The 56,058-nt window shown below is 60.7% G+C and carries 57 protein-coding genes and 1 tRNA gene (1 of these 58 only partly in view); 25 read left to right on the top strand and 33 right to left on the bottom strand.

Features of this window, described 5'->3' with window-relative positions; genetic code table 11:
* From GDN47_RS26335 to GDN47_RS26380, 10 genes are all read left to right on the top strand, one after another.
* On the top strand, positions 1-352 hold a 352-nt coding region (locus GDN47_RS26335), incomplete at its 5' end, for a formyltransferase family protein (protein ID WP_267904838.1).
* Between the two features lie 99 nt (positions 353-451).
* On the top strand, positions 452-1,003 hold the full coding sequence (locus GDN47_RS26340; RefSeq protein ID WP_152094599.1) for a hypothetical protein: 552 nt from the start codon (positions 452-454) through the stop codon (positions 1,001-1,003).
* Positions 1,004-1,137: 134 nt separating this feature from the next.
* Positions 1,138-4,065: an aminotransferase gene (locus GDN47_RS26345; protein ID WP_152094600.1), complete on the top strand. Its 2,928-nt coding sequence runs from the start codon at positions 1,138-1,140 to the stop codon at positions 4,063-4,065.
* A gap of 510 nt (positions 4,066-4,575) precedes the next feature.
* On the top strand, positions 4,576-4,770 hold the full coding sequence (locus tag GDN47_RS26350) for a hypothetical protein (RefSeq protein WP_015338438.1): 195 nt from the start codon (positions 4,576-4,578) through the stop codon (positions 4,768-4,770).
* Between the two features lie 262 nt (positions 4,771-5,032).
* Positions 5,033-6,031 (top strand): P1 family peptidase, encoded by a 999-nt coding sequence (locus tag GDN47_RS26355; RefSeq protein ID WP_152094601.1) that lies wholly within the window; start codon positions 5,033-5,035, stop codon positions 6,029-6,031.
* A 15-nt stretch (positions 6,032-6,046) separates the two neighbouring features.
* On the top strand, positions 6,047-6,964 hold the full coding sequence (locus GDN47_RS26360; protein WP_152094602.1) for a LysR family transcriptional regulator: 918 nt from the start codon (positions 6,047-6,049) through the stop codon (positions 6,962-6,964).
* A gap of 156 nt (positions 6,965-7,120) precedes the next feature.
* Positions 7,121-8,650, top strand: coding sequence for an ABC transporter substrate-binding protein (locus GDN47_RS26365; protein ID WP_113395856.1), 1,530 nt, complete (start codon positions 7,121-7,123; stop codon positions 8,648-8,650).
* A 277-nt stretch (positions 8,651-8,927) separates the two neighbouring features.
* Positions 8,928-9,881, top strand: coding sequence for an ABC transporter permease (locus tag GDN47_RS26370; protein WP_152094603.1), 954 nt, complete (start codon positions 8,928-8,930; stop codon positions 9,879-9,881).
* Positions 9,878-10,744 carry an ABC transporter permease gene (locus GDN47_RS26375; protein ID WP_152094604.1) on the top strand — a complete coding sequence of 289 codons (867 nt, stop codon included), beginning with the start codon at positions 9,878-9,880 and terminating at the stop codon, positions 10,742-10,744. The genes GDN47_RS26370 and GDN47_RS26375 overlap by 4 nt, the downstream gene beginning before the upstream one ends.
* A 23-nt stretch (positions 10,745-10,767) precedes the next feature.
* Positions 10,768-12,159, top strand: coding sequence for an amidase (locus tag GDN47_RS26380; protein WP_145633769.1), 1,392 nt, complete (start codon positions 10,768-10,770; stop codon positions 12,157-12,159).
* A 21-nt stretch (positions 12,160-12,180) separates the two neighbouring features.
* Here the strand turns inward: GDN47_RS26380 and GDN47_RS26385 are convergent, their stop codons facing one another.
* Entirely contained in the window at positions 12,181-12,660 is a 480-nt protein-coding gene (locus GDN47_RS26385; RefSeq protein ID WP_113330459.1) for an Lrp/AsnC family transcriptional regulator, read from the bottom strand.
* 124 nt (positions 12,661-12,784) lie between these two features.
* Here GDN47_RS26385 and GDN47_RS26390 point away from each other — a divergent pair, with 124 nt between their 5' ends.
* On the top strand, positions 12,785-13,711 hold the full coding sequence (locus GDN47_RS26390) for a DMT family transporter (RefSeq protein ID WP_152094605.1): 927 nt from the start codon (positions 12,785-12,787) through the stop codon (positions 13,709-13,711).
* A 55-nt stretch (positions 13,712-13,766) separates the two neighbouring features.
* Here GDN47_RS26390 and GDN47_RS26395 read toward each other — a convergent pair whose 3' ends face one another.
* The 3 genes from GDN47_RS26395 to GDN47_RS26405 form a co-directional block, all read right to left on the bottom strand.
* Entirely contained in the window at positions 13,767-14,621 is an 855-nt protein-coding gene (locus tag GDN47_RS26395) for a C40 family peptidase (protein WP_145633778.1), read from the bottom strand.
* A 16-nt stretch (positions 14,622-14,637) separates the two neighbouring features.
* Positions 14,638-14,982, bottom strand: a complete 345-nt coding sequence (locus GDN47_RS26400) for a MarR family transcriptional regulator (RefSeq protein WP_145633783.1) — start codon at positions 14,980-14,982, stop codon at positions 14,638-14,640.
* A 572-nt stretch (positions 14,983-15,554) separates the two neighbouring features.
* Positions 15,555-16,946: a leucyl aminopeptidase family protein gene (locus GDN47_RS26405; RefSeq protein WP_113330644.1), complete on the bottom strand. Its 1,392-nt coding sequence runs from the start codon at positions 16,944-16,946 to the stop codon at positions 15,555-15,557.
* 148 nt (positions 16,947-17,094) lie between these two features.
* Between GDN47_RS26405 and GDN47_RS26410 the strand changes: the two genes are divergently transcribed.
* Complete coding sequence (locus GDN47_RS26410; protein WP_113330643.1) at positions 17,095-17,925, top strand: tetratricopeptide repeat protein; 831 nt, start codon at positions 17,095-17,097, stop codon at positions 17,923-17,925.
* Between the two features lie 194 nt (positions 17,926-18,119).
* On the opposite strand, the gene GDN47_RS26415 is transcribed toward GDN47_RS26410, so the two are convergent.
* From GDN47_RS26415 to GDN47_RS26460, 10 genes are all read right to left on the bottom strand, one after another.
* The gene (locus GDN47_RS26415; protein ID WP_113351445.1) at positions 18,120-18,764 is read right to left on the bottom strand and encodes a LysE family translocator; all 645 of its coding nucleotides are present in this window, start codon (positions 18,762-18,764) and stop codon (positions 18,120-18,122) included.
* A 123-nt stretch (positions 18,765-18,887) separates the two neighbouring features.
* On the bottom strand, positions 18,888-19,865 hold the full coding sequence (locus GDN47_RS26420; RefSeq protein ID WP_069610978.1) for a type II secretion system F family protein: 978 nt from the start codon (positions 19,863-19,865) through the stop codon (positions 18,888-18,890).
* A gap of 21 nt (positions 19,866-19,886) precedes the next feature.
* Positions 19,887-20,894, bottom strand: coding sequence for a type II secretion system F family protein (locus tag GDN47_RS26425; RefSeq protein ID WP_113330640.1), 1,008 nt, complete (start codon positions 20,892-20,894; stop codon positions 19,887-19,889).
* An 8-nt stretch (positions 20,895-20,902) separates the two neighbouring features.
* Positions 20,903-22,387 (bottom strand): TadA family conjugal transfer-associated ATPase, encoded by a 1,485-nt coding sequence (locus GDN47_RS26430; RefSeq protein ID WP_113351446.1) that lies wholly within the window; start codon positions 22,385-22,387, stop codon positions 20,903-20,905.
* 76 nt (positions 22,388-22,463) lie between these two features.
* Positions 22,464-23,735 carry a CpaE/TadZ family protein gene (locus tag GDN47_RS26435; protein WP_145323358.1) on the bottom strand — a complete coding sequence of 424 codons (1,272 nt, stop codon included), beginning with the start codon at positions 23,733-23,735 and terminating at the stop codon, positions 22,464-22,466.
* Between the two features lie 31 nt (positions 23,736-23,766).
* A complete protein-coding gene (locus GDN47_RS26440; RefSeq protein WP_152094606.1) occupies positions 23,767-24,498 on the bottom strand; it encodes a CpaD family pilus assembly protein in 732 nt (243 codons plus the stop codon).
* Between the two features lie 53 nt (positions 24,499-24,551).
* Positions 24,552-26,084, bottom strand: a complete 1,533-nt coding sequence (locus GDN47_RS26445) for a type II and III secretion system protein family protein (protein WP_113330636.1) — start codon at positions 26,082-26,084, stop codon at positions 24,552-24,554.
* Positions 26,085-26,098: 14 nt separating this feature from the next.
* Positions 26,099-26,914: a Flp pilus assembly protein CpaB gene (gene cpaB, locus GDN47_RS26450; RefSeq protein ID WP_113351449.1), complete on the bottom strand. Its 816-nt coding sequence runs from the start codon at positions 26,912-26,914 to the stop codon at positions 26,099-26,101.
* A 172-nt stretch (positions 26,915-27,086) separates the two neighbouring features.
* Complete coding sequence (locus GDN47_RS26455; protein WP_152094607.1) at positions 27,087-27,590, bottom strand: A24 family peptidase; 504 nt, start codon at positions 27,588-27,590, stop codon at positions 27,087-27,089.
* A 126-nt stretch (positions 27,591-27,716) separates the two neighbouring features.
* Positions 27,717-27,908, bottom strand: a complete 192-nt coding sequence (locus tag GDN47_RS26460) for a Flp family type IVb pilin (protein ID WP_113395868.1) — start codon at positions 27,906-27,908, stop codon at positions 27,717-27,719.
* A gap of 403 nt (positions 27,909-28,311) precedes the next feature.
* Between GDN47_RS26460 and GDN47_RS26465 the strand changes: the two genes are divergently transcribed.
* From GDN47_RS26465 to GDN47_RS26495, 7 genes are all read left to right on the top strand, one after another.
* Positions 28,312-28,740, top strand: coding sequence for a pilus assembly protein N-terminal domain-containing protein (locus tag GDN47_RS26465; protein WP_152094608.1), 429 nt, complete (start codon positions 28,312-28,314; stop codon positions 28,738-28,740).
* 154 nt (positions 28,741-28,894) lie between these two features.
* Complete coding sequence (locus GDN47_RS26470) at positions 28,895-29,515, top strand: TadE/TadG family type IV pilus assembly protein (RefSeq protein WP_152094609.1); 621 nt, start codon at positions 28,895-28,897, stop codon at positions 29,513-29,515.
* 14 nt (positions 29,516-29,529) lie between these two features.
* The gene (locus tag GDN47_RS26475; RefSeq protein ID WP_113395924.1) at positions 29,530-30,102 is read left to right on the top strand and encodes a TadE/TadG family type IV pilus assembly protein; all 573 of its coding nucleotides are present in this window, start codon (positions 29,530-29,532) and stop codon (positions 30,100-30,102) included.
* Positions 30,103-30,230: 128 nt separating this feature from the next.
* Complete coding sequence (locus tag GDN47_RS26480; RefSeq protein WP_152094610.1) at positions 30,231-31,451, top strand: phosphopentomutase; 1,221 nt, start codon at positions 30,231-30,233, stop codon at positions 31,449-31,451.
* Positions 31,448-32,428 carry an adenosine deaminase gene (locus tag GDN47_RS26485; protein WP_145323340.1) on the top strand — a complete coding sequence of 327 codons (981 nt, stop codon included), beginning with the start codon at positions 31,448-31,450 and terminating at the stop codon, positions 32,426-32,428. Before GDN47_RS26480 ends, GDN47_RS26485 begins: the two co-directional genes overlap by 4 nt.
* A 109-nt stretch (positions 32,429-32,537) precedes the next feature.
* Positions 32,538-33,167, top strand: a complete 630-nt coding sequence (gene upp, locus GDN47_RS26490) for a uracil phosphoribosyltransferase (RefSeq protein ID WP_015338410.1) — start codon at positions 32,538-32,540, stop codon at positions 33,165-33,167.
* 125 nt (positions 33,168-33,292) lie between these two features.
* Positions 33,293-33,817, top strand: coding sequence for a TIGR02281 family clan AA aspartic protease (locus GDN47_RS26495; RefSeq protein ID WP_152094611.1), 525 nt, complete (start codon positions 33,293-33,295; stop codon positions 33,815-33,817).
* A gap of 47 nt (positions 33,818-33,864) precedes the next feature.
* Here the strand turns inward: GDN47_RS26495 and deoA are convergent, their stop codons facing one another.
* The 9 genes from deoA to GDN47_RS26540 form a co-directional block, all read right to left on the bottom strand.
* Complete coding sequence (gene deoA / locus GDN47_RS26500) at positions 33,865-35,172, bottom strand: thymidine phosphorylase (protein ID WP_152094612.1); 1,308 nt, start codon at positions 35,170-35,172, stop codon at positions 33,865-33,867.
* 3 nt (positions 35,173-35,175) lie between these two features.
* A complete protein-coding gene (gene deoC / locus GDN47_RS26505; RefSeq protein WP_152094613.1) occupies positions 35,176-35,949 on the bottom strand; it encodes a deoxyribose-phosphate aldolase in 774 nt (257 codons plus the stop codon).
* Complete coding sequence (locus tag GDN47_RS26510) at positions 35,946-36,752, bottom strand: purine-nucleoside phosphorylase (protein ID WP_152094614.1); 807 nt, start codon at positions 36,750-36,752, stop codon at positions 35,946-35,948. Before GDN47_RS26510 ends, deoC begins: the two co-directional genes overlap by 4 nt.
* A complete protein-coding gene (locus GDN47_RS26515; protein ID WP_152094615.1) occupies positions 36,749-37,141 on the bottom strand; it encodes a cytidine deaminase in 393 nt (130 codons plus the stop codon). The genes GDN47_RS26510 and GDN47_RS26515 overlap by 4 nt, the downstream gene beginning before the upstream one ends.
* Before the next feature lie 4 nt (positions 37,142-37,145).
* On the bottom strand, positions 37,146-38,117 hold the full coding sequence (locus tag GDN47_RS26520; protein WP_113330647.1) for an ABC transporter permease: 972 nt from the start codon (positions 38,115-38,117) through the stop codon (positions 37,146-37,148).
* Between the two features lie 10 nt (positions 38,118-38,127).
* The gene (locus tag GDN47_RS26525) at positions 38,128-39,231 is read right to left on the bottom strand and encodes an ABC transporter permease (RefSeq protein ID WP_113330623.1); all 1,104 of its coding nucleotides are present in this window, start codon (positions 39,229-39,231) and stop codon (positions 38,128-38,130) included.
* A gap of 7 nt (positions 39,232-39,238) precedes the next feature.
* Positions 39,239-40,750, bottom strand: coding sequence for an ABC transporter ATP-binding protein (locus tag GDN47_RS26530; protein ID WP_113391014.1), 1,512 nt, complete (start codon positions 40,748-40,750; stop codon positions 39,239-39,241).
* Positions 40,751-40,830: 80 nt separating this feature from the next.
* Positions 40,831-41,826, bottom strand: a complete 996-nt coding sequence (locus GDN47_RS26535) for a BMP family lipoprotein (protein ID WP_113391013.1) — start codon at positions 41,824-41,826, stop codon at positions 40,831-40,833.
* Positions 41,827-42,195: 369 nt separating this feature from the next.
* Positions 42,196-42,513: a hypothetical protein gene (locus tag GDN47_RS26540; protein ID WP_075856392.1), complete on the bottom strand. Its 318-nt coding sequence runs from the start codon at positions 42,511-42,513 to the stop codon at positions 42,196-42,198.
* A gap of 233 nt (positions 42,514-42,746) precedes the next feature.
* On the opposite strand from GDN47_RS26540, the gene GDN47_RS26545 reads away from it, so the two are divergent.
* Positions 42,747-42,836 (top strand) — tRNA-Ser (locus GDN47_RS26545).
* Positions 42,837-42,862: 26 nt separating this feature from the next.
* On the opposite strand, the gene GDN47_RS26550 is transcribed toward GDN47_RS26545, so the two are convergent.
* The 3 genes from GDN47_RS26550 to GDN47_RS26560 are packed head-to-tail and all read right to left on the bottom strand — an operon-like array spanning position 42,863 to position 45,591.
* A complete protein-coding gene (locus GDN47_RS26550) occupies positions 42,863-43,396 on the bottom strand; it encodes a TetR/AcrR family transcriptional regulator (protein WP_233790151.1) in 534 nt (177 codons plus the stop codon).
* Positions 43,397-43,437: 41 nt separating this feature from the next.
* The gene (locus GDN47_RS26555; protein WP_152094617.1) at positions 43,438-43,974 is read right to left on the bottom strand and encodes a dihydrofolate reductase family protein; all 537 of its coding nucleotides are present in this window, start codon (positions 43,972-43,974) and stop codon (positions 43,438-43,440) included.
* Between the two features lie 30 nt (positions 43,975-44,004).
* Entirely contained in the window at positions 44,005-45,591 is a 1,587-nt protein-coding gene (locus tag GDN47_RS26560) for an FAD-dependent monooxygenase (RefSeq protein WP_152094618.1), read from the bottom strand.
* Between the two features lie 258 nt (positions 45,592-45,849).
* On the opposite strand from GDN47_RS26560, the gene GDN47_RS26565 reads away from it, so the two are divergent.
* Entirely contained in the window at positions 45,850-46,437 is a 588-nt protein-coding gene (locus tag GDN47_RS26565; RefSeq protein ID WP_210386774.1) for a TetR/AcrR family transcriptional regulator, read from the top strand.
* Positions 46,438-46,560: 123 nt separating this feature from the next.
* Here GDN47_RS26565 and GDN47_RS26570 read toward each other — a convergent pair whose 3' ends face one another.
* The gene (locus tag GDN47_RS26570; RefSeq protein ID WP_152094620.1) at positions 46,561-47,457 is read right to left on the bottom strand and encodes an SDR family oxidoreductase; all 897 of its coding nucleotides are present in this window, start codon (positions 47,455-47,457) and stop codon (positions 46,561-46,563) included.
* A 93-nt stretch (positions 47,458-47,550) separates the two neighbouring features.
* Between GDN47_RS26570 and GDN47_RS26575 the strand changes: the two genes are divergently transcribed.
* Positions 47,551-48,384, top strand: a complete 834-nt coding sequence (locus tag GDN47_RS26575; RefSeq protein ID WP_152094621.1) for a helix-turn-helix transcriptional regulator — start codon at positions 47,551-47,553, stop codon at positions 48,382-48,384.
* A 255-nt stretch (positions 48,385-48,639) separates the two neighbouring features.
* Entirely contained in the window at positions 48,640-49,581 is a 942-nt protein-coding gene (locus GDN47_RS26580) for an SDR family oxidoreductase (RefSeq protein ID WP_173002578.1), read from the top strand.
* Positions 49,582-49,597: 16 nt separating this feature from the next.
* Here the strand turns inward: GDN47_RS26580 and attM are convergent, their stop codons facing one another.
* Entirely contained in the window at positions 49,598-50,389 is a 792-nt protein-coding gene (gene attM / locus GDN47_RS26585) for an AttM family quorum-quenching N-acyl homoserine lactonase (RefSeq protein ID WP_152094622.1), read from the bottom strand.
* 122 nt (positions 50,390-50,511) lie between these two features.
* Here attM and GDN47_RS26590 point away from each other — a divergent pair, with 122 nt between their 5' ends.
* Positions 50,512-51,414, top strand: coding sequence for a LysR family transcriptional regulator (locus tag GDN47_RS26590; RefSeq protein ID WP_152094623.1), 903 nt, complete (start codon positions 50,512-50,514; stop codon positions 51,412-51,414).
* 11 nt (positions 51,415-51,425) lie between these two features.
* Here GDN47_RS26590 and GDN47_RS26595 read toward each other — a convergent pair whose 3' ends face one another.
* Positions 51,426-52,724, bottom strand: a complete 1,299-nt coding sequence (locus tag GDN47_RS26595) for an MFS transporter (RefSeq protein WP_152094624.1) — start codon at positions 52,722-52,724, stop codon at positions 51,426-51,428.
* Between the two features lie 109 nt (positions 52,725-52,833).
* Here GDN47_RS26595 and GDN47_RS26600 point away from each other — a divergent pair, with 109 nt between their 5' ends.
* Entirely contained in the window at positions 52,834-53,286 is a 453-nt protein-coding gene (locus GDN47_RS26600) for a winged helix-turn-helix transcriptional regulator (protein ID WP_145323320.1), read from the top strand.
* A gap of 48 nt (positions 53,287-53,334) precedes the next feature.
* On the opposite strand, the gene GDN47_RS26605 is transcribed toward GDN47_RS26600, so the two are convergent.
* From GDN47_RS26605 to GDN47_RS26620, 4 genes are all read right to left on the bottom strand, one after another.
* A complete protein-coding gene (locus tag GDN47_RS26605; RefSeq protein WP_145323471.1) occupies positions 53,335-54,216 on the bottom strand; it encodes an NAD(P)/FAD-dependent oxidoreductase in 882 nt (293 codons plus the stop codon).
* The gene (locus GDN47_RS26610; protein ID WP_113330608.1) at positions 54,213-54,662 is read right to left on the bottom strand and encodes an RrF2 family transcriptional regulator; all 450 of its coding nucleotides are present in this window, start codon (positions 54,660-54,662) and stop codon (positions 54,213-54,215) included. Before GDN47_RS26610 ends, GDN47_RS26605 begins: the two co-directional genes overlap by 4 nt.
* A gap of 68 nt (positions 54,663-54,730) precedes the next feature.
* Positions 54,731-55,315: an isochorismatase family protein gene (locus tag GDN47_RS26615; protein WP_145323316.1), complete on the bottom strand. Its 585-nt coding sequence runs from the start codon at positions 55,313-55,315 to the stop codon at positions 54,731-54,733.
* A gap of 79 nt (positions 55,316-55,394) precedes the next feature.
* Positions 55,395-56,058 carry the 3' portion of a sulfite exporter TauE/SafE family protein gene (locus GDN47_RS26620; protein WP_145323314.1) on the bottom strand. 86 nt of this gene lie beyond the right edge of the window, so the window shows 664 of its 750 coding nt (coding positions 87-750); its start codon lies off the right edge, out of view; the stop codon is at positions 55,395-55,397.

A 56,058-nucleotide genomic window follows, 5' to 3' on the forward strand; every position in this document is an offset into this window, starting at 1 on the left:
GTGCCGGAAGATGTCGGGCCGCATCATCAACATCCACCATTCCTTCCTGCCGTCCTTCAAGGGGGCGAACCCCTACAAGCAGGCCTATGAGCGCGGCGTGAAGCTGATCGGGGCGACGGCGCATTATGTGACGGCCGATCTCGACGAAGGTCCGATCATCGAGCAGGACACGGCGCGCATCACGCATGCGCAGTCGGCCGAGGATTATGTCTCGATCGGCCGCGATGTGGAGAGCCAGGTGCTGGCGCGCGCCATCCATGCGCATATCCACTATCGCACCTTCCTCAACGGCAACCGCACCGTCGTCTTCCCGGCAAGCCCGGGATCCTATGCCTCCGAGCGCATGGGGTGAGGCGCAAGCACGCGATTTCGGCTGGCTTCTTTCCCTTTTCGCTCCGACACGCGATTTGATACCACCGGTATCGAATCGCCCGGAGATCGAGGAGAGGACATGTCATTCTACCGCAACGGCGCGCTGCTGCTGGCGGCGCTCCTGCTATTTGCGCCGGCATCCCATGCCCAAACGGCAGAACAGGACCCTTCCAAGATCGATCTTGCCAAGCTGATCGAATGCACGACCTATGACGTGCCAAGCTACAACAATTTCGCTCTGTGGCTGACCGGACCGGAACGCGCCACGGCCATGAAACAGTTCGGCATCAGCGAGCTGCCGTCGGATAATCCGTTGTTGCGCGAATTCCAGCTTTCGATGCCTATGATCGTTTTCGGGCGGCAGACGAACAGGATCGCCTTCGCCTCCACCGGGCCGCTTGCCGTGCTTGACGAGGCGGATCCGCATCCGCTCGCCAAGCAGCTTGGCGTCACAGCTTCCGTCGACCAGCCGAACAAGTTTCTCGGCGAGAAGATCGTCCTGTCGCGCAAGGACCAGCAGGAAAATTCGGACACCGTGCTGGAAACGCGCATCTCGCTGAACGTCTCCACTGTCGACACCCATCCGGGCAAGACGCTAGCCGGTTGCAGCTATTCCATCGAGGTCGAATAGGCTGTTATGCCTAGCCGGCTGCATTCTGCGGCCTATCTTCCTCCTCGCTGCTCGACTACCCTATCTGTTTTGGGTAATTTTCTTTAGGATGGAATGGTTTAGTGTCGATGCGAATGAACCATCCGGGGGATGCCATGGCCGACGCCACGCTCGTGAACCGTATGCAACTGCCGAGACCGGACGTTACACCGGAGGAGGCGGCCGAGATCCTGCAGACGCATTACGGTCTGAGCGGAACACTGACCGAGCTCGGCAGCCAGCAGGACCGCAACTATCGCATCGATGCCGGCGAGAACGCCTATGTGCTGAAGATCTGCCGGGCCGAATACGAGCTGGTCGAGCTCGAGGCGCAGAATGCCGCGATCCGCCATCTGCACGCCAAGCCGGATGCGCCGCGCGTGCCCGAGGTCATCCCCTCACTGAATGGCCGCGATATCCTCGCCATCACTCTCCGCGAGCAGGATTACCTCGTCCGGCTGCTCCGCTTTCTCCCCGGCCAGACACTGACGCGGCGCAACTACCTGCCGCAGACCTCCGTGGCCGGGCTCGGCGCGCTTTCGGCTAGGCTTGCACGCGATCTTGCCGATTTCGATCATCCCGGCCTGCACCGCAGCCTTCAATGGGACCTGCGACGGGCAGGACCCGTTGCCGTGCAGCTGCTGTCGGCCATAACCGATCACGAGGCGCGCGACCGCATCGCCAAGGCAATGGTCGCCGCCGTCAAGCGCATCCAGCCGCTCGCGAGCCAATTGCGTGTTCAGCCGGTGCATCATGATGTCACCGACGACAATGTCGTCAGCCATCCCGATGCGCGCGGACAGCTCGTGCCCGATGGCGTCATCGACTTCGGCGATATCATCCAGGGCTGGCTGGTCGGCGATCTTGCTGTCACCTGTGCGTCGCTGCTACATCATGCAGGCGGCAACCCCTTCCACATCCTTCCGGCAATCAGTGCCTATCATGCGATCTATCCACTGGAGGAAGTCGAAGCCAAAGCCCTGTGGCCGCTGATCGTCGCGCGGGCCGTCATCCTCACCGCCAGCACCGAACAGCAGCTCGCTATCGACCCCGACAACGACTATGTGCGCGGCAATCTCGATTTCGAGCGCGAAATCTTCGATGTCGCAACCGAGGCGCAGCCGGATGTGATGGAAGCGGCGATCCTGCGGACGATCGGTTTTGATGTCGCCCCAGTCGTGACTGACGGCTGGTCGCCGCTGCTACCCGACATCGACTCCTCGCAGATTGCCGCCATCGATCTTTCCGCCACCGGGCCTGACTTCACGGACGGCAACTGGCAGAAGCCTGATATGGACTGGCGGCTGCTTGCCCAGACGGCAATCGCTTCCGGGGCTGCGGCGACCCGCTACGGCGAATTCCGCCTCTCCCTTGCTGCGCCGCTTAACATGAGGCAGCCACAGAATTTCGCCCTGCATTGCGATATCTGCCTGCCGGCTGGCGCGACGGTTGCGGCTCCCTTCCCTGGCCTTCTGCAACGGCAGGGCCAGCATTTCGTGCTGGTCGGTGAAGAAATCAGCCTGCATCTCGACGGTATCGAAAGTGCTCTCGAGGACGGAGCGGCTATCGAGCAAGGCGCGACAATAGGAACGATCGGCAGCGAGGGCTCGGCAATTGGAGGATTGCGCATTCAGCTTTGCCGCGTGCCCGGCCTTGTGCCGCCGCTTTTTGCGACGGCGGATCAGGCAGAGGGGTGGTCGGCCGTCTCCCCCTCGCCCGCCGCTCTTTTGAACCCGGCCTGTGAGGCGCCGCGGCCGGACGCTTCCGCGCTGCTGTCACTGCGCAATGCCCGTTTCGCCAAGCCGCAGAAGCACTATTACGAATTCCCGCCACAGATCGAGCGCGGCTGGCGCGAATTCCTGTTCGACACGCAAGGGCGCTGCTACCTCGATATGGTCAACAACGTCACGACGCTCGGCCACGCCCATCCGCGCCTGACGGCAGCGATCGCCCAGCAATGGTCTCGCCTCAATACCAACTCCCGCTTCCATTATGCCGCCGTTGCCGAATTCTCCGAGCGGCTGGCAACGCTGGCACCTGAGGGACTGGACAGTGTCTTCCTCGTCAATAGCGGCTCGGAAGCCAACGATCTGGCGATCCGCCTTGCATGGGCGCACACGGCCAAGAGAAACATGCTCTGCCTGCTGGAGGCCTATCACGGCTGGACGGTTGCGAGTGAAGCCGTCTCCACCTCGATTGCCGACAATCCGCAGGCGCTGACGACGCGGCCGGATTGGGTGCACCCCGTCCTCTCGCCGAATACCTATCGCGGGCCGTTCCGCGGCCAGGATTCTGCTCCGCATTATCTCGGCGACGTCATGGCGAAACTGCGGGCGATCGACGAAAAGGGCGACGGCCTTGCCGGCTTCATCGCCGAACCGGTCTATGGCAATGCCGGCGGCATCGCGCTGCCGCATGGCTATCTCGCAGGCGTTTATGACGCAGTGCGCCAACGCGGCGGCCTTTGCATCGCCGATGAAGTGCAGGTGGGCTACGGCCGTCTCGGCGAGCATTTTTGGGGCTTCGAAACGCAGGGTGTCACGCCCGACATCATCACCATCGCCAAGGGCATGGGGAACGGCCATCCGCTCGGCGCCGTCATCACCCGCCGCGAGATCGCCGAATCGCTGGAAAAGGAAGGCTATTTCTTCTCCTCCGCCGGCGGCAGCCCGGTGAGCTGCGTCGCCGGTCTCACCGTTCTCGATATCCTCAAGGATGAAAATCTGCAGGAAAATGCCCGCGTCATCGGTGACCGGCTGAAGGCCGGGCTGATCGCTCTCATGGATCGATTCCCGTTGATCGGCGCCGTGCATGGCACGGGGCTTTATCTCGGCGTGGAATTCGTGCGCGACCGCGAAAGCCTGACGCCGGCGACCGAAGAAACGGCTGCGATCTGCGAGCACCTGCTCGATCTCGGGGTCATCATGCAGCCGACCGGCGATCACTTGAATGTGTTGAAGATCAAGCCGCCGCTATGCCTCGCAGCCGAGAGCGCCGATTTCTTCGTGAAGGCCCTGGAAAAGGTGCTTGAGGATAGATTTTGACGTTCTCGTCACGCCATTAACCATTGAGGTGTTTTAGCGGCGCGTGAATTTTAATGCTGCCGGGGCATTGTCGAATCTCGCGCCAGTTCCTATCTGTTGCTCGGTGATCGGCGAGCCGTACCGACACGGGTAGCAATCCGAAGGTTTTAAGACAACCTTCCCTGCAACCCGCAAGACTCGGAATTTTATTTTCCCGATCGTCGACATTTTGACATCTTTCGGAATATGTTTCTGAGGATGCAATCGCTATTATCTACTAATGTAGTGGATAATAGTACATCGATCGCGGTGCCCCCTAACGGGGCCCCTAACAAGTACAACGCCAATTGAGGAAGTGACATGCTGAATAGAAAAGTCATTGCTTCGATCCCTAGGCGGTCCGTGCTTGGCAATGACCGCTCGGGCGCGCTCTCCCGCCCGTGCTGTCGAATGTGACGTTCGTCCTCCTTACCGGAATCAAACAGTCAATTCGCCATGTCTGCGCTGTGCTTGCGCAGAGGGAGTCTATTTATGAAGAAGCAAGTCATCGAATACGCCGGCGTCCCCGTCGGCATCGTCGTTCCCGATCAGGATCGGCTCAAGTTCATCGCTGTAAAATATCATGTCCATGATCTGGACGAGCAGCATTTCAGAAATGCGGACGAAGTGAAGCTTGCGATCCGCGACCTTCTTTCCCGCCAGCAGGCAAAACCGATCCATGTTTGATGGGTCGGATCACCTGCGCTTTTACTCATTCCCGTCCCCAGCCCTCACCCTTTGATAGAATCAGGGTGGGGGCTTTTTTATTTGAGGCCATCGTGTCGCGTCCTGCGAAGGAAGCTTCCGCCGGCTCCCCCGTGAAACGCCGAAGCTTCAAAGCCTCCGGTCCCCGACCGCTCGGGTTGAACAAACCCATCTTGTCTTTTCCCCGTCTTTACGATCCTATCGCCATGGCGACCTCGCGTTGTAAACGGCGAAGGATTTTTCATTGGCTGACCTCCTCAATCTCCTGACCGATGTCGAAGGCGTCGCTGTCGGTCACTCCACCGACCTTACGCTCGGCTCCGGCGTCACCGCCATCGTCTTCGATGAGCCGGCTATCGCCTCCTGCACCGTTCTCGGCGGCGCCCCGGGTGGGCGGGATACCGCATTGCTGGATCCTGCAATGACGGTCGATGCTGTGGATGGTCTCGTGCTCTCAGGCGGCTCGGCCTTCGGACTCGATGCGGCAGGCGGCGTGCAGGCAGGCTTGAGGGAGATGGGCCGCGGCTTGAAGGTTGGCGATGCGCTGGTGCCAATCGCGCCACAGGCGATCCTGTTTGATCTCATCAATGGCGGCAACAAGGATTGGGGGCTGCACTCGCCCTATCGCGACATGGGATATGCCGCCTTCAAGGCTGCAAACAAAGGGCCGTTTGCGCTTGGAAGCGTCGGCGCCGGCACCGGTGCCACGACGGCAACGGTCAAGGGCGGCCTCGGCTCGGCAAGCGCCGTCAGCAGCAGAGGATACAGAATCGCAGCCATCGTCGCCGTCAATGCGCTCGGTTCCGCCACTATCGGCGACGGCCCGCATTTCTGGGCGGCTCCCTTCGAGCAGAATGGCGAATTTGGCGGTCTCGGCATGCCACAGGTGGTCGATTCACGCCTGCGGCTGAAGGGCACCAACATCACCGCCACGACCATCGGCGTCGTCGTCACCGACGCTCAGCTGACTAAGGCTGAGGCGCATCGCCTCTCCATCTGCGCTCACGACGGCTTTGCGCGTGCGCTTTTACCGACGCATCTGCCGCTCGACGGCGATACCGTATTTGCCGCTTCCACCGGCAGGCATACGCGCGACGATATGCCTGGTTTCATGGAGCTCTGCCACCTCGCCACCATTATCATGGCGCGCGCCATCGCCCGCGGCGTCTACGAAGCGACGGCGCTGCCGGTCGAAGGCGGGCAAGTGGCGTGGCGGGATCGCTTCGCCAAGTCCGCCATCTAACGGGAGCTCCCGCGCATGCAGATCCGCGCGCTGATCTATTTCGACGAGCTGGTGCGCACCAATTCGATGCGCCAGGCGGCTGAAAACCTGAACGTGGCGCCGACGGCCATCAGCCGCCAGATCGAGAATCTCGAATATCATTTCGGCACGCAACTGGTCGAACGCAGTGCCCGCGGCATCAAATTGACGGCTGCCGGCGAATTGCTGGCGGAACGCGCCGGCCGGACGCTGCGCGAGCTCGACCATGTTCACCAGTTGATCGAAGACCTGAAAGGCCTGCAGCGCGGGACCGTCAGTATCTTTGCCAATGGCGCGTCCGTCGCCAATATCCTTGCTCCGGCGCTGGCCGAATTCAGTCTGCGCTATCCCGGCCTACGCTTCGAAGTGACCATTACCAGCGCTCGCGGCGCCATCGAAGCCGTCAACAATGCCGAGGCCGATATTGCGGTGACGCTGTTTGCCCCGCCGCTTTCCGGCACAAAGGTGCGCCTGCGCTCCGAGCTCGTCTATGAGGTGATCGCCTCTTCCTCCCATCCGCTTGCTGCCGCCAGCGAGATCACACTTGCGGAACTCTCGGCCCACGCGCTTGCCGTCCCCGATCGCTCCTTCGGCGCAAGACAGGCCTTCGACGCACTCTTCGAACGTGAGGGGCTGAGGCTCGATCCAGTCTTTGAGACCGGCTCGCTTGAAATGCAGAAGGAGCTGGTGCTGCGCGGCGCGGCGATTACCATGCTGCCGGCACTCACCGTTCAAAGGGAGATCGAGGCGGGGCAGCTCGTCGCACGGCCCGTTGCGGGCGGCATGGGGGTGCGGACGCCGGTCGATCTCTGCGTCGCGCCCGATCGCCAGCTCTCCTTCGCCGCCGGCAAGCTGCTCGATTTCATCGAGCGCTTCATGCATCAGCAACTTTCCGCCAGGAGGAGGCATGATTGAACGAAACGCTGTAACCACGAAAAGAGTGTAGCGATTTCAGCTACACCGAGCACACATTTTCGGAATTGTGTGTGCGCCGATGAGATGACACTATCCTGAAAAAGACCGCAGGCCGGAAGGGAAGCCGGACGTGCGGGCAAAAGCAAGGGAACCGACATGACCAAGTTTTCACGCCCGAGCCTGGGCGACGTCGCGCGCCGGCTTGCCTATGGCGCCGCAGTTTCTGCCGGCCTGCTGATGATGGGCCTGACACAGGCTGAAGCCGCGAAGACGACACTCAATCTCGGCATGAGCGTCGAGCCAACAGGTCTAGATCCGACGATCGCCGCGCCCGTCGCGATCGGCCAGGTCACCTGGCAGAACATTTTCGAAGGCCTGGTTGCCATCGACGAAAACGGCAAGATCGTGCCGCAGCTCGCCAAGAGCTGGGAGATTTCACCTGACGGCCTGACCTATACGTTCAAGCTGCAGACCGGCGTGAAATTTCATGACGGCGAAGCCTTCGATTCGGCTGCCGCCAAGTTCACGCTCGATCGCGCTCGTGGCGCCGACTCCGTCAACCCGCAGAAGCGCTTCTTTTCGACCATCGCCTCGATCGATACGCCGGATGCAGAAACGCTCGTCCTGCATCTGTCCTCGCCAACCGGCAGCCTTCTCTATTGGCTAGGCTGGCCGAGCTCCGTGATGGTCGGGCCGAAGTCCTCTGCCAACGACAAGACGACGCCCATCGGCACCGGCCCGTTCAAATTCTCCTCCTGGGCGAAGGGCGACCATGTCGACCTCGTCAAGAACCCGGATTACTGGAACAAGTCGGTCGACGTGAAGCTCGAGAAGGTAACCTTCCGTTTCATTTCCGATCCGCAGGCTGAGGCGGCGGCGTTGAAGGCCGGCGATCTCGATGCCTTTCCGGAATTCGCCGCGCCGGAGCTCATGAGTTCCTTCGAGGGCGACGCCAGGCTGACGACCAAGGTCGGCAATACCGAACTCAAGGTCGTGGCCGGCATGAACAACACCCGCAAGCCCTTCGACGACAAGCGCGTGCGCCAGGCTCTGATGATGGCGCTCGACCGGAAAACGATCATCGAAGGCGCGTGGTCCGGTTTAGGCACCGCGATCGGCAGTCACTACACGCCGAACGATCCCGGCTATAAGGACCTGACCGGCACGCTGCCCTACGACACCGCCAAGGCCAAGGCGCTGCTTGCAGAGGCCGGCTATCCGAACGGTTTCACCTTTACCATCAAGACGCCGCAGATGGCTTATGCGCCGCGTAGCGCCCAGGTGATGCAGGCGATGTTTGCCGATATCGGCGTGACGATGAACATCGAGCCGACGGAATTCCCGGCGAAATGGGTGCAGGACGTCTTCACCGGCCGCAACTACGACATGACCATCGTCGCCCATGCCGAGCCGCTGGATATCGATATCTATTCGCGCGACCCCTATTACTTCAACTACAAGAATCCCGCCTTCAACGAGCTGATGAAGAAGATCCAGCTCACGTCCGATGTATCCGAGCAGAATAAGCTCTATGGCGAGGCGCAGAGCATTCTTGCCGAGGACGTGCCGGCGCTCTTTCTTTTCGTCATGCCGAAGCTCGGCGTCTGGGACAAGAAGCTGAAGGGGCTTTGGGAGAACGAACCGATCCCGTCCAACGTGCTGACCAACGTCTCCTGGGAAGATTGACCGCTCCAACAGTTTGATTGGGCATGATCTTGGTATTTCTTTCGCGCACGACGACCAACTCCTTCTCCCCAGCGGGGAGAAGGTGGCCCAAAGGGTCGGATGATGGGGCTGCGACGCCGAAAACTGCCTTTTGCTTGCGCTCAAGGCACTCGGGATTTCATCCCTCGTCCACCTCAACCGCCCTATCGGGCACCTTCTCCCCGATGGGGAGAAGGAGGAGTCAAAGGCCGCACCAACTCCGTATTCTTAGCCGAATTAGCCTGGCCATGGACTTGCTATGATCGTACTGCTCACCCGCCGGATTTTCGGACTTGTGCTGACGCTGATTGCCGTCTCGCTGCTGGTCTTTGCCGTCATGGCGCTGCTGCCGGGCGACCCGGCCGCCATCACGCTCGGCACATCGGCGGCGCCGGAAACGCTCGCCGCGCTCCGGCATGAGATGGGTCTCGATCAGCCGCTGATTGTCCGCTACGGCCAATGGCTCGCCGGCGCGCTGGCGGGGGATCTCGGCACGTCCTATACCTATGGCGTTCCGGTCGCAGGCCTGATTGCCGAGCGGCTTGCCGTTACTCTGCCGCTTGCGCTGCTTGCCATCCTGTTGTCGGTTCTTGTCGCCGTACCGCTCGGCGTTGCGGCAGCGGCAAGACGCGGCGGCGTCTTCGATATCATCGCCACGCTGTTTTCGCAGATGGGCATCGCCGTGCCGGGCTTCTGGGTCGGCCTGTTGCTGGTTCTTCTGTTCGCCACCTCGCTCGGCTGGATGCCGGCCGGCGGTTTTCCCGGTTGGGAAAGCGGATTCTGGCCCTCCCTGAAATCTTTGGTGTTACCCGCGATCGCACTTGCGCTGCCGCAGGCGGCAGTGCTGACCCGCGTGACGCGCTCGGCCGTGCTCGACACGCTGCATGAGGATTTTGCCCGCACGGCGATCGCCAAGGGCCTGTCACGCAGCCGCGTGCTGTGGGGACATGTGGTGCCGAACGCCCTGGTACCGGTGCTGACCATTCTCGGGCTGCAATTCACCTTTCTCGTCGCCGGCGCCGTGTTGATCGAAAATGTCTTCACCCTGCCCGGCCTTGGCCGCCTCGCCTATCAGGCACTCAGCCAGCGCGACGTCATCGTTCTGCAGGATGTCGTGCTGTTCTTTGCCGGCCTCGTCATCGTCGTGAATTTTCTGGTCGATCTCTCCTATCTCGCTATCGATCCACGATTGCGAGCAGGAGGTGCGCGATGACTGCAGTCGAGACCAAAATCGCTGCGACGTCTTCCCGCCATCGTTTTCGGGCGCTGCGGCGGATGAATCTGATCGTCGGCGCCCTCATCATCCTTGCTCTTGTCGGCGTCGCCATCGTCTCCTTGTTCTGGACACCGGTGCCGCCGGCGAAGATGCAGATCCTCCACAAGCTGCAGCCACCCTTCGGCTTCGGACTTCTCGGCACCGATCAGATCGGCCGTGATGTCCTGTCGATGCTGATGGCAGGCTGCTGGAATTCGCTGTCAATCTCCGTATCGGCGGTTGCGATCGGCGGGACGCTCGGAACGATCATCGGCGTTTCCGCCGCCGCCCAACGCGGCCTGTTCGAGGCGCTGGTTATGCGCGCCTGCGACGTGATCTTCGCCCTGCCACCGATCCTTTCGGCCATGATCCTTGGTGCATTTCTTGGGACCGGGCGCTCCACGGCAATCATCGCCATTGCGGTTTTCATGGTGCCGGTCTTCGCCCGCGTCGCGCTCGGCTCTGCCTTGCAGGCGTGGAGCCGCGACTATGTGCTGGCGGCGCGCGCCATCGGCAATACGCAGCTTTCCATCACGCTGCGCCATGTCCTGCCCAACATCATGGGCAGTATCATCGTCCAGGCGACCATCCAGCTCGGCCTTGCGATCCTGACTGAGGCTGGGCTCGCTTTCCTGGGTTTGAGCGTACCGCCGCCCGCGCCGACCTGGGGTCGGATGCTGGCCGATGCGCAGACCTATTTCCACGTTGCGCCGTGGCTCGCCCTGCTGCCGGGGCTTGCCATTGCGCTCTCCGTGCTCGGCTTCAACCTGCTCGGCGACGGGCTGCGTGATCTCCTCGACCCCCGCGAGGCGACGCGCTGATTGAGACATGAAGAGTATAGATCATGACCGAACCTACCGATCTTTCCATCCGAGACCTCCGGCGCCAATTTGCCAACAAGAGCCTATCTCCCAGCGAATACTGGCTGGCACTCGAGACGCATATCGAGGCATGGGAGCCGACAATCGCCGCTCTTTACGCCTATGATCCGGAGGATGCTCGCCGGCAAGCCGCGGCCTCCACGGAGCGCTGGGCGAAGGGTACGCCGCTTGGAACCCTGGACGGCATTCCGGTAACGTTGAAGGAGCTAATCGCCACCAAAGGTCAGCCGGTGCCGCTCGGCACGGCGGCGGTCGAGCTCGTTCCCGCTGCCGAAGACGCGCCCATCGCCGCCCGGATGCGCGAGGATGGCGCGGTGATTTTCGCGAAAACCACCTGCCCCGATTACGGCATGCTCTCATCAGGCCTATCGAGCTTTCACAAGCTCAGCCGCAATCCCTGGGACCCCAGCCAAAATCCGGGCGGCTCCAGCGCCGGTGCGTCTGCCGCTGCCGCTGCCGGTTATGGACCGCTGCATATCGGTACCGATATCGGCGGCTCGATACGCCTGCCGGCAGGATGGACCGGCATTTTCGGCTTCAAGCCGAGCAATGGCCGTATTCCGATCGATCCCTATTATCTCGGGCGATGCGCCGGACCGATGACCCGCACGGTCGAGGATGCGGCCTTTTCCATGGCTACGCTCTCACGGCCCGACTGGCGCGACAGCACGAGCCTGCCGCCGAATGAGATCGACTGGATGAATCTCGACATCGACATCCGAGGCATGAAGATCGGCCTGATGCTCGATGCTGGCTGCGGCCTGCCGGTCGAGGACGAGATACGCGATGCGGTCGCTGCTGCCGCCAAGCGCTTCGAGGAAGCAGGCGCCATCATCATCGACGTCTCGCCGGTGCTGACCAGGCAGATGCTTGACGGACTCGATGCTTTCTGGCGTGCACGCTTCTGGGGCGATATGACGGCTTTGAGCGAGGAACGCCGCAACAGCATCCTGCCCTATATCTATAGCTGGGCGAAGGGCGGCGCCGGTATCAGCGGCGTCGATGCCGTTCGCGGCTTCAACCAGACCTACGAGATGCGCAAGAGCTGCGCCAAGCTCTTCGCGGAGGTGGATGCCGTGCTTTCGCCAACCAATCCGATCGTCTCCTATCCCGCCGAATGGGCTTCGCCCACCAACGACCCTGTGCGGCCGTTCGAGCACATCGCCTTCACCGTTCCGTGGAACATGTCGGAGCAGCCGGCGGCATCGATCAATTGCGGCTTCTCCCGCTCCGGTATGCCGATCGGCATGCAGATCATCGGCCCGCGCTTCGACGACATGCTGGTACTTCGTCTCTCGAAGGCTTTTGAGGACTGGACCGGCGGCGTGACGAACTGGCCGAAACGGCCGTCATGAAGCAAACTTGGAGACAGCCAGCTAGTCCAGCGACAATGGCAGCGAAAGGCCGACCTTGACCCGGTCCATGGTCACGAGCGACTTGAACTTCGTGACATTCGGATTGTCGTAGAAAAGACGCCGGGCCACCTCCTCATAGGCGGACATGCTGGGGACGACGATGATGAGCACGAAATCGGCCTCGCCGGTGACCCCGTAGCATTGCTGGACTTCCGGCGCTTCGAGGAAGCTGCGCTTGATCGCGTTGATGAGGTCGTACCGCTCGTTGGCGATATGGACCTCGACCACGATGGTGATCGGCAGGCCTATTGCCGCCGGATCGACGACCGCGATATTGGCCTGGATGACGCCGCTTTCCTGCATACGCTTGATACGCCGCTGCACGGCCGGCGCCGACAGGTTGATCCGTTCACCGATCTCCCGTTGCGGAACCGTACTGTCCTTTTGGAGAATCTCGAGAATTGCCAGGTCGAACTCATCGAGATCGGCGGGTTTGCGCATTTCAATACATCCTTACCGCAAAGAGGAAACAAAATTGCATGAAAGCCATCAAAATGGAGCCAAATCCTCTTCCCCTATGTACTAGCTTTGCGCCACAAATCACCTGACTTGCAAAGGCACGAGAATGTCACAGCCGGACACCGAATACGATATGCGCAGCGCGAGCCTCGGGGAAAGCGAAGATACGAAAGGCTTTCTTCTTGGCGTCGTCGCGATGATCCTCGCGGCGCTGGCCATGAGCATTTCGCCGAGCCTCGTGCGTCTTGCCGATGTCGGGCCTTTCGCCAGCGCCTTTTGGCGTGTCTTTCTGGCGCTGCCGATCCTTTGGATATGGATGCGATATGGCGAGGCTACCGAACCCGATGCACCCCGCGCCAGCTTTACGATACCGACGATCCTCGCCGGCATTGCCTTCACGGGCGACCTGTTCTTTTGGCATCTCTCGATCATGCGGACGACGATCGCCAACGCCACTTTCTTCGCAACGATGGCGCCGCTTTGGGTCGTCATCTTCGGCTGGCTTCTTTTGAGACAGCGTGTCAGCCGCGCCACGCTTCTCGGGCTTCTCATCTGCCTTGCGGGCGGATCGGCACTCGTCGTCCAAAGCCTGGCATTCAATCCGGACCGAGCCGTCGGCGATGCGCTCGCCATCATCACCGGCGCCTTCTTCGGCCTTTATTTCCTGGCAGTCGGCGCGGCACGCCCGGGGACCAATGCCGCGCGCGTTACCTTCGAATTAAGTATCATAACCTCGGCGATCCTGTTCCTGATCGCCTTCTTCTTCGAGCCGCGCATCCTGCCGCAGTCGATCTCGGGGTGGGGCGTGCTTCTCGCGCTCGGCCTGATCAGCCACGCCGGCGGACAGGGACTGCTTTCGGTGGCGCTCGGACGATTGCCAACCGTTTTCTCCTCGCTTGTCATTTTCCTAGAATCGATCGCGGCCGCCGTTTTCGCCTGGTTCCTATTCGGCGAAAACGTCACCCTGCTGCAGGCGCTCGGCGGCATCGTCATCGTCGCCGGCATCTGGATCGCGCGCCCTCGCACTCCGTAAACCGACCGATTGCGAATGCTGGTGGGCGTTGCGGCAACAGGGTTGCGCAGCGCGGTCAGTCGATGAAACGGCGGTAGCCGGTCGGCCGCTCATAGAGCCAGCCGATGCGTTCGATGGCGGCAGCGAAATTCTCCCGCGCGACGGTCATGGTATGGCCGTTGGCGTGAACAATGGTTTCCGGATCTTCCATGATCGCCACATGCCCCTTCCAGAAAACGAAGTCGCCGCGCTTCAGCTCCTCACGCTCGATTGGCTGGCCGAGGCCTGCGGCCTGCATGTCGGTATCGCGCGGTGCGGCGCGGCCCGTCATCGATAGCGCCAGCTGCACCAGCCCCGAGCAATCAATGCCGAGGCCCGAGCGGCCGCCCCAGAGATAGGGCGTCTCGAGGAAGCGTAAAGCAACGTCCACGAAATCGCCGCCCTCGTTGTAGCCGATCGGCTGGACATGCTTTGCGAAAATGGCAGTGCCATCCTCCAGGACGACATAGTGATTGCCCCGGGCCTCCGCCGTGCCGGTCACATTCACGAGGCTGCCCATGGAAAGCACTGCAGCGTGCGGCTTGCGCAGCTCCGGCTCAGGATAGAGGAAGGTGCGCTGCGGAACGATGACGTGGGTCGGCGCTGCCGCTCCCTGTTTGATCGTCGTTTCCGGGAGATAGCCGACGTAACCGTCTGACAGAGCCTTGACCCAGCACCAACCGTCGCGACGCTCGAATATCGTCACCTCTTCGCCCATCAAGAGCTCGGTATCGATGCCCGAGGCAAGATCCGGCTTCGGCCGTAGCGCAACGACGGGGACGGCAACGCGTGCAGCAATACCCTCGACGAAGCGCTCGGCTTCGACTTTGCCCTTAAGAGAAACCTCGGCGAGATCGGGCCTGAAAGCATTAAGACGGCGGTCGAGCATCATGGTGAAATTCCTGAGGTTACAATTTTCGGCCGTGCTCTATGATGAGATCGCCGAGTTTTTCAAGATAAAGCGCGCCGGTGACCGTTCGCTTAATGATGACATTGCGACGATCGCGCTCATCGCGGACACGGTCGACCAATCCCATCACGCCCATGGTATCAAGCGCCCGGGTGATGACCGGCTTGGTAACGCCGAGGGTCGCGGCCAGACCGCGCACGGTATGAGGAGGCGGCACAAGATAGATCTGCAGCAGAATCGCCGTCTGCCGCAGCGTCAAGTCATGATCCTCGCGGCGCACCTGAGCGAGCGTCACGCCATGCCAGAGGCCGAGAGCCTGTGAGGCGGTGAGTTCAAGCGGCAAGGGCAACCCCGGAATTCGTTACGCTGCCGTTCCAGTCTCGGCCAAGATCATGGCGGTTTCAAGGGAGTTTTGACTGGTTAGTCTTCGGAGCGGTGACCACAGAGTTCGTTGAGAGTGCACCCCCCTCTATCGCTTCGTGACATCTCCCCACAAGGGGGGAGATCGTTTGGAGTTTGTGGCCATTACCGATGAAACAATAGCTGAAATTTCTGCGGCTACGATGTTGCCTTGAGGCAGAAGGATGCAACGAGTTACCGATCTCGCCCCTTTAGGCAGGGCTATCGCATATGGAGGCGGACGAGCGCCATAAGCTCCTTCTCCCCTTGGGGAGAAGGTGGCCCGAAGGGTCGGATGAGGGGGTTATCGATTTGAATTCATGGATTTTGGTGGTCTTGGCGGGCACCCCCTCATCCGCCTGGCGGCACCTTCTCCCCGCTGGGGAGAAGGGGGACAGCGGCGATCTCCGCTCATATGCGATACCCCTGCCCACAAGGGGGGAGATGTCGCGGCAGCGACAGAGGGGGTGCCACGTGGGCGATGGACAGAGAAGCTCGCCTACCTGCAGCGACGGCCTACCGCACACTCTGCCTGATATGATGATACAGAGCCCGGATCGCCTGTGCCTCGCCGCCGCCGGGGGAATGCGGGCGTTCGCTCGGCGCCCAGCCGAAAATATCGAAATGCACCCAGCTTGGCGTCTTTGTCACGAAGCGCTTGAGGAACAGGGCAGCCGTAATGGAGCCGGCCATGCCGCCTGATGGAGCATTGGTGATATCGGCGAATTTGGTCCGGATGTCCTTGTCGTAGCCCATATAGAGCGGCATCCGCCACAGCGGATCATCCGTCTCCAGGCTCGCCTCGGTCAGATCGCTGGCAAGCTCGCTGTCGTCTGTGAAGAAAGGCGGCAGGTCGGGGCCGAGCGCAACGCGGGCTGCACCCGTCAGCGTTGCCATGTCGATCATCAGGTCCGGCGCATCTTCGTCGGCATAAGCCAGCGCATCGGCGAGGATCAGCCGGCCCTCGGCATCCGTATTGTCGATCTGCACGGTCAGGCCCTTGCGGCTCCTGTAGATATCGCCAGGACGGAAGGCGTTGGATGAAATCGAGTTCTCGACGACCGGAATGATGACGCGAAGATCGACCTTGAGCTTGGCGTCCATGATCATCAGCGCCAGGCCCATGACGTTGGCGGCACCGCCCATGTCCTTCTTCATCAGCAGCATGGAGGATGCCGGCTTGATATCGAGGCCACCGGTGTCGAAGCACACGCCCTTGCCGACCAGGGTGATACGGCGATGACCCTTCTTGCCCCAGCGCAGTTCCAGAAGGCGTGGTGCATCGGCGCTGGCGCGACCGACCGTGTGCACGAGAGGGAAATTCTCCTTCAGGAGATCATCGCCGATGATGACGGACATCTCTGCCTTGTAGTGCTCGGCAAGCGCCCGGAAGGCGGCTTCGAGCTGTTCCGGACCCATGTCGTTGGTCGGCGTGTTGATGAGATCGCGGGCAAGGAAGACACCGGCGAGCTGGCGCTTGATATCGGCGGCATCGGCATCGCGCGGGATCATCAGCGTCGGCATCGCGGCTTTTTCCGACTTATAGCGGTCGAAGCGATAGCTGCCGAGGCCGAAGCCAAGCGAGAGCCGGTTCGCCGTCAGCGGCGCCGTCTCGATATGCCAATCGCCGGCCGGCAGGCTGCGCGCCAGCTTGCCCGTGAGGAAGGGTTGTTCGGACGGGTTGGAGCCGAGGCCGAAGAGAGCGCCGCCCAGATGCCCTTCAGCGGTCGGGATCAGCAGCAACGAACCGCTCTCTGCCTTGTAACCAGCCTTGCGTGCCCAATCGAGCGCGATGGGATCGATGGTGCCGGTCTCGATATGCGCCGGGGTAACGGCAAAGATCGGCAGGGTCGCGCCACCCTTCGAATTGAAGGGCGTCGCGCGCTCGATGAATTGAAAGGGGGCCATGACTATCCTTTGGCGGTGATTGAGAAGAATCAAGAGTTAACTGTCTGTTAGGGTTAACAGATTATTGCTGGAGCGAACATTGCGTCGAACCTTTCCCTGTTCCGATTCTAGGCCGGGCGCAAGTATAAGGAATTCAGGGATACGCGACATGCCCGCCGTCTCAGCTACGTCTTCATTCAGAACCTTTCTTTTCCGCGGAGCTTCGGCAGCGCTTCTGGCGCTCGCGCTCGCAAGCTGCTCGACGACCGGAAAAGACCGGATGACGACGGGCTCGATTCCGAAGACGTCGCAGCCTCTCGATACGATGAACAGCACCGATCTCGCGCAGGCGACCGCGACGTTCGGCAAGGCCTACGACGCCAATCCCAAAGATCGCGATGCAGGCGTCAACTACGCCAACGCCTTGCGCATGAGCGGCCGCAACGACCAGGCGCTTGCGGTCATGCAGCAGGTGGCAATCGCCAATCCGACCGACCGCGGCGTGCTGGCCGCCTACGGCAAGGCACAGGCGGCAGCAGGGCAGCTCGACGAAGCGCTCTCGACCATTGACCGCGCACAGCTGCCGGACCGGCCGGACTGGCGGCTGGTTTCCGCGCAGGGCGCCATTCTCGATCAGCTCGGACGTTCCAGCGATGCACGGGCCAAATATCGGGATGCGCTGGTGCTCGCCCCCAACGAGCCGACGGTCCTTTCCAATCTTGGTATGTCCTACGTCCTGACCGGCGATCTCAAGAATGCGGAAAACTATCTCCGCACGGCCGTCGCCCAGCCGGGCGCCGACAGCCGCGTGCGGCAGAATCTGGCGCTCGTCGTCGGCCTGCAGGGCCGCTTTGCGGAAGCCGAACAAATCGCTCGCCAGGAACTGACGCCGCAGCAGGCAAACGCCAATGTCGCCTATCTGCGTGGCATGCTGGCACAGCAGAACTCCTGGCAGAAGCTTGCCGCCAGTGGCGATAACAGGAAAGTAGCCCAGCAATAGAGCGGGAGAGCCGCAACGGCTTCCCTACCCAACTTTCGAAAACGGCACTCGTTAGAGCATTTCCGCTTTTCTTCGAATCGCGAAAACGCTCTATCTTCTTATTTTTACGCAGTTCCGGACGCAAAACCGCTTCGCACTTTTGCTGGAACTGCTCTAGCGGAGGGGTTGAGGCGCACGCCCGGTAGCCGTAGGCCTTAACGCCAGATGTGGCGCGGCAACCCCTCGGCGACAAGCCGCGCGCCGAGGGCGCCCATCACAACGCCGGCCACCCGATCTATCCATAGTTTCGCACCGAGATAGATGGCGCGCGGCCGGTTCGAAGAAAAGGCCAGCGTTACCACCGTGTACCAGCCTACTTCGACCAGGAAGACTGCGGGCGGAACCGTAAACAGCAGCCAGGGAGCCGGAGCCGCCGGCAGAAGTGCGGCAAAGATACTGCCGTAGAAAATGGCTGTCTTCGGATTGCTGAGCTGCGTGCCGAGCGCAAAGAGGAAATTGCGCATCACACCGCCTGCAGCCGGCGTCGTTGGTGCATCGATGGGAAGATCGTCCGCGGCGCTGCGCCAGATGCGGATGCCGACATAAATCAGATAGAGGCCACCGGCGACTTTTAGCGCCAGATATAGCCATTCGACTTTCATCAGCAATGCGCTCAAGCCGAAGAGGGCCAAGGTCGCGAAAATGACGCTGCCCGTTCCCATGCCGAAGGCCGCGGCAAGACCTGCCTTGCGTGAGCGGGAAACAGCGATGCGCGAAACGAGCACGAAGCTTGGGCCGGGGCTCACCGCTCCGATGAAGACTGCCGCGATGACACTGAAAAATATTGCCAAGGATGACATGCGAGACCTCCCAATATGGGCTACACGAACGCCCGGCGCCTTTCCGGAACGATGCGCCTGACGCCCGTCGGCGATATTGCGTGGAAGATAACCATGCCCGCATGCCGCGAGCAAGTCGGCGGCTCAGAATTTGTCCATTGCCTGAATGATCGCCGGGCCGAGAATGACCGCCATCAAGACCGGCAGGAAGAAGACGATCATCGGTACGGTGAGCTTCGGCGGCAGTGCGGCCGCTTTCTTTTCCGCCTCGTTCATGCGCTCGTCGCGGCCTTCCTGTGCCATGACACGCAAGGCCTGCGAGAGCGGCGTACCATAGCGTTCCGCCTGGATGAGCGCCTGCGTGACCGATTTGACGAGTTCGATCTGGGTGCGGGCGGCAAGATTGTCGAAGGCGGTGCGGCGATCCTGGAGGAAGGAAAGCTCGGCTGTGGTCAGCACCATTTCCTCGGCGAGTGCCGGGGACTGCTCGGCCATTTCCTCGGACACGCGATGCATGCCGGCTTCGATTGAAATGCCAGACTCCACGCAGATCAGCATCAGGTCGAGCGCATCCGGCCAAGCGCGCTTGATCGATTTCTGGCGCTTGGTCACCAGATTGGAGATATAGATGTTCGGCGCGTAGAAGCCCAGATAGGCGAAGCCGATGACGCCAAGCAGCCGGATCGGCAGGGGCTTTGCGGCAAACCAGCCGAGAACGAAGACGATGACGATCGCAACTGCCAGAAAAAGGAAGGGCAGCAGGAATCGCGCCACCAGGAACATGTTGAGCGCATTTTCAGAACGCAGGCCTGCAGACCGCAAGCGATTGACGGTATTGGCATCGACAAGCGCATTGCGCAGGTTGAACCGCTCGACGATCTGTCTAACGTTTCGATTGTTGTGGCTGCGCAGCGATGCCTTGCCGCCCTCTGCGCTCAGCCGTGCGCGTTCACGGGCGCGAATCTGTTCGCGCTCTGTCGACACGGCCTTCATGCGCTTGCTGAGATCGCCACGCTCCAGCAGCGGTATGGCGATCGTGTAGAAGGTCGCGAAGACGGCGATGGCAACCACAACGGCAAGAAGGGTGCCAGGATCGGTCAAATTGGCTGCCAGATCGGACATGGGCGACGCGGCTCCTTCCGCTCAGATCTCGAAATTGACCATGTTGCGCATGATGAAGATGCCGAGCGACATCCAGATGCCGGCTCCAAGCAAGATCAGATGGCCGCGCGGATCGGTGAACAGGATCATCATGTATTGCGGCGATGTCAGATAGACGAGCAGCATCACGATGAAGGGCAGAGCGCCGATGATGACGGCGGATGCCTTGGCCTCCATCGACAATGCCTTGACCTTCGCCTTCATTTTCTTGCGTTCGCGCAGCACCTTCGAGAGGTTGCCCAGGGCTTCCGACAGGTTGCCGCCCGCCTGCGCCTGAATGGCGATGACGATCGAGAAGAAATTTACTTCCTGCAGCGGCATATGGTTCGCGATGCGGGCGCAGGCGTCCGACATGCTAAGACCGACCTGCTGCGCCTCGACCACCCGCCGAAACTCCGTCTTGACAGGCTCTCGCGCCTCGCCAGCCACCAGCCGCACTGCATCGTTGAGCGGCAGGCCCGAGCGAAGCGAGCGCGTGATGAGGTCAAGCGAGTTCGGAAACTCTTCGAGGAACTTGCTTTGCCGGCGCTTGATGAGAAAGCCGATGACCCAGCGCGGCAGGCCGAAGGCAGACGCAAAGAACATTCCCAAAATGACAAGAGGCGGCGCGCCGACGATGAAAAAGACCAGCATGACGAAAAGACCGAAGAGCACGCTGAAGATGTAGAAGCGCGACGGCGTCAACGACAGGCCGGCCTGCGCCAGACGCGCCTTGAGCGACTGCTTCTTCTTCGTATTTTCGCTCTGTCGCCGCTCCAGGTCCTTGAGTGTGTCCTGCACCGACTTGCGCCGCTTGGACATTTCCTGGACGCGATCGCGCGCAGCCTTGACCTTGACGCGATCGGTCTCAGCCTGCTTGACCCGGTTGACCCGGCTATCGGCCTTTTTCTGTGTCTCGATCCGTGAATAGAGAATGCCGTAGCAGACCGCGGCGGCGGAGACCGCCGTCAGCAGGACAATCAGCAGCACTATCGGATCGATACCAAACATCGCGAGCCCTATTGCGCCTTCTGTTCCATCTCATCGAGGGCGGCTGCCAGACGCCGCTCCTCGTTATAATAGCGAGCACGATCCCAGAAATGCGGCTTGCCGATACCGGTGGAGACGTGCCGCCCGATGATCCGGCCGTTCGCATCCTCGCCCTCGATTTCGTAGCGCATCAAATCCTGGGTAATGATCACATCCCCTTCCATGCCGATCACCTCGGTGATCTGGGTGATGCGGCGCGAACCGTCACGCAGGCGGGCAGCCTGGATGACGACGTCGACGGAGCTGGATATGATCTCACGGACGGTCTTGGCCGGCAGGCTGAAACCACCCATGGCGATCATCGATTCCATGCGGCTCAGGCATTCGCGCGGCGTATTGGCGTGGATCGTGCCCATGGAGCCGTCGTGACCCGTGTTCATCGCCTGCAGCAGGTCGAAGACCTCGGGTCCGCGCACTTCGCCGACGATAATGCGTTCGGGGCGCATACGCAGGCAGTTCTTGACGAGATCGCGCATGGTGATCTCACCCTCGCCCTCGATGTTGGGCGGACGGGTTTCGAGGCGCACCACGTGCGGCTGCTGCAATTGCAGTTCGGCGGTGTCTTCGCAGGTGATGACGCGTTCGTCTCGATCGATATAGTTGGTCAGGCAGTTCAGAAGCGTCGTCTTGCCCGAGCCCGTACCGCCTGAAATGACGACGTTGCAGCGCACGCGGCCGATGATCTGCAAAAGCGTCGCGCCCTCTGGCGTGATGGCGCCGAAGCGGACGAGCTGCTCGAGCGTCAGCTTGTCCTTCTTGAACTTACGAATGGTGAGTGCAGGACCGTCGATCGCCAGCGGTGGGGCGATGACGTTGACGCGCGAACCATCGGGCAGGCGCGCATCGCAGATGGGGCTCGATTCATCGACGCGGCGGCCGACCTGGCTGACAATGCGCTGGCAGATGGATAGAAGCTGGGAATTGTCGCGGAAGCGGATTTCGGATTCGACGGTCTTGCCGCCAACTTCGATGAAGGTCTGGCCGGCGCCGTTGACCATGATGTCGGCGATGTCGTCGCGGGCGAGCAGCGGCTCCAGCGGACCGTAGCCAAGCACGTCATTGCAGATGTCCTCGAGCAATTCCTCCTGCTCGGAGATCGACATCGCGAAATTCTTGATCGTGATGATATCGTTGACGATATCGCGGATTTCCTCACGCGCCGCCTCGTTGCCGAGCTTGGAGAGCTGCGAGAGATCGATCGTATCGATCAGCGCGGAGAAGACCTGCGATTTCGTATCGTAATATTCTTCGGTACGCGCCACGCGACGCCGGCTAGGCGTCTGCATCGGCGGCGGAGCGACCTGCTGACGTGGCTGCGCGGCATCACGGGACGGCTCTATGAGCACAGCCGGCGCCATTGGCCCGCCAGCGGGAGCGGGTGCACGCGCCGGTGCCGGCGGAGGCATTGCGCCGCCGCTCTTTGCAGGACCTTCACTTCCGCGCTTGCCAAACATGTCTTCGATCCAATTCTACTGCTGCTGCATGGCTTTCACGAACGATTGGTTTCGGAATCCATGCGAAATCATAGGGTTACTTCCGCTTTAAAAGGCCAAGCAAACCGCCCTTTCTTGCCTTCTTCAAAGCAACACGCCCGGTGACGATGTGCGATATCTGCGAGAAAGTTTCCGCAATCGGCGACTTGGGATCAGTCTCGGAGATCATCTGCCCGCTGTTGGCGGCATTGCCGAACAGGTTGATGTCAAAGGGTATGATGGCAATCGGGTCCGTTTCCAGCGGCGCGCAGAATTCCGAGGGATTGATCTCCGGACGCTTCGGCATGCCGACCTGATTGAGAATGAGGTGCGGCGCCTTATCGTTCGGCCGAAGCTTTCGCAGAGCATCGATCAGGTTCTTGGCGTTGCGAAGATTGGCGAGATCTGGCGCGGCACAGATGACGACCTCGTCTACCGCGCCAAGCACCGAGCGTGTCCATTCCGTCCAGACATGGGGCACGTCGAGAACCGCCACCGGCGCGCTGCGCTGGAGAACGTCGAGCACCGGCAGGAATGCCTGCCCTTCGAAATCATAGGCGCGGTCCAGCATCGAGGGCGCGGCGAGCAACGACAGATGCTGCGAGCATTTGGTCAGGAGCCGGTCGAGAAAAACCTCGTCGAGGCGTTCCGGCGCATAGACGGCCTCGGCTATCCCCTGAGCCGGGTCCTGGTCAAAATCGATATTGGCGGTGCCGTAGGGCAGATCGAGATCGGCGAGAATGGTTTCGGTCGAGAAGAGGCTGGAGATGCCGAAGGCGCAATTATGGGCGATGGTGGATGCGCCCACCCCACCCTTGGCACCGATGAAGGCAATGCTGCGGCCGAGCGGTTCGGCATCGGGGTCGATGAAGATCGATGCCACCGCCGTCATCAGATCGATCATATCGGTCGGCTGTACGATATATTCTGAGATACCGTTGCGGATGAGTTCGCGGTAAAGACCGATGTCGTTGTGATAGCCGACGATGATGACCTTGGTGCTCGGATCGCAGACGGCGGCGAGCGGTTCGAGTTCCGCCAGGAGGCCGCGTGGGTTGGCGCGCGTCTCCAGAATGATCAGGTTCGGGGTCGGCGCCGAGGCGAACATGTTCGCCGCAGCCGCCACACCGCCGCTGGTGATCCGCAGGCTGACCTTGGACATGCGCCGATCGTTGGCGCACTGATCCATCACCTGCTGCAGCTGCTCGCTTTCGCAAAAAGCATGTATGGAAATACGCGGCAGCGGCCGCAGATTGTCGAGATTGCCCGAGCGCGAAGCTTCCTCCGCTTCCGGGGCAGTCGAGCCGATATCGTATTCGATGGCGTTCATGATCTCATCCTGTTGCGCCAGCCTCTTGCGTTCAATTTCCGCTACCGAAGCCGCCGACCGTCGCCGTGCTGGTCGGAGTTGAGCCGCTGCGATAATCGCTGATGACCTTGCTGCGCTGATCGGCATCGATCGGTGTCATCGCGCGCGGCGAAATCAAATCGGTCGGATTAGCGACCTGCGCTGCCAGATTGTGCTGGGTCGCACAGCCGAAATTATAATAGTTCTGATTGTCGAATGCGTTGTCGGAAAGATCGTCCGGCCACTGGCCGCAGGCGTTGGTGGCCGCCGTCGTTGCGGTAAAGCGCAGGCGGATCGGCGCAGCATCGCCCGGGCCGCCCGCCGGGTAATAGCTGTTGACGATTCGCGCCGACGGAATACCGTTCGTGACCAGCTCCCGACGGATTTGTGAGTTGAGCGCCGATGCGGCGAAGGCATTTGGCGATTGCCGCGGCGACAGGATTTCCACCGTGCCGCTTGCATGGGCGCGATAATCCTGAACGAAACCGCGAACCGTATCGCGCATGCCTGTTGTCAGGTGCCGGTCACTGGCCGCGACCGGTATATCGACGCTATGCTCCTTTTCGGTGAGCACGATGGGATGCCGTTGGCGATAGTCATCCCTGATGGCGCTCGTCGTCATGCCATCTGGGGAGCCCGCGCAACTGCTGACGGCCGATATCAGCGCCAATGTCGGGAGGATCAGCATCGATCTTGAAAAACGAGGCCGGGCACCGCCGGGTGTATTGCGTTCGAGGCTGGCCATCTCTTGCTCTCTCGTTGACCTCGTTGAAAAGGCTGGCGTCATGGTCCCGCTCCTCACTTGTAGATGAAGCCGACTGTGCCGTGGAAATCGGCATCGGCGACCGGCGGACCATCCTTGCGGCCGTAGATCTTGTTGACACGGTTCATGAAGAAGACACCGGCATCGTTCGTCGGAGAAAAATTGTCGTCGGGGCGGGCAAGCTTGTCGCGCGCTACGGGGCGCACGAGATAGGGTGTCGCGATAATCACAAGCTCGCTCTCATCCCGCTGGAAGCTCTTCTGACGGAACAGGGCACCCAGGATCGGAATCTTCGATGCACCCGGCGTTCCCGAGGTCGTCTGCTGCACGTTATCGCTTAGCAAGCCGGCAAGCGCGATCGATCCTCCGGATGGCAGCTCGACCGAAGTATTGGCGGCACGCTGGTTGTAGGTCGGGGTGGATGACGATGCGACCGGTTCCGAGACCTGGGTCTGCACATGCAGGCTGATGCGGCCGCCGGCCAGGACCACGGGCGTGAAGGCCAGCGTGATACCATAGGTATAGGGCGTAATCGTCGTGTTGCCATCCTTGTCAGTCGTGGAATAGAGCGTCTGACCACCGGAATTGAAGGTAGCAGCCTGTCCGGAAATGGCGGTCAATGTCGGCTCGGCCAAGGTGCGCACGGCGCCTGCCTGCTCGAGAGCATTCAGATAGGTGCTGATATTGTATTTGCCGAGCGCGTATTTGAAGAGGGTCGAGATACCACCCGCGCCGGTAGCGTTGGTGGGATCGCCGTTTACTCCCAGGAAATTCGTGGTTCCGCTGTTTCCGATGTTGCCGAGTTGAGCGACGCCCAGGCCGGAGGAATTGCTGACCAGGTTGTCGAAACCAATTTGCTTCAGGACGCTGCGCTTGATTTCGGCGACGGTCACCTTGAGCGTCACCTGATCCTCGCCTTCGATCTGCAGCATGTTGACGATCTGCGAGGTCTGCCGTCCTTCGGCGAAAATGGCGACTGCGTTGTTGTCGCCGCTGCCGGAGGCAGTCTGGTTTCGTGTCGTCGCTTCGCCTCCCTTGAGGAAGGCTTGGGCGAGCTGCTGTGCGCGGATCGAATCCTGCGGCGTGCGCACGATGCCGGTGAGGACGATGTTGTCGGAGATGATCTCGACGTTGATATCGGAATCCGGGATGAAGCGCTTGATATTATCCTGCAGGCCAGCAATATCGCGCTCGATCTGGAGATCGAGGCTGACGATCTCCTTGCCGTCGGCGCCGAAGATGAAGATGTTGGTCTGGCCGACCGTCTTGCCGAAAAGGTAGATGCGGCGCGAGGTCCGCGTCACCGCATCCGCCATCTTGGGATCGGAGACAAGGATGTCATGGGCATCGGCCGGCAGATCGACGACAAGCGCCTTGTTGAGACCAAGCTTCAAGGTGCGCTTCGTGCCAAGGCCGGCAATCGTGACGATACTGTCCGAGCCGCCCGCAAAAGCCGCGGGCGTGCGCAGAAAGGCCGGAACATCTGCCAAGGGCAGGCCAGCAAAGGCGACCGAGAAGGAGAGGCTTACGGCAAGGGGGAGGCTGGCTTTCTTGCTTGTCTTTAACATGGTCTCGCCCCTTCTCATTGCGGTTTCGGCCCGCTGGGGCCGTCGGTTACGATCGCTCCCGATTTGATGACCTGGATCATGCTGCCGCCATTGTCGCCGGCCAGCAGATAATCGGCGGCCGTCGTATCGGGCTGCTGCGCGTCGGCAACGGAGCGCAGTGCCAGCGTCAGGCGATCGGCCATCTGGTGGGCAACCGCCAGGACCTTCGTTTGATCCGGCGTCAGCTCTAGCGTCGCGGTTGCGCCGACGACGGCCTTGCTTCCATCCTGCTTTTCCTCGATCTGCTGATCGACTGCCAGGACGCGAACGTTGCTGAGCACGGTTTCGGTGACGAGCTGCTGCTGCGAACCCTTGCGCACCATGATGACATCGACGCGGTCATTCGGAAGGATGAAACCGCCTGCGCCGGTGGCGACGGAAATCTCGGTGGCGACGGCGCGCTTGCCCGCCGGTAGCAACGAAGAAAGGATACGGCTGTTGGAATCGGCGACTTTTTCCTCGCGGATCGGCTCGCCCTCGAATATCGGCAGGCGAACAACGGCACCGGTCAGATCTTTCAGCGCATTAGGGCGCTCGCGTTCGGTGATGAGACCTTTGACGATGCCGCTTTCGGGCCAGGGCATCCAATGGATTGATTGCTCGTTCAGACGCGAACCGACGGGCAGATTGGCACCGGCAACGAGGACATTGATCGTCGCCTCCTTCTCCACCACCGCCGCAATCTGCTGGGGAACGATATCGCGCGAACCAGCCAGGCGCATCGCGAGCAAACCGGCCATCCCGGCCGCGACGGCTGCCACTGCGAGTATCATTATGCGAGCGGGTTTCATGGTCATTCCTTGAGGAACAGGATTCTTCGCCCTGCAGAATGACCGATAATTGGTGTAATTATGGTTAATGGCTGGTTACATTTATTGTTATTTAACCATGATTACTTGGTGTATATTAGGCCTCTCTTGCAAAAAGATCGCCTATACTCCTCCATGAAGGTTCAGAGCACTTTTAAGTCGCTGCCGCCAGAAGAACCGCCGAGGAGGGGAAAGCAAGCATCCCGCCAATCGCGATGGCGATTCCGTAAGGGATTTTTTTGGCACCCGTCAATGAATGCGGCAAGGGCAAGCCCATAGCCATGATGGTGATAGCCTGCGATCTCAGCATGATGACCAAAACGGTGACTGCGCCGCCGATGAACGCCACGTAAACCAGGAATTCTATGAGTGAAGAATCGAACCCGAACCAAAGCGCAGCCGCCGCGAGCAGCTTCGCATCGCCGCCGCCCATGATGTTCAGTGCGAACAGCGTAAAGCAGGCAAAGAACACAGCGCCCGCTCCGGCAAGATGCATGGCGATTTCAGGGGCCGAAAGCCCCGAAATCGGCGCCAGCACAAAGAAGGAGACCGCAAGCACCAACGACACGCGATTCGGGATCGTCATGGTCAGCAGATCCGAGATCGCCGCGATCGACATGCAGAGCGGGAAGATCAGCAATGTTGCCGTTTCAAGCATTGAAGATAAACCGCCTTTTGCGACCAAGATAAAAAAATCGAAAACCGCTCGCAGAGAGAACGGTTTTCGTTAGCAATACCAAACCTTGCAGAAGCAGGGTTGGTTTCAGGGTGTTATTATTACACCTTAGTACCCGTTCGACTGAGTGGAAGCCGAAGTCATCTTTGTCGAAATATTTCGGAAGGTGTTATTCAACGTACTACCGAGCGTCGTAGCGCCGGTGATGATGGCGACCGAGATCAGGGCGGCGATCAGGCCATATTCAATTGCGGTCGCGCCGGATTCATCCTTCAGGAAACGCGAAAAAAGCTTGGACATAAGTTTAACTCCACTTTGTTGACAGCACGTCCGCCAACTGTTGCCGTTGATCGGATGAGTTGCACGGTAGCTTCCCGCCGTTTCCATCGCTTTAAAGAATTAGGTTAATGCGCAGTAAATACAAAAGCGAAAATAGAATAGTTAATGTGACTTGCATGTTCTTCTGTACGTTTTTAAAGAAAATCTTCAGCTAAATAGAAATTATTAGATGTATGAATATTAGTACGATATACGATTCGCCTCGAATTAATACACGATCTGCGGAAGAAGGCGACGAGGAGGGTCCGCATGGGACATCTGCGCCATAATTACATGATAGAAGGCGAGCTTAATCGTTCATTCACCATTCTTTCTCATTCTATCGGGAAATTCTTTTCACTATCGCTTTCCAAGAGGCCAAGCCATGCCAATCGGCGGCAGAACAGCATTCCTTGCCGGCATTGTCGCCATGGCCGGCATAATGCCGCAGCTTTCCCACGCTGCCGGAGAAAGCATGCTGCGCGTCTATATGGATCACGCGCGCGTATTGAAGCTGGATCGCCCCGTTAGCAAGGTCATCGTCGGTAATTCGCAAGTCGCCGATGCCACGGTCGCCGATCCGAAAACCATCGTACTGACCGGCCGCAGCTTCGGGACGACGAATATCATCCTGCTCGATACCGACGGCAATGCCATCGTGGACGAGCAGATTCTGGTGTCGATCGACGAAGGCAATACAGTCCGTGTCTTCCGCCAGACGGATCGCGCCGTGCTGTCATGCACGCCCAATTGCGAACAGCACGCCCAGCAGAACAATACGACGACAACCCCAACAGCTGCAGCCGGACAATAGAAACATTCGATAACTCAAATATTCTAAAGTACTTTCAAAGAATTGAGCAGCAAACGATAATCCTTGTTTCCTCTAAATATGAAGAGAGAAGAGAAACGGATTATCAAGAAAGCAATTCTAGTGTCGTCCGCGTGTAAATCGCCGCGGACTTCCCATGACGCCAGATAATACCCTTCACGCCAATACAGCCCGCACGCGGCAACGTGCCCGGGGCAGCTTGCGTGAATTCGTGCGTTCCCGAGACGGGACAGCAGCGATCGAATTTGCCTTGCTTGCGATCCCCTATTTTCTGATCGTCTTTGCCATTATCGAGACCTTTGTCGCCTTTACCGCGGAGCAAGTCGTCTCAAACGCCGTCGATACTCTGTCGCGCCAGATCCGGACCGGACAGATTACGGCAGCCAATACGACGTCGCAGCAGTTCCGGCAGGCATTCTGCAACGAGATTGCCGTGCTCATTACCTGCTCCTCCACCGAAGTACAGACGCCGGCGAACCTTTACCTTGATGTGGAGAGCTATTCGAGCTTCGCATCCATGCCGACGACGATCCCCCGCAAGTCGTCGACAGATCCTTATTCCGATCTCAGCACCACCGGATTCACTTTTACACCCGGCGGCGCCAAATCGCTGAACATGGTGCGCGCCTATTATCGCTGGCAGATCATAACGGATCTACTGCGCCCCTATCTTACCAACGTACATCCAACCGACGGCTCGGCGTCGGTTTATCTCATCGTCGCAACCGCAGCCTTTCAGAACGAGAATTATCCGTGAGCGGCCTCAAGAGCATGATCGGGAAAGAAAGTACGCGCCTTGGCGTACTGAGACGCTTCGCTCGCGACAAAGATGGCGTCGGCGCGATCGAATTCGCCATTCTTTTTCCCGTATTGCTGATGCTTTATCTCGGTGCATTCGAGCTTACCGTCGGCCTCAATGCCTCGAAACGTGCCAGCCGTTCTGCAGGTTCCATCGCGGACATCGTCTCGCAGCAGCCGTCTGTCACTAAGTCCGTGCTTGCGGGCATGCCTTCCGTTGCCGGCGCGATCTTCGCGCCCTATAGCACGACGGGCCTGACGCTGAAGATCACCGGCATTGCGATCGACACGGCCGGCAAGGCGACCGTCGCCTGGTCCTGGGCGCAGGACGGAACCAGACCGTATACACCAGGCTCCACGGTCACGGTGCCGGCCAACATGAACCAGGCGAGCACATTCCTCGTCCGTAGCGAGCTTGCCCTGCCCTATCAGCTCCTCAGCTTCGGTGCCAATTTCCTGCCAAGCGGCACAAACCAGATCACCATCAGCCGGCAATATTACTACCGGCAGCGCGTCGGCACTTCGATCAGCTGCAGCGATTGCTGAAAACGCCGAGGAAAGGCGCCTGACGGGTGCTTCCAAACGGAAAATTGCCAAGTCGATGCCTCCGTTATATGGGTGACGTCCAATAACCCGGAAGACCTGCCGGGTGACGGCATTCTATCGGGTGATCTATGGCGCGCGCCTTTCTCTTCGTTCTGGATTCTTTCGGTGTAGGCGGCGGCCCGGATGCGGCAAGCTATGGTGACGAGGGCGCCGATACGCTTGGCCATATCGCCGAGTTCTGCGCCGCTGGCGCGGCTGATCGCGAAGGCCTGCGTCAGGGTCCATTGACATTGCCGATCATGTCCGGCCTCGGCCTGCTGGAGATCGCCAAGGCGGCGACGGGCAATTATCCCGCCGGCATGCCTCTGCCGGAAAAACTCTACGGCCTTTATGGCTGCGCCAGCGAAACCTCCCGCGGCAAGGATACACCATCGGGTCATTGGGAGATCGCCGGTACGCCCGTCATGTTCGATTGGGGTTACTTTCCGGCAGAGGGCGATGCCTTTCCGCCGGAGCTGGTGAAGGCCATCTGCGAAGCCGCCGATCTGCCAGGGATTCTCGGCAATTGCCATGCATCCGGCACGGATATCATCGCCAAGCTTGGCGAAGAGCACATCCGTAGCGGCAAGCCGATCTGCTACACCTCGTCGGATTCCGTCTTCCAGATTGCAGCACACGAACAGCATTTCGGGCTCGATCGGCTGATCGGCCTCTGCAAGATCGTGCGCACCCTGCTCGATTCTCACAATATCGGCCGCGTCATTGCCCGCCCCTTCGTCGGCGAGACCGCAGTGACCTTCGAGCGGACCGGAAACCGCCGCGATTTCTCCGTGCTGCCGCCGGAGCCGACGCTGCTCGATCGTCTCGTCAAGGCAGAGCGCACGGTGCATGCCGTCGGCAAGATCGGCGATATCTTCGCCCATCAGGGTATCTCCAGGGTCATCAAGGCCAATGGCAACATGGCGCTGATGGATGCGACGCTGAAGGCCATGGACGAAGCCGAGGATGGCGATCTGGTTTTCACCAATTTCGTCGATTTCGACATGGTCTATGGTCACCGCCGCGACGTGCCGGGCTACGCCGCGGCACTCGAAGCCTTCGATGCGCGGTTGCCGGAGGTGCACAAGAAACTCAAGGCGGGCGATCTCGTCATCCTGACCGCCGATCACGGCTGCGATCCGACGTGGCGCGGGACCGATCACACACGCGAGCGCGTGCCCGTCATGGCTTACGGGCCAGGCATTCGCTCGCGCGCCATCGGCGTCCGCCAGACCTATGCCGATATCGGCGAGACGGTTGCGAAACATCTGGGAATTGCGGCGGGGCCGCACGGGAGGAGCTTCCTTTGACATCGCATTTGAAGAAAGTGGAACTGCATTGCCATCTGGAAGGCGCAGCTCCACCGGCATTGACGCTCGCACAAGCAGAGAAATACGGGGTCGACACCAGCGCCTTCCTCAAGGACGGTGTTTACCTCTGGAAGGATTTTGCCGAATTCCTCCTCTGCTACGACAAGGTTTCAGAAGTCTATCGCACCGAGGAAGACTATGCGCTGCTGACGGAAACTTATCTGGAAGAGCTGGCCGGCATCGGCACGATCTATAGTGAGCTCATCGTTTCGCCCGATCATGGCGATCGCATCGGCCTCGGCGCCGACGCATATATGGCAGGCGTTTCCGCCGGCATCCGTGCCGCCAAGGCAAAGACCGGCATCGAGGCTCGGCTGATCGTAACCGGCGAACGCCACTTTGGGCCTGAGCGCGTCATGAAGGCGGCGGAATATGCCGTCAAGAGCGACAATCCGCTGATAACAGGTTTCAACATGGCCGGCGAGGAGCGCATGGGCCGAGTCGCCGATTACGCCCGCGCCTTCGACATCGCCCGCGAGGCGGGGCTTGGCATAACCATCCATGCCGGCGAGGTCTGCGGCGCATTCAGCGTCGCCGACGCGGTGGATCTGGTGCGCCCGCAGCGTATCGGCCATGGCGTGCGCGCCATTGAGGATATGGATCTCGTCAAGCGCCTTGCCGATCTCGGCACCGTGCTGGAAGTCTGCCCCGGCTCCAACGTTGCACTCAACGTTTTCCCGGATTTCCAGTCGCACCCACTGCGCAGGCTGCGTGACGCCGGCGTGAAGGTGACGATTAGCTCCGATGATCCGCCCTTCTTCCACACATCGCTGAAGCGCGAATACGAGCTGGCGTCGTCAGCCTTCGGTTTTAGCGACGACGAGATCGATGCCATGACCCGCACGGCGATCGAAGCGGCGTTCGTGGACGAGGCGACGCGGACGACGCTGCTGGCGAAGCTCCAAATGCACAGTTAAGGCCCCATATTGGGGATGAAATCTCCAAAAGTGGCCTATTTTCTTGCACCAGAGGCGATTTCCGTGGAAGAACCATCTCATATCACGGAATTACTGGAAGGCTGAAACCATGGACGGCGTCACTGTCATCGATCACCCGCTTGTGCAGCACAAGCTCACAATCATGCGCAAGAAGGACACGTCGACGGGAAGCTTCCGCCGGCTGCTGCGCGAGATTTCGACGCTGCTCTGTTACGAAGTGACGCGCGACCTCGAACTAACCATCGAGACCATCGAGACGCCGCTGCAGCCGATGGATGCGCCGATCCTCGAGGGCAAGAAGCTGGTCTTCGCCTCGATCCTGCGCGCCGGCAACGGTCTGCTCGAGGGCATGCTCGATCTCGTGCCCTCGGCCCGCGTGTCGCATATCGGCGTCTACCGCGATCACGAAACGCTGCAGCCGGTCGAATATTACTTCAAGGCGCCGGAGGATATCTCAGAACGCCTGATCATCGTCGTCGATCCGATGCTGGCAACCGGCAATTCCTCGATTGCCGCAATCGAGAAGCTGAAGGAGCGCGGTGCGCACAATATCCGTTTCCTCTGCCTGCTGGCGGCTCCCGAAGGCATCGCCAATTTCCGCAAGGCACATCCGGACGTGCCTGTTTTCACCGCCGCCATCGACAGCCACCTGAACGAGAAGGGCTATATCGTGCCCGGCCTCGGCGATGCCGGCGACCGTATGTACGGAACGAAGTAAATCTGCTGCTATACTCTTATAAGGCCCGGCCGTTATTCAACTGCCGGGCTTTTTATTGATTGCATTAGCGTCCTTTCAGCACACTTGGCCTATAGATGGCATGGCCCGCAGGAGGGGCCTTGCCGATGCTCGTTCGTGTTCTTGCCTTTGCCGGTGTCATCGCCGTTGCGGCGACCCAGGTGCCGATGTTGGTGGAAAGCTATAACGAGCACCCCGCAAGGCCCGTGCCTGTCGAAGCGGTCTCGCTGGCGCCGTCGAAAGCGGAGATTCCTGTTTCCTATGGCAGTGTTCAGCTGCGCGCCAATGCGGGCGGACATTATGAGGGTGATTTCACCATCAATGGCCGCTCTGTGCACGGGATGATCGATACCGGCGCAACCTACGTCGCGATGAACGAAAGCACCGCGCGCAGCCTCGGCTTCAGCAGCGTCGATCTCGACTATCGCTACCCGATTCAAACCGCGAACGGCACGTCCAAGGTGGCCCACATCAAACTCGACCGTCTGGAGATCGGCACGATCCGGGTCCGCGATGTCGATGCCGTGGTGGCGAAGGATAGTGCGCTCAGCACGACGCTGATCGGCATGAGCTTCATGAAGAAGCTGAGCTCTTTCGGGGTTCAGAACGGCAATTTGCTGCTGAAGCAGTAAGACAATCGACCTCATGGGCGCCGCTTACGCCTATCTGGCTGCGTCCGTCAGATCATGCCGAGGATGACGGGCGACAAAGCCGGCGACGTCTCCACGAGGCGATAGTTGGCCGAAAGATCGGCCACTGCCTTCTCCGCGCTTGCCTCGTCCGCCGCGTGTACGGTGGCGATGCGGTCACCTTTGCTCACCTTCGTACCGAGCGGCAGGATGTCGCTGAAGCCGACGCGATGGTCGATCCTGTCCTGCGGACGACGGCGACCGCCGCCGAGATCGATGACGCTCATGCCGATCCCTCGCGCATCGCAGGCGCCAAGCCAACCATCGGCCACGGCGAGAACCGGCTTTTGAATCGGCGCACTCGCCAAATAGCGATCCGGATGTTCCAGCAGATCTGCAGGGCCACCAAGCGCGTGCACCATGCGGCCGAAGATTTCCGCCGCCTTGCCGGATGCCAAAGCCTCGCGCGCCCTGCCCTCCGCCTCGGCAGCGTTCGCAGCAATGCCGGCCTGAACGAGCATTTCGGATGCGAAGGCTAGCACGACCGTTTCGAGCCGCATGCCTGCCTTGTTGCCCTTCAGGAAATCCAGACAGTTACGAAGCTCGACGACGTTGCCAGCGGCATCGGCCAAAGGCTGGTTCATGTCAGTGATCAGAGCCGAAGTCTTGACCCCACCGCCATTCGCCACCTCCACCAGCGAACGCGCCAGCGTCTCCGCTTCCTCAAGCGAAGTCATGAAGGCGCCGCTGCCGATCTTGACGTCGAGCACCAGCGTTTCCAGCCCGGCCGCCAGCTTCTTCGACAGAATGGACGCTGTAATCAACGGTACAGAATCGACGGTCGCGGTCACATCGCGCACCGCATAGAGCTTGCCGTCAGCGGGAGCCAGCGCGCCGGTCTGGCCGATGATGGCACAGCCGACTTCTTCGACCACCTTGCGGAAAAGGGCCGCATCCGGCGTGATCCCGTAGCCTGGAATGGATTCCAGCTTGTCGAGCGTGCCACCGGTATGGCCGAGGCCGCGGCCGGAAATCATCGGCACAGCAAGACCGCAGGCGGCCGCAATGGGCGCTAGCATCAGCGAGACATTGTCGCCGACACCACCGGTCGAATGCTTGTCGGCGATCGGCCTGCCGATATGTTTCCAGGAGAGCATATCGCCGGAGCGGGCCATGGCCAGCGTCAGCGCCACCGTCTCCTCGCGCGTCATGTCGCGAAACCAGACGGCCATGGCAAAGGCGCCGATCTGGCTTTCGGCCAGTTCGCCACGGCCCAATGCGCCGATAAACGCATCAATATCGGCGGACGAAAGGGTGGCGCCGTTACGCTTCTGCCGGATGATCTCCTGCGGGATCATGGATCAATAGCCTGACGAGGCCGTCTTGGACTCGCCGCCGGCCAGCACGTTCAGAATATCGTCGAGCAGGCTCGATGCACCGAAACGGAAAGTCGAAGGCATGGCCCAATCGGGCGCCATGATGGTCTCGGCGAGGCTCAGATAAAGCGCCGCATCGGAGACGGAACCGATGCCGCCGGCAGGCTTGAAGCCGACCTTACGACCGCTGGCGCGGATGGCCCGCAGCATGATGTCGGCAGCTTCGAGCGTCGCGTTGACGGCGACCTTGCCCGTGGACGTCTTGATGAAATCGGAGCCGGCATCGATCGCAAGTTCCGACGCGCGCCGGATCAGCGCGGTATCCTTGATCTCGCCGGTTTCAAGGATGGTCTTCAGGAGGATCGGACCCTTGCATTCGGCGCGCACGGCCGCGACCATATCGGTGACGGCCTGCTCATTGCCGGCCAGAAAGGCGCGATAGGGAATGACCAGATCGATCTCGTCGGCGCCGTCGGCAATCGCCTCGCGCGCTTCGGCTGATACATCTGCCACTTCCATGTCGCCGCCCGGGAAATTCACCACGGTCGCGATCTTTACGGCGTGATCGGTGCCGAGAATGCCACGCGCCTGGGCGACGAAGCGCGGCCAGATGCAGATGGCGGCAGTATTGCCATAGGGCGATTGCGCGCGGGCGCACAGCGCCTCGATCTGCGCCGGCGTGCAGTCATCCTTGAGATTGGTGAGATCGAGAAGGGAAAGCGCAACGGCTGCCGTTTCTCTCAGGGAATGGCCCGTCATTCTGTATCTCCTTCGTCCGCGATCATTTCTTTCAGGATAGCGGCGAGGCGTGCGCCGCCGACCGGAGCCATGTCTTTCGTCTCTTCATGCGAGAGTTCGCCGCCGGTCATGCCAGCACCATAGTTAGTGATGACGGAGGCAGCGGCAACCCTTAGACCGAAAAGACGCGCCAGGATGACTTCCGGCACCGTCGACATGCCGACAGCATCGGCACCCAGGATGCGCGCCATGCGGATCTCCGCCGGGGTTTCGAAGCTCGGGCCGGAAAACCACATATAGACGCCGTGCGACAGCTTGATCTCGGCCTTTTCCGCCGCCTTGCGCATGCGCATGATGAGGTCGGTGTCATAGGCGCTCGTCATGCCGACGAAGCGCCTGTCGCTTTCTTCGCCGATCAGCGGATTCATGCCGGAATAGTTGATGTGATCGGTGATCTGCATCACCGATCCCGGCGGCATCTCTTCCCGCAACGATCCGGCCGAGTTCGTCAGGATCAGCGTGTCGACGCCAAGCGCCTTCAGGGTTTCGATCGGCTCGCGCATGGCATTGGCGTCGCCTTTTTCGTAATAATGCACCCGGCCGGAGAGCATGATGACCGGGACATCGCCGAGCTTGCCTGCGACCAGCGTACCGGCATGGCCTGAAACGGCGCTGACCGGGAAGCCGGGCAGATCGGCATAGGGAATGCGCAGCGCGTCCTTGATCTCATCCACGAGAGAACCGAGGCCGGAGCCCAGGATGATGCCATAGCGCGGCTTCAATTCGCCGAGCTTCTCGGTGAGGATATCGACGGCCGCGCTCATCCGAACACCTCCGTTTCGAAGCTGAAGGGCAGCATTTCGTCCATGGTCATGGTCTTCCTCACGCCGGTTTCGTCGCAAAGATAGATGCGCGTCTCCTTGCTGGCAAATTCGGCGATCTTCTGCCGGCAGCCGCCACAAGGCGGGCAGAGCGGCAGTTTCTCGGCGATGACCGCAATCTCGACGATCTTCTTGGCGCCGCCCATGATCATCTGGCCGATCGCCGTCGGTTCGGCGCACCAGCCCTGTGGGAAGGAGAGATTTTCGATATTGGCGCCGATATAGATCTTGCCGTCCTCGGCGCGGATCGCCGCGCCGACCGGGAATTTCGAATAGGGAGCATGCGCGAACGCCATCGCGCCACGCGCGGCCTCGAACAGATCATGCGACATGGGTTTAGCGCTCCTTGGTATAGGGCACGCCACCGGCCTTCGGGGGCTTGGCGACGCCGATAAAGCCTGCAAGCAGGATGCAGGTGAGGATATAGGGCAGCGCCTGGAAAATCTGTACCGGCACCTCGCCAATGCCTGGAACCGCCTTGCCCTGCATAAAATTGGCGAAGGCATCGAGGAAGCCAAACAGGAGGCAGGTGAACATGACTGGCACCGGCTTCCATTTTGCAAAGATCAGGGCGGCGAGAGCGATATAGCCCTTGCCCGCCGACATGTTATTGATGAAGGCGGCCGACTGGGCAATGGCGAGATAGGTGCCGGAGAAGCCGCAGAGAATGCCGGCAACGATCAGCGAGCGATAGCGTAGCCACTCGACCGAGATGCCGGCCGTATCGACCGCGCCCGGATTTTCACCGACCGCACGCAGCCGCAGACCAAAGCGGGTGCGATAGAGGATCCACCAGGAGATCGGCACCGTCAGGAAGGCGAGATAAGTCAGAATATTGTTGCCCGAGATGACATTCGCATAGAGCGGCCCGATGAACGGAACGTCGCGAAGGGCATCAGCGCCCGGCAGGGTGATACCGGAAAAGCGGGCGGTAGCAGGCAGAGTCGGCGTGCGGCCACCCTGACCGAACCAGGCTTGCCCGAGAACGATGGTCAGGCCAGCCATCAGGAAGTTGATCGCGACGCCCGAGACGATCTGATTGCCGCGATTGGTGATCGAGGCGAAGCCGTGCAGCAGACCGACGAGGACGGAGACGAGAACACCGGCGCCAAGACCGGCCCACGGCGAGCCGCTGATCGAGGCGACGCAGGCGGCGGCAAAAGCGGACGCCAGCATCTTGCCCTCGAGGCCGATATCGAAGATGCCGGCGCGCTCGGAAAACAGGCCCGCCAGCGCGGTGAAAATCAACGGAATCGACAGGCGGATGGTCGAGCCGAGTATGCTGATGAGAAGATCATAATAATCCATCGTCCGATCCTCACGTCCTGGCGAATGTCTGGTAGATGCGCACAAGCGCAGGTCGGAACATATATTCGAGCGCACCGGCAAACAGAATGACGAGACCCTGGATCACCACGATCATGTCGCGCGTGATGTTCGGCATGTCGAAAGAGAGCGCATCGCCACCCTGATAGAGAATGCCGAACAGGATCGCCGCCACGATGATGCCCAGTGGATGATTGCGACCCATCAGCGACACGGCAATGCCAACGAAGCCTGCACCGAGCACGAATTCCACCTGCAGACGCGCGGAAGCGCCCATGACGGGGTTAAGCGCCATCATGCCGGCAAGGCCACCGGAAAGCAGCATGGCGATGATGACCGTTCGGGCATAGGGAATGCCGGCATAGACCGCAGCGGTGGGGCTGAGGCCGAGCGTGCGCATTTCATAGCCGAGCTTGGTGCGCCAGATGAGCACCCAGACGAGGAAGCACATGACCAGCGCGATCAGAAAGGAGACGTTGAGCGGCGCAGCACCGATGGTCGAGCCGAACAGATCCATCAACCAGCCGAGCTTCGGCAGCTGGCCGCCCTCCAGAAAGGTGCGGGTCTCGGGAGCCATCTTGCCGGGCACAATCAGCACATGCACCAGCAGGAAGTTCATCATCGCCGAAGCGATGAAGTTGAACATGATCGTCGTGATGACGACGTGGCTGCCGCGCTTGGCCTGAAGCCAGGCCGGGATGAAGGCCCAGAGCGCTCCGAAAATCGCCGCGCCGATAACCGCAAAGGGCATGGTCACGTACCAGGGCACGTAGCGGTCAAGTGTCAGCGCCACGAGGGCACAGCCGAGACCGCCGAGATAGGCCTGACCTTCCGAGCCGATATTGAACAGGCCGGCATGGATGGCGACGGCGACCGAAAGGCCGGTGAAGATGAAGCTCGTCGCATAATACAGCGTGAAGCCAATGCCTTCGCCGCTGCCGAGAGCGCCCTGCAGCAGCAGCACGAGCGCATCGAGCGGGCTCTCGCCGATGAACCAGACGACGAGGCCGGAAATCAGGAAGGCAACAATCAGGTTGAGAAGAGGGATCAGGCCGTAGGTGATCCAGTTCGGGAGCGGAACGGAAGCCGTGCTCATATACGCCTCACGCGGCAATGCCGGCCATCATCAGGCCGAGTGTTTGTTCACCGGCCTCAGCCGACTTTTCACCGACGATGTGGCCGGCGAACATGACGAGGATACGGTCCGAAAGCGCACGGATCTCATCCAGCTCCACCGACACCAGCAGGATCGCCTTGCCGGCGTCGCGCATCTCGATGATGCGGCGATGGATGAATTCGATGGCGCCGATATCGACGCCCCGCGTCGGCTGGCCGATCAGCAGCGCCTTCGGGTCGCGCTCGATCTCGCGGGCAACGACGATCTTCTGCTGGTTGCCGCCGGAGAAATTGGCTGTTTTCAGCCGCGCGTTCGGCGGGCGGATATCGTATTTCTCAATCTTCTCGATGGCATCCTTGCGCATGGCATCGAGATCGAGCATGCCGCCGCGCCCGTATTTGCGGTCGCGGTGATAGCCGAGCATGGAATTCTCATATTCCTCGAACTTGAGGACGAGGCCCATGTGATGGCGATCTTCCGGAATATGGGCAAGGCCAAGGTCACGGAGTGCTGCAGGATCGGCATTGCCGATCGGCTTGCCGTGCAGAAGGATCTCGCCCGAAGCCGGCTTGCGGATTCCGGCGATGGCCTCAAGCAATTCCGACTGGCCGTTGCCAGCGACGCCGGCGATGCCGACGATCTCGCCGGCGCGGACATCGAAGGAGACATTGTCGACCATGGTGACGCCACGGCCGTCCTTGACGGTAAGATTGCGCACCGAAAGCAGGATTTCGCCCGGATTGGGAGCGCCCTTCTCCACACGCAACAGCACGCGGCGTCCGACCATCAACTCGGCCAATTCCTCGACGGTGGTTTCCGCCGTCTTGCGGGTGGCAACCATTTCGCCGCGGCGCATGACCGATACCGTATCGGTGATCGCCATGATTTCGCGCAGCTTATGGGTGATGAGGATGATCGTCTTGCCCTGGTCGCGTAGCACGCGAAGGATGCGGAAGAGATTGTCGGCTTCGGCCGGCGTCAGAACGCCGGTAGGTTCGTCGAGAATGAGGATCTCGGCGCCGCGATACATCGCCTTCAGGATTTCGACGCGCTGCTGCTGGCCGACGGGAAGTTCCTCGATCAAGGCGTCCGGATCGACTTCCAGGCCGTAATCCTTCTCCAGCCGGTTGAGCTCGGCGCGCGCGGCAGCGACGCCCTTGGCGAGAAGTGCGCCGCCTTCGGCGCCCAGCATCACGTTTTCAAGGACGGTAAAATTGTCGACCAGCATGAAATGCTGGTGCACCATGCCGATACCGGCTGCGATCGCCGTCTGGCTGTCGCGAATGGCGATCGGGTTGCCGTTGATGCGGATCTCGCCGCTATCAGCATGATAGAAGCCGTAGATGATCGACATCAGAGTCGATTTCCCGGCACCGTTTTCGCCGATGATCCCGTGGATCGAGCCCTTGGCGACGGTCAGGTTGATATCTTTATTGGCGTGGACAGCACCGAACTTCTTGTCGATGCCCACGAGCTCGATGGCGGAGATTTGGTTCACTATAGGGGCTCCAGAAACCGGTTTCCGGATAAGAAAAGGGCGTATGACGTTTTTGCTCCGTCATACGCCCTTATTTCATATCAGTTTTTCGGGCAGGCGTTGTCGGTCAGATAGTCGTGGACCTTGATGGTGCCAGCGACGATATCGGTCCGCGCCTTGTCGACCGCAGTCTGCATTTCCGGAGTGACGAGCGGCTTGTTGTTGTCGTCCATGGCAACGGTGACGCCGTCTTCCTTCAGGCCCAGTTCCTGGGTGCCGGCCGTGAACTTGCCGTTCTTGGCATCGCTGAAGGCATTGTAGACTGCGAGGTCGACGCGCTTGACGACGGAGGTCAGAACGGAACCCGGATGCAGGTAGTTCTGGTTCGAGTCAACGCCGATCGAGAGCTTCTTGTTGTCAGCAGCCGTCTGCAGCACGCCGAGGCCGGTGGCACCGGCAGCCGCGTAAACCACGTCCGCGCCCTGGTCGATCTGGTTCTTGGTGAGCTCGCCGCCGCGAACCGGATCGTTCCAGGCAGCACCGGTCGTGCCGGTCATGTTCTGGAAGACTTCGATCTTCGGATTGGTGGCGCGTGCGCCAAGCTCATAGCCGCATTCGAACTTGCGGATCAGCGGAATGTCCATGCCGCCGACGAAACCGATCTTGCCGGACTTCGATGCAATGGCAGCCATGACGCCGGCGAGGTAGGAACCTTCGTTTTCCTTGAACTTGACGGAGCGGACGTTCGGCAGATCGAGGCTATCGTCGATCAGAACGAATTCGGTCTTCGGATATTCAGCAGCAACCTTCTGCAGCGCGGAGGTCCAGGCGAAAGAAACAGCGATAACAGGATTGAAACCCTTGCTGGCGAAGTTGCGCAGCGCCTGTTCGCCCTGGGTGTCGCCCGTCGGCTCGAAGTCGCGGTAAGCGATGCCGGTTTCCTTCTTGAACTTTTCAGCGCCGTTATAGGCAGCTTCGTTGAAGGACTTGTCGAACTTGCCGCCGGTTCCGTAGACGATTGCCGGCTTGATATCGGCCGCAAGCGCCGTTGCCGACATGGCAGCCAGGGCGAAAAGGGTCAAAAGGGATTTTTTCATGTGGTGCAGCCCTATTGTTTCTATCTTGTTGGGTCCTCCCGCAAGCCCGTTGATCGGGCAAGTCTGCGGAACTGCCGGCCTCCCCCGAGGCCAAGCTGGCGCGCATCCTTGCATGGCTGCACGAAAAATTCACGAGAAATTTTTCAGTTGGTAAAGATTTGTGGGAATTGGTGAAAACCCATCCAAACGACCCGTTTTTTAAACAATTTCGGGCCAAAACTGCAATTTTATTGGTCAGAACAGCTGCCGCTCAGCTCCCCGCAACCACCAGTTCTGCAGCTCCCGCATTGCGATGGAGCCACCGCCAATTCCTTCCGACGCCATTCAATTCCCTGAATGGCACAGGCCGAAAGTCACGCGCCGAACCCCTCACGCGCTGAAGCGGCCGGCTGCAGGCTGGCGCTTGTAGGCGACCATCCACAGCAACAGGGAAATCACCAGGAAGACGGCGAAGGCCGGCTGAAACAGCAGCCATTGCATCGCCATGTCATAGAAACGGGGATGGACGTAATAGGCGATCGCCGAGCGGAGGCTTGCGAGCGACGAAGGGCTGACATCATTCCACGCATCGCCCATCGGGGTCATGACCACGGCGGAAGCCGCAACGGATTGTATGGAATCGATGGTGCCGGCGATCACAGCCACCACCAGCGCGACAAGGCTGGCAAAACGCAACAGGAAACGCATAAACTCCTCCCGATACTCACTATGTTCAGCCTTCGCGGGCCGACCGGTCTTATGCCGCCTCATCTATTTCATTAGATAAGTTGCGTGCAAAATAAGCGCAATGGGGAGGAGATGCAGAGTTTTGCGCCAACAAGTCAAAAATCTGTCAGATTCAGGTTGATTGCCAGGAATTCATCGGTATATATCGCGGCCGTTCCGACGATTTGCTTCCTGACCGGGTGCGAAACGCCAAAGGACAGGTGGCCGAGTGGTTTAAGGCGCACGCCTGGAACGCGTGTGTACGTGAAAGCGTACCGAGGGTTCGAATCCCTCCCTGTCCGCCATTTTCATCCACTCTCTCCCGCTTGCATTACGCCTCCAGGCAATCCAACAGCTCAGAGATCGCTCGTTGATAGTTCGCCTGCTCCACGTCGGCTGATGTCGACTGGAAACCATCGCCCTCACTTTCTATGGCGACGGCAAGGGCTGCACCATGGGTGTAATCGACCAGAATATGCACCCACAGCAGCGCGCGCGATGGGGAAAGGCCAAGCTCTTCCAACAGATCCGTCAGGCTCTCCGTGATCCGCCTTGCATGGTCGGGGAACACGGCAGGCCGGTTGAAGATGGCAAGCGTCAGACCGGGATGGCGCAGCACCTTTGCCCGGTACGCTCCCAGCAAGCCCTCTATCCGCGACCGAACCGTTCCTTCCGGAGGCATGGCAACATCGGCATAGACGCTCTCCGCCAATGCCTTGATCAATCCGTCCCGATCCTGGAAATGATGATAGATCGTCATCGGGTTGACGTTCGCACGCATGGCGACTGCGCGCATCGTCAGATTTTCAAAACCCTCGCCCTCAAGCAGAGCCAAGGCCTCCGAAAGGATCCTTGCCGGCGACACGCTGTTCTCGTCGGCACGTGGCCTGCCTCGGCTTCGCTTGGTCATGGTGCAATTGTGTAGGTCGATTGTACCAGCCCGGAGGGAAACGGGCGGGTACTTACATGCGTGAGATTGATGTCGCGCGAGACCGGGCCGAACAGCGGGCGGCCGCTGCCGAGCAGTATGGGAACGCGGCTGATCACCAGATCGCTGATCAAGCCTTCCCGAAGGAAAGACTGGATAAGCCGTCCGCCGTCCACATAGACACGGCGGCAGCCTTCCGCTGCGAGCATGGCCATAGCCTGCTGCGGCGACTTCCGCGTGAAACGGACTTTGCCGGCCAACTCAGCCGGAACCGGCTGCTCCGCCAAATCGGCCGAAAGGACGAGCACCGGGCGTGTGTAGAACCACGGCTTCATGTCGCGGACCGCCTCGAAGGTGCCGCGGCCCATGATGATGGCGTCGATGTCCCTGATGAAATCATTGTAGCCATGGTCTTCGCCGGACGCGTCATACTCGAGCAACCACTCGATGCCGCCGTCATCGCGAGCGATGAACCCGTCCAGGCTGGTTGCAATAAAAACGTGACCAGTGATCATTTCGCACTTCCATATTTATACATTGTATAATTATGGCTTGGTGGCGCTGTCAAGGACGGCTGATGCAAGGTTTCGCTGAGAGCCGCCGATGCGTCCCGGTTCGCCGAACCATCGCAACGCCGCTTCGGCAGCGGCATCCATGTCAGGCTCTGCCTCGCAGACCCAGGCAACGACGCCATCGGGCCGCACGAGCAAGGCGCTCAAGCCAAACCGATCCCTGGCGTCGCTGGCGACATAGGCAATCCGGTCGCTCCAGCGGCTTGCAAGCGCTTCAAGGGAAGCACGAGCATTGAAATCCAGAAGCAGGCCCTTGCCCGTCCTGAGGAGATTGCCGAGCTTTGTCCCATCGGCGAGCTCAAAATCGGGAGCGCTGCGGCCGATGAGCGGATGGCTCCCGCCAAGTTCATAGCGGAGAGAAACGCCCCAGACGCGCTCGGCGAAATAGGTGGCGCCGTCGCGCGTCTCGATCAGATCGCGGATAATGGCTTCGAGGGCACGCGAGCTCGGGCTTGGCCGCATGAGTGCGACTTGCGCGCGTGACCAATCAAGCACCTGCGCACCAATAGGATGCCGTTCGCTGGAATAGGTATCAAGCAATCCGTCAGGCGCGTCACCATGGATGGTGGCGGCAAGCTTCCATGCCAGGTTCATCGCATCGCCAAGTCCAAGGTTGAGCCCTTGGCCGCCCAAGGGGGAGTGGATGTGCGCGGCGTCGCCGGCAAGCAAAATGCGCCCTCTGCGATAGCTGGTCGCCTGATAGGCGCGGTCCGTCCATGTGGTGGCAAGCTTGAGCGCCGTTAGAGTGACGTCGGTGACGGAGATGCGCCGCAGCACTGCCTGCACATGGTCGAGCGTGATCGGCTGGGTCCGGTGGAAAGCGCCGCCATCGAAGTCGACCATCGTGATCGTCCCGGGAGGCGCATAGGTGTACATGCCCGTCGCGGTGTAATGGCGGCCGGGACGAAGCTTGTCCGGGTCCACCATCTCAATTTCGGCGGAATAGCCGGTGAATTCGGGATCGGTGCCGACGAACTCGAAGCCGCCAGCCTTGCGGACAGTGCTGCGGCCGCCGTCACAGCCAACGAGCCAGCGCCCGCGAAAGGTCTCGTCTCCGGCGCGAACGACAACAGCTTCATCCGACTGCTCGAAGCTCTCGACACCGAAGCCGCGCCTGATGTCGGCGCCCATGGCCTCCGCACGCGCCGCAAGGACAGCTTCGAAGCTTTCCATCTCGACCATCAAGCTGGTGCCGGCCGGGCTTGGCAAACGATAGAGCCACTTGGACGTGTCGATATTGTCGTAAAAGAACTGGATGCCGGCAAAATGGCCGCCTGGGCGGCGCGACTGGTGCATCCAGTGTGCGGCCAGTGAAGCGCGATCGCCCGAGCCGTCTTTGGCAGGTTTGGGCGCGGCAACATCATCCAGCAGACCACGACGATAGAAGGCTTCGATGGTTGGCGAGGAAAGGCCGCGCATGCCGAAGGGAAGGCGCTTCAAGGGCGAGCGCGGATCCTCGGCCTGCTCCAGCACCGATACGGAGAGACCGGCGAGACGCAGCTCGCAGGCGAGAAACAAGCCGACGGGTCCGCCGCCGGCAATCAGAACATCATAAATCAAGGCAGCACTCCTCAGGCGAACGGCGCCGCAAGGGCGTCAGACATTCCGGCTTCGGGCCATCTCAGCCGGCGCGAGTCGCTGAAAAACGCCCACCCGTGTTCGGGCGGCGATGGTCCAGTCACGGGAACAGTCATAAAACCTGTGCCAATTTCACCGATTTCGTGATTGCAATGCAATTTTTACACTCTGTATAAATTTACTTATGGTATAAATATCGTCATGTCAAACCAAATCAAACTCCGGGACCGCAAGAAGGAGATGACGCGTCAAGCGATCTCCAACGTCGCGACACGCCTGTTTGTCGAACATGGCTTCGACAAAGTTTCCGTCGCCGATATCGCCGACGAAGCTGATGTCGCCAGGAAGACGGTGTTCAACTACTTCCGCCGCAAGGAGGATCTGGTCTTCGATCGCGAGGATGAGGTACGGGAACTGGTGCGCAAGGCGATCGCCCATCGCGGCCGAGTGCCGCCGGTCCGCGCCTTTCAGGCGCTGATGCGGGACCTAGAGGAAACGCAGCATCCTCTGTTTAGGATTACGGAACGACCCATCCAGTTCTGGCGCATGGTGGCGGAGAGCCCGACGCTGACGGCATATGCACGCGGGCTGCAGGTGACGCTTGCTGACGATCTCTCGGTAATGCTCTCCGACGCGGCGGGGCGGCCGCGCTCCGATGCCGATGCACATCTCGCGGGCGCAATGCTGATGGCGACGCTGGTGACCGCCTATGGCGAGGCGCTGCGCGTCTTTCGGGAAAAAGGAGATCCTCAAGCCGCTCTGCTTAGCGTCATGGAGCGCGGCTTTGCCGGTGTCGACGCCGCTCTTGCCGGGACGCCGTATGTCTGACTTTGAAGCTTTCTGGATCGCAGCCTGAAAGACGAAACCCGGCCGAAGGGTCGGCCGGGTCTTCGAATACATGGTCCGTCGGACCATCGACCATCCCGCGGATCGTGGTCGATGGCGCCGGCATCACGCGGCGGAGACCTGCAGCTCTGCAAGATCCTGAAGCAGCGTCGGGCCGCTGGGTTCCCAGCCCAGCTTCTGCCGGGTCTTGGCGCTGGAGGCCGGCATGTCGCGGCCGGCAAACAGGGCGAGCCAGCCGAAATAATCCTGCGCCTCTTCCCTGGCGATGGATTTGACCGGGAGGTTCAGGCGCCGCCCGATCGTCTCGACGATATCGCGCATGGGCACGCCTTCCTCGGCGGCCGCGTGATATTTGGCATTCGGTTCGGCGCGCTCGACGACGAGGCGGTAAAGACGGCCGACATCGGAAAAATGCGCCGCCGGCCAGCGGCTGAGCCCGTCTCCCACATAGGCGCAGACACCCTTTTCCCGGAATATCTGGATCAAGGGCGTAATAAGGCCCTGGCTGACCGGATCATGCACCTGGGGCAGCCGGACGACCGAGACATTGACCCCGACCTCGCTTGCCAGGATTCCGGCTTCTTCGGAGGCTGCCCGCGGATGCATGTCGGAACCTGCAATCGGGTTATCCTCTCTGGCCGGCTCGCCCGGCACCGTGTTGGCGATCGGCGTGCCCGACGTAATGACCAGCGGGCGGGCGGAACCGGCAAGCGCGGAGGCCAGCGTTGCGATGACCCGGCGGTCATCCTCGCAATTCTGGACGAATCTCGTGAAGTCGTGGTTGAAGGCAAGGTGGATAACGCCGTCGGATTGCGAGGCGCCGCTTTTCAGGATTTCCGCATCCTCGATCGTGCCGTGAAGGACTTCGGCGCCGGCGGCGGCGAGCGCGACCGCCTTTTCCTTGGAACGCGAGAGGCCGAGCACCTGATGGCCCGCCCCGATCAATTCCCTGACGACATGCGAGCCGACATTTCCGGTCGCACCGGTAACGAATATACGCATATGCACTGTCTCCTTATTTCGTCGGAGACAAATCTGTGCCTATCGTTTATTCTGGTAAAGTAGTGACCTTATCATAGTAAAGACACTAACAGGATGACCGATCTTATCGAAACCGAAAACGTGCTTGGGACCTATCTGAGGGATCGGCGGGCGAAACTCGACCCATCCGCCCTGGGATTTGTCGGCGAGCGGCGGCGCACGCCCGGACTTCGGCGCGAGGAAGTGGCGCAGCGCGCCAACATCAGCCCGACTTGGTACACATGGCTGGAACAGGGCCGTGGCGGCGCGCCTTCCGCCGACGTGCTGGATCGGATCGCCCGCGCGCTGATGCTGACGGAAGTGGAGCGCGAGCACCTGTTCCTGCTTGGCCTTGGGCGTCCGCCAGAAGCGCGTTACCGCAAAAATGATGGCGTTACGCCGCGGCTGCAGCGCGTGCTCGATGCGCTGGAGCCGAGCCCCGCCATTATCCGGACCGCCACCTGGGACGTCATCGCCTGGAACCGGGCAGCACCGGTGATGCTGATCGATTACGGATCGCTGCCACCGGAAGAACGCAACATTTTGCGCTATATCTTTCTCGATCCGCGTGCGCGCGCCGTGCAATATGATTGGGAAAGCGTCGCCCGTTTCGCGCTGGGCGCATTCCGTGTCGATGCCGCGCGCGCAGGCGCATCGAGTGAAATCGAGCCTTTCGTGGCGGAACTTTGCCGCATCAGCCCGGAATTCAGGGCCATGTGGCGCGAAAACGACGTTCCCGGCACCCATACCGAAGCCGTCAAACATATACGCCATCCCATCCTCGGCCCGCTGGCATTCGAGTATTCGGCCTTTTCGGTCGACGGCCGGACGGATCTCAGCATGATCGTCTACAATCCGGCAACGCCTGACGATGCCGAGCGGATCAGATCGCTGCTGCCCCGGCCATAAGGATATGCTTGGCGCAACCAACCGTCACTCGCTCATCTTTCGATTGACGGCGGCGAGGAAGGCGTCCTAAATTCCCGTCGTCGAAAATGGCTGGCTTGGTCTCGGTAGGCCCAGGCCCTTCTCCCTCATGGAGAAGCTCTGTTCCGCGCTTGCGCGGATACCCCGACAGTCCCTGCGCCTCGTGCGCGTTTCGGGTCTGCACGGTAGCCATTTGACGATGCTCCCTCAGCAGACCATGTTCGAAGGAGCCGTACCATGTCCACTATCGATCAGTCCCAGCCCATCCTTGTCTATCTCGCCGCGGGGGTCCAAGGCAGCGCAGTCGTTCACGCAGCACTTCGGCGCGGCTTCAAGGTCCGCGCACTTGTGCGAGACCGAAGACGCGCCTCCGCACTCTCGGCGCTCGGCGTCGAGCTGGTCGAGGGGGATCTTCGCGATGCGGCTTCGCTTCGCGCCGCCAGCACCGGCATCACCCACGCCGTGCTGCAGATTCCGATCGGATCACAAGGCGACATGCGCATCCAGGCGGATAATGCGATATCCGCTTCTCTCGACCAAGGCCTGAAATCCCTTATTCTCAAGTTCGCCAGCGCCAGCCGCCCGGCACCTTGCCAGGAGCCAAGCTTTGTTGCCAACGCAATGCTCGAAGATGTGGTCCGCGCGTCAGGCCTGCCCTTCGTAATCGTCCGCCCGACCATGTATCTCGATAATCTCCTGAAGCCATCAGCGCGCAAAGACATTGTTGGCGAAGGGATCTTCGCGCCGCCGATTGCCGAAGCCCAGCGTATCGCCTGGACCTCGGTCGATGATTGCGCCCGGGCCGCCATTACCCTTCTGGAACGTGGCATCACCTCTGGCGATCATCGCATTGCCGGGCCGGAAAGCGTTGATGGAAACGAACTCGTCTCGCGGATCGGTGCTGGACTCGGTCGCCTCATCGCCTATCGCCAACAGCCGCTCGACGAGTTCGAGCGGGATGTCGACGCTGCGATGGGGCCAGGAACGGGGCGCCGCGTCGCCTCGAAATTCCGCTTCTTCGCATCGCATCGGGAAGAGGCGGATGCGATGCTGGCCGTGCCGTTCAAGCCGCAAGCCGGCCTTGAGGATTTCAAGCCGACAGGCATCGAGGAATGGGTTCGCCAACATCGGGCACAGTTCTTCGATACGAAACAAGCGCCATCAGGCGGCCAGGGCTGATCGACAGGATACGCCTTCAATCGTAATAGGCCGGGGCATGCTTGAACCGAGGCCATGCTTCGGGATCATGCCCCGTCACCACCATCGCATCGGTCTGTTCGGCAAGCGTGCGAAGCTTGCCGACGGATCGCACCGTGTCGACGGCGGAAGCCAGGAAGCCAGGAAGAGCCTTTTCGTTCCAGTGATCGAGCGTGTAGGCGGCATCGACGGTCAGTAATATTGCCCCCGTCTTCGGGAGCCGTACCAGGAAGGATTGGTGGCCGACGCTATGGCCCGGCGTGAAGATCATCCGCAGCACGCCGTCACCATAGAGATCGTAGCCATCGGTGGCGGCACCCTCCAGAAAGTGCCATTTCAAGCCGGGACGATCGAAATCCCGGCGAACATAGGCACTGGCGGCGAACCAGTCCGGCGCGAAGGCATATTCATATTCGAGGCGCTGGACGATGTGGGTCGCGTTGGGGAAGCGGCCGATCGCGCCGCTATGGTCGGAATGCAGATGAGAAAGCACGACGAAGCGGATATCTTCACCGGATATGCCGAGCTTCGCCAGCTGCGCAACGCATCCCTGCTCCTCGGTCATGAAGGGTTGGTAGCTGTCGACCGCATCGCCCCAATAGCCACGCGGATCGCCTAAACCCTCGCCCGCCAGCCCTCCATCGATGATGACATTGCCCTTCGGATGCGTCAGCAGAAACCAGGGAACCGGGATTTCGTAATCGGCGCCGCCACCCTGATTCATCCTGATGTCGTGGGCCTTGCAGCGCTGCGTGCCCGATTGAAACATACAAAGCCTGATGTCGCTCATAAGCCTGACCTGTGATTTGCGATTGGGTGCGGAAACACGCGTCGTTTTCGGTGATCGAAGGCTCTGCCACTAGGCGGCACCATCCACTTACATTTATCGGCTGATCCGATATATTGGCGCACATGGATCTATTGGTGGCGATGCGCGTCTATGTCAGGGTGGTGGAAAGAGGCAGCATGTCGGCCGCCGCCCGCGATCTCGGCATGGGGCAGCCTGCCGTCAGCGAGCGGATTGATCGGCTGGAGCAATATCTCGGCGCGCGGCTGCTGCTTAGAAACACCCGCAAGCTTTCCGTCACGGATGTCGGTGCCACCTTTAATGAGCGCAGCAAGCAGGTGCTCGAAAGTGCCGACGATGCGCTGACAGTCGTGGATGGCGATCAGTCACTGCGTGGCACGCTCAAGATCGCCGCGCCGCATGGCGTCGGCGAGATCATCCTTCCGCCGATCCTGCTGCAGATGCGCAAGCATCATCCGCTGCTCAAAATCGACCTGATCCTCAACGACAGGATCGTCGATCCCGTGACGGAGGGCGTCGACATCTCGCTGCGCCTGGGGGATCTCGACGAGGGCAGCTTCATTGCCCGCAAGCTCGGCCATGTCGGCCGCGTGCTGGTGGCATCGCCTGCCTATCTCGATGAGCATGGGACGCCCACGATGCCCGACGAACTTGCCGACCACGCCTTCCTGCGGGTCTCCGGCCTGTTCAACAACGGCCGGATTCCATTGATCGACCCGGACGGACAGTCCGAACTTGCCGCCGTCGATATCGCCTTGAGCACCAGCCATTGGCGGCCGCTGCACCGCCTGCTGCTCGATGGCGCCGGTATCGGCGTGCTGCAGGAGCCGGTCTGCACCGAGGATCTTGCCGATGGCAGACTGATCTGTCTGCTGCCCGGCTTTACAGTGCCGGGCTTCGATCTCAATGCGCTCTATCCGGCGATAAGACCGATTCCGCCGCGGATTCTGGCGGTTCTCTCCTTGCTGGAAGAACAGTTGCCGGGGATTCTGATCAAGCAAGCCTGAGCGCTGGAAAGCTAGCCGACGCCCTGGGTCGCCACTTTTGGCGTTGCCCGCAAGGTCAGCGCCCAGAAGAGCAGCGTTGTCAGGCTGATGGCAGCACCCGAGATGCAGACGCCCGGCCAGCCGGCATGAGCATAGATGATCGTCGCTGTCGATGATCCCACTGCGCTGCCGATGGAGTAGAAGATCATATAGGCGGCGGTCAACCTGTTCTGCGCGTCCGGCCTGACACGATAGATCATGCCCTGATTGGTGACGTGCACCGCCTGCAGGCCGAAATCGATGACGAGGACACCGAGAATGAGCCAGAGGATCGAACGATCCAGCATTGAAATCGGTAGCCAGGCAACGAGCATCAGCGCCAGTGCAATGCCTGTCGTGCGTTGACCATGGCCGCGGTCGGCCCAGCGCCCTGCCCTGACGGCGCCGAGCGCGCCCGCCGCTCCGGCCAGGCCGAACAGGCCGACCTCGGTGTGAGACAGCGAGTAAGGCGGCTCGGTCAGCAGCAGCACCAGAGGGGCGAGCAGCGTGGTGATATTGGCGAAGATCAGCATGGCGATCACGGCGCGGATGCGCAGGACCGGTTCTTCAATCAGCAGAGTGCCCAACGAGCGGATGAGGCCGACATAGGAAAGTCCGCGCCTCGGCTTCTCTTGCCTCGGCAGCACGCGCCAGAGGAGAAGCGTGATTACCAATGTTAGCACGGCGGAGACGATGTAGACGGTCCGCCAGCCGGAGAAATCGGTCAGCGTGCCGGCAACGCTGCGCGCCAACAGGATGCCGAGGACGATGCCGCTTGTGACCATGCCGACGATATGGCCGCGCTCGGTAGGGTGCGCGAGGCTCGCCGCATAGGCGACCAGCGCCTGTGTCACGACGGCCAGAAAGCCGACGGCGGCCATGGAGGCGAGCAGCATCGCCGCACTGGACGAGAAGCCGACGCTGATGAGGGCCGCCACGCTCAACAGCGATTGCACGATGATGAGCTTGCGCCGGTCGACAAGGTCGCCGAGCGGCACCAGCAGGATCAGGCCGAGCCCATAGCCGAGCTGTGTTGCGCCGACGATGAGGCCGGCAGCCGTGCGCGACAGCTTCAGATCATCAGCCATGACATCGAGAAGCGGATGGGCAAAATAGGCATTGGCGACAGCGAGGCCGCTCGCGACGGCAAACAGGAAAATCGTCGCTCGCGTCAAAGGCGAATTGGCCTCTCCGGAGTATTCGGCGCCCTTAAACCAACCCTTTCGTGAGGAGTGAGGGCGCAGAATGTCCTCCGCGCTGCCGGCCGGCGGCGCGTCCTGATCGATCGTCATTGCAAAACTCCCGATTCTTCGGTTTAATAATGAAACCAACGATCGAGTAACATTATTGGTTTAATCATGCAACCATTCTTGCGAACAAAAGACCGGAAAGGCTGAGCCGATGGTCGCGCGGAAAAGCCTGAAGGGTGACTATTGCCCAAGCGCGCGTTCGCTCGACGTGATCGGCGACTGGTGGTCGCTCCTGATCGTGCGCGACGCCTTCGATGGGCTGACCCGCTTCGGCGAGTTTCAGAAGAGCCTGGGGATCGCCAAGAATATTCTCACCGAGCGCCTGCGCACGCTTGTCGCGAGCGGCATCCTGGAGCTTGTACCAACAAGCGAAGGCGGCTCGCGCATGGAATATCGGCTGACGGCGATGGGAAAGGATCTCTTCCCGGTCATGGTGGCATTGCGGAAGTTCGGCGAGCGCCATCTCTTCGCGCCGGCGGAAGAGCATTCACTGCTGGTGGACCGGGCGACGGGTCAGCCGGTGCAGCTCGACATACGGGCGCAGGACGGCAGATCCATCGGCCCGGACGAAACAATTATCTTGAAGGTGCCGGAAGCGGAATAGGACAAGAACGCCGGTGTTCGGCAGACGAATAGTCCTTCGAACCGAAGCTTAAAACACCAGCGACCGGTGTAATTGCGCACCTGCCCAGGCGCCGTCGCCGACGGCAAGCGACACCGAATGCGGGAAGCGAGCGGCATCGCCGCAGGCAAAGGCGCCCGGCACGGTCGTTTCCTTCATGGCGTCTGTCTGGATCTGGATCCCGAAAGGCGTTTCCTCCAACGCGCAGCCAAGCCGCTCCGCAATCGGGCTTGAGGGCGACACACGCGACGCAGTGAAGAGCCCGGCAAACGGCAGCAGGCGTCCATCGCTGAGCCGCACGTCGGCCTCTCCTTCCAGCCTTGCGACCGGGGTTTCCTCGATCGTCACGCCACGAGCGGCGAGATCGGCGCGCTGCACCTCATCGGGGACAAAGCTGCCGTTGAGGAAGAACGTCACGTCTCCCCATTCCGGCAGCAACTGCGCCTGATGTAGCGACATCGAGCCGGTGGCGATGCAACCGATGCGGCCTTGATCGAGCTCGTAGCCATGGCAATAGGGGCAATGGAAGATGCTTTTGCCCCAACGTTCGCCCAGTCCCTCGATCTCGGGCAAGGCATCGGAGACGCCGGTTGCGAAGAGAAGGCGCCGGCCGTCATGGCGTGCACCGTCAGCGGTGGTGACGACAAAGGCATCTTTCTCGCCCTCAGCCTTTTCGGCCGTGCCTTCGATCCAGGTCAGCGTCGGATAGGCGGAAAGCTGCTCACGCGCCTTGCGGGCGATCTCGGCGGGGTCGACGCCATCCTGGCCGAGAAATCCGTGGGATTCCCGGGCAAAACGATTGCGGCGCTTGCCTGCATCGATGACAAGCACCTTGCGGCGGGCACGAAGAAGCTGGAGGGCGGCCGCCATTCCCGCGTAGCTGCCCCCAATGACGATGACGTCATAGGTCATGATAAAGCCCTTTCTGAGCGCCATTGCGTGTGACGCCGCGCAAATTCGGCGGCGAGATCGGCAAGTGTGACGTTTTCAAAGCGCTGGAGGAGCAAGGCCTCGGCTTCGGCAAAAGCATCATCGAGGACGGAATTGACCGATTGCTCGACCAGGCACTCCGGCGTTTCGTTGCGATTGCCGATGGCAAAGACGGCCGGTTCGCCGAGTGCCTCATGCAACTGGCGCAGCGTGACGCTTTTGAGATCGGCCGCAATCGTCCAGCCGCCAGTGTGCCCCTTGGCGGAATGGACAATGCCCACCTCGCGCAATAGCCCCATGGTACGACGCACGACGACAGGATTGGTGTGCATGCATTGCGCCAGGGCTTCGGAGGTCAATGGTCCATCCTGCTCGGCCATGTGGAGCAGGGCGTGGAGAACGGAAGAAAGTCGGCTATCGCGTTTCATGTAACTTCAATTATTACGATTCGATCCGACATTCAAGGGTGGCCTGTTGTGATGAAGCAGGGCTGCGGCTAAGCCCGCTGTTTGAAACGAACCTCGCGTGCCGAAGCGCAAATCCTAATCTCGTCGCCGAGCGACCATTCGGCTGCCCTTGCCGCCATGGCTGCAGGCACGCCCTGCGAGCCAGGCCCGGCGGGAACATCATAAGTGGCGTGCGCATCATGCGGCAGCAGCACACCATAACCGCGCTCAAGCGCCGCCCGCGCCGTTGCGGCAACGCACATGTCCGAGAGCGCGCCGCAGATCACCAGATGCTTCGCGCCGAAAGCGGTCAGAATAGCGTCAAGATCGGTGCCGTCGAAGCCATCATCCTCCGTTTTCCTGATGACCACCTCGCCAGATAGCGGCGGAAAATGGAGTTTCCACCCCGGTTGAAACGGCTCATCCAGTGCACCGGGCGGACCATCGTTCTGCAGGAAAATCACCGGCGCCCATGCCGACCGCGCCTTATCCAGCAGGAGTTCGACCATCGCTCTCAAGGTGGCATGGCCGGGAACCGCACTTGGTCCCTCCACGAAAGCATTCTGCACGTCGACAACAAGCAGGGCATCGGCCGGCGGACGGTCATCGGAAATCTCTTGCTGCTCTCTTTCCATCGATCGGTCAGGCCTTACCTTGAAACAAACTCGGAAGCATATGGGTACCTGCAGGGCAACCCAGCAATATGAGACCGCCTCAAAAAGCGGCTTTGACGATCATCTCGGCGCCAAGCAGCAGAAGGCAGACCAGAAACCCGCGGCGGAAAGTGGCCGGGCTGACGCGATTGCGGATGACCTGGCCGGCCCACATACCGGCAAGCGCCGGGGCGATCGCCAGGGTGGAGAGTGCGAGATTGTCGACATGGAATGCGCCGTGCCAGGCAAGCGCGGCGGCCAATGCCACGGTGGAGACAGTGAAGGAGAGGCCGAGCGCCTGGACCAGAACTTCCTTCTCCAGCCCGAGCGCCTGCAGGTAGGGCACGGCTGGCACGACGAAAACGCCGGTCGCGCCCGTCAAGAGGCCTGTGACCATGCCGATGACCGGCGATAGCAGCGGTTCCAGTGTCTGCGGCACGCGAAGCTGGCGGGCAAGCAAGGCGTAACCAGCATAAAGAAGGAGGGCCGCTCCCAGTGCTGCCGAGGTCATATGCGTATCGCCAGCGGCGAGCAGATATGAGCCGGCGAAGGTTCCGACGATGATGGTGCTGACCAGCGGAGAGAAACGACGCGCAAGCACACCGAAGCTCGGACCGGCTAGAAGCTGCCAGACATTGGTGACGAAGGAGGGCACGATCAGGAGGCTCGCTGCCGTTAGCGGCGAGATGAGTGTGCCCAGCACGCCCATCGCCACGGTCGGTAGC

Source organism: Martinezella dioscoreae (assembly GCF_009176305.1).
GTDB lineage: Bacteria > Pseudomonadota > Alphaproteobacteria > Rhizobiales > Rhizobiaceae > Rhizobium > Rhizobium dioscoreae.

Excerpts from the sequence above, each read along its gene's own strand:
- GDN47_RS26370 (WP_152094603.1), top strand. The coding sequence starts at position 8,928 with ATGATCGTACTGCTCACCCGCCGGATTTTCGGACTTGTGCTGACGCTG.
- GDN47_RS26345 (WP_152094600.1), top strand. The coding sequence starts at position 1,138 with ATGGCCGACGCCACGCTCGTGAACCGTATGCAACTGCCGAGACCGGAC.
- GDN47_RS26615 (WP_145323316.1), bottom strand. The coding sequence starts at position 55,315 with ATGGAAAGAGAGCAGCAAGAGATTTCCGATGACCGTCCGCCGGCCGAT.
- GDN47_RS26390 (WP_152094605.1), top strand. The coding sequence starts at position 12,785 with ATGTCACAGCCGGACACCGAATACGATATGCGCAGCGCGAGCCTCGGG.
- GDN47_RS26480 (WP_152094610.1), top strand. The coding sequence starts at position 30,231 with ATGGCGCGCGCCTTTCTCTTCGTTCTGGATTCTTTCGGTGTAGGCGGC.
- GDN47_RS26605 (WP_145323471.1), bottom strand. The coding sequence starts at position 54,216 with ATGACCTATGACGTCATCGTCATTGGGGGCAGCTACGCGGGAATGGCG.
- GDN47_RS26365 (WP_113395856.1), top strand. The coding sequence starts at position 7,121 with ATGACCAAGTTTTCACGCCCGAGCCTGGGCGACGTCGCGCGCCGGCTT.
- GDN47_RS26580 (WP_173002578.1), top strand. The coding sequence starts at position 48,640 with ATGTCCACTATCGATCAGTCCCAGCCCATCCTTGTCTATCTCGCCGCG.
- GDN47_RS26410 (WP_113330643.1), top strand. The coding sequence starts at position 17,095 with ATGCCCGCCGTCTCAGCTACGTCTTCATTCAGAACCTTTCTTTTCCGC.
- deoA (WP_152094612.1), bottom strand. The coding sequence starts at position 35,172 with ATGATCCCGCAGGAGATCATCCGGCAGAAGCGTAACGGCGCCACCCTT.
- GDN47_RS26475 (WP_113395924.1), top strand. The coding sequence starts at position 29,530 with ATGATCGGGAAAGAAAGTACGCGCCTTGGCGTACTGAGACGCTTCGCT.
- GDN47_RS26515 (WP_152094615.1), bottom strand. The coding sequence starts at position 37,141 with ATGTCGCATGATCTGTTCGAGGCCGCGCGTGGCGCGATGGCGTTCGCG.
- GDN47_RS26600 (WP_145323320.1), top strand. The coding sequence starts at position 52,834 with ATGGTCGCGCGGAAAAGCCTGAAGGGTGACTATTGCCCAAGCGCGCGT.
- GDN47_RS26590 (WP_152094623.1), top strand. The coding sequence starts at position 50,512 with ATGGATCTATTGGTGGCGATGCGCGTCTATGTCAGGGTGGTGGAAAGA.
- GDN47_RS26435 (WP_145323358.1), bottom strand. The coding sequence starts at position 23,735 with ATGAACGCCATCGAATACGATATCGGCTCGACTGCCCCGGAAGCGGAG.
- GDN47_RS26465 (WP_152094608.1), top strand. The coding sequence starts at position 28,312 with ATGCCAATCGGCGGCAGAACAGCATTCCTTGCCGGCATTGTCGCCATG.
- GDN47_RS26555 (WP_152094617.1), bottom strand. The coding sequence starts at position 43,974 with ATGATCACTGGTCACGTTTTTATTGCAACCAGCCTGGACGGGTTCATC.
- GDN47_RS26520 (WP_113330647.1), bottom strand. The coding sequence starts at position 38,117 with ATGGATTATTATGATCTTCTCATCAGCATACTCGGCTCGACCATCCGC.
- GDN47_RS26470 (WP_152094609.1), top strand. The coding sequence starts at position 28,895 with ATGACGCCAGATAATACCCTTCACGCCAATACAGCCCGCACGCGGCAA.
- GDN47_RS26405 (WP_113330644.1), bottom strand. The coding sequence starts at position 16,946 with ATGGCCCCCTTTCAATTCATCGAGCGCGCGACGCCCTTCAATTCGAAG.
- GDN47_RS26495 (WP_152094611.1), top strand. The coding sequence starts at position 33,293 with ATGCTCGTTCGTGTTCTTGCCTTTGCCGGTGTCATCGCCGTTGCGGCG.
- GDN47_RS26525 (WP_113330623.1), bottom strand. The coding sequence starts at position 39,231 with ATGAGCACGGCTTCCGTTCCGCTCCCGAACTGGATCACCTACGGCCTG.
- GDN47_RS26440 (WP_152094606.1), bottom strand. The coding sequence starts at position 24,498 with ATGGCCAGCCTCGAACGCAATACACCCGGCGGTGCCCGGCCTCGTTTT.
- GDN47_RS26460 (WP_113395868.1), bottom strand. The coding sequence starts at position 27,908 with ATGTCCAAGCTTTTTTCGCGTTTCCTGAAGGATGAATCCGGCGCGACC.
- GDN47_RS26360 (WP_152094602.1), top strand. The coding sequence starts at position 6,047 with ATGCAGATCCGCGCGCTGATCTATTTCGACGAGCTGGTGCGCACCAAT.
- GDN47_RS26430 (WP_113351446.1), bottom strand. The coding sequence starts at position 22,387 with ATGTTTGGCAAGCGCGGAAGTGAAGGTCCTGCAAAGAGCGGCGGCGCA.
- GDN47_RS26395 (WP_145633778.1), bottom strand. The coding sequence starts at position 14,621 with ATGATGCTCGACCGCCGTCTTAATGCTTTCAGGCCCGATCTCGCCGAG.
- upp (WP_015338410.1), top strand. The coding sequence starts at position 32,538 with ATGGACGGCGTCACTGTCATCGATCACCCGCTTGTGCAGCACAAGCTC.
- GDN47_RS26540 (WP_075856392.1), bottom strand. The coding sequence starts at position 42,513 with ATGCGTTTCCTGTTGCGTTTTGCCAGCCTTGTCGCGCTGGTGGTGGCT.
- GDN47_RS26455 (WP_152094607.1), bottom strand. The coding sequence starts at position 27,590 with ATGCTTGAAACGGCAACATTGCTGATCTTCCCGCTCTGCATGTCGATC.
- GDN47_RS26595 (WP_152094624.1), bottom strand. The coding sequence starts at position 52,724 with ATGACGATCGATCAGGACGCGCCGCCGGCCGGCAGCGCGGAGGACATT.
- GDN47_RS26575 (WP_152094621.1), top strand. The coding sequence starts at position 47,551 with ATGACCGATCTTATCGAAACCGAAAACGTGCTTGGGACCTATCTGAGG.
- GDN47_RS26350 (WP_015338438.1), top strand. The coding sequence starts at position 4,576 with ATGAAGAAGCAAGTCATCGAATACGCCGGCGTCCCCGTCGGCATCGTC.
- GDN47_RS26425 (WP_113330640.1), bottom strand. The coding sequence starts at position 20,894 with ATGTTTGGTATCGATCCGATAGTGCTGCTGATTGTCCTGCTGACGGCG.
- GDN47_RS26415 (WP_113351445.1), bottom strand. The coding sequence starts at position 18,764 with ATGTCATCCTTGGCAATATTTTTCAGTGTCATCGCGGCAGTCTTCATC.
- cpaB (WP_113351449.1), bottom strand. The coding sequence starts at position 26,914 with ATGAAACCCGCTCGCATAATGATACTCGCAGTGGCAGCCGTCGCGGCC.
- GDN47_RS26535 (WP_113391013.1), bottom strand. The coding sequence starts at position 41,826 with ATGAAAAAATCCCTTTTGACCCTTTTCGCCCTGGCTGCCATGTCGGCA.
- GDN47_RS26565 (WP_210386774.1), top strand. The coding sequence starts at position 45,850 with ATGACGCGTCAAGCGATCTCCAACGTCGCGACACGCCTGTTTGTCGAA.
- GDN47_RS26510 (WP_152094614.1), bottom strand. The coding sequence starts at position 36,752 with ATGAGCGCGGCCGTCGATATCCTCACCGAGAAGCTCGGCGAATTGAAG.
- GDN47_RS26610 (WP_113330608.1), bottom strand. The coding sequence starts at position 54,662 with ATGAAACGCGATAGCCGACTTTCTTCCGTTCTCCACGCCCTGCTCCAC.
- GDN47_RS26445 (WP_113330636.1), bottom strand. The coding sequence starts at position 26,084 with ATGTTAAAGACAAGCAAGAAAGCCAGCCTCCCCCTTGCCGTAAGCCTC.
- GDN47_RS26375 (WP_152094604.1), top strand. The coding sequence starts at position 9,878 with ATGACTGCAGTCGAGACCAAAATCGCTGCGACGTCTTCCCGCCATCGT.
- GDN47_RS26570 (WP_152094620.1), bottom strand. The coding sequence starts at position 47,457 with ATGCGTATATTCGTTACCGGTGCGACCGGAAATGTCGGCTCGCATGTC.
- GDN47_RS26340 (WP_152094599.1), top strand. The coding sequence starts at position 452 with ATGTCATTCTACCGCAACGGCGCGCTGCTGCTGGCGGCGCTCCTGCTA.
- attM (WP_152094622.1), bottom strand. The coding sequence starts at position 50,389 with ATGAGCGACATCAGGCTTTGTATGTTTCAATCGGGCACGCAGCGCTGC.
- GDN47_RS26380 (WP_145633769.1), top strand. The coding sequence starts at position 10,768 with ATGACCGAACCTACCGATCTTTCCATCCGAGACCTCCGGCGCCAATTT.
- deoC (WP_152094613.1), bottom strand. The coding sequence starts at position 35,949 with ATGACGGGCCATTCCCTGAGAGAAACGGCAGCCGTTGCGCTTTCCCTT.
- GDN47_RS26420 (WP_069610978.1), bottom strand. The coding sequence starts at position 19,865 with ATGTCCGATCTGGCAGCCAATTTGACCGATCCTGGCACCCTTCTTGCC.
- GDN47_RS26385 (WP_113330459.1), bottom strand. The coding sequence starts at position 12,660 with ATGCGCAAACCCGCCGATCTCGATGAGTTCGACCTGGCAATTCTCGAG.